The sequence below is a fragment of the Amycolatopsis sacchari genome, assembly GCF_900114035.1.
GTDB classification, from domain to species: Bacteria; Actinomycetota; Actinomycetes; order Mycobacteriales; family Pseudonocardiaceae; genus Amycolatopsis_E; species Amycolatopsis_E sacchari.
Map to the genome: position 1 here is coordinate 1 of NZ_FORP01000005.1, position 56,246 is coordinate 56,246.

At 72.6% G+C, this 56,246-nt stretch carries 53 protein-coding genes; 31 read left to right on the top strand and 22 right to left on the bottom strand.

The window, feature by feature from the left end; genetic code table 11:
- Window positions 1-301, bottom strand: a 301-nt coding sequence (locus BMZ92_RS10350) for a leucine zipper domain-containing protein (RefSeq protein ID WP_143249840.1), incomplete at its 3' end; no start/stop codon positions are given.
- A gap of 136 nt (window positions 302-437) precedes the next feature.
- Window positions 438-1,457 carry an aldo/keto reductase gene (locus BMZ92_RS10355; protein WP_091505660.1) on the bottom strand — a complete coding sequence of 340 codons (1,020 nt, stop codon included), beginning with the start codon at window positions 1,455-1,457 and terminating at the stop codon, window positions 438-440.
- 144 nt (window positions 1,458-1,601) lie between these two features.
- On the opposite strand from BMZ92_RS10355, the gene BMZ92_RS10360 reads away from it, so the two are divergent.
- Window positions 1,602-2,459, top strand: coding sequence for a helix-turn-helix domain-containing protein (locus tag BMZ92_RS10360; protein ID WP_091505662.1), 858 nt, complete (start codon window positions 1,602-1,604; stop codon window positions 2,457-2,459).
- A gap of 9 nt (window positions 2,460-2,468) precedes the next feature.
- On the opposite strand, the gene rocD is transcribed toward BMZ92_RS10360, so the two are convergent.
- Window positions 2,469-3,671 (bottom strand): ornithine--oxo-acid transaminase, encoded by a 1,203-nt coding sequence (rocD, locus tag BMZ92_RS10365; protein WP_091506174.1) that lies wholly within the window; start codon window positions 3,669-3,671, stop codon window positions 2,469-2,471.
- Between the two features lie 129 nt (window positions 3,672-3,800).
- Here rocD and BMZ92_RS10370 point away from each other — a divergent pair, with 129 nt between their 5' ends.
- From BMZ92_RS10370 to BMZ92_RS10395, 6 genes are all read left to right on the top strand, one after another.
- Complete coding sequence (locus tag BMZ92_RS10370) at window positions 3,801-5,873, top strand: S9 family peptidase (RefSeq protein WP_091505664.1); 2,073 nt, start codon at window positions 3,801-3,803, stop codon at window positions 5,871-5,873.
- Entirely contained in the window at window positions 5,870-6,820 is a 951-nt protein-coding gene (locus BMZ92_RS10375) for an LLM class F420-dependent oxidoreductase (protein WP_091505666.1), read from the top strand. The genes BMZ92_RS10370 and BMZ92_RS10375 overlap by 4 nt, the downstream gene beginning before the upstream one ends.
- 728 nt (window positions 6,821-7,548) lie before the next feature.
- The gene (locus BMZ92_RS10380) at window positions 7,549-8,931 is read left to right on the top strand and encodes a pyridoxal phosphate-dependent decarboxylase family protein (protein WP_091505667.1); all 1,383 of its coding nucleotides are present in this window, start codon (window positions 7,549-7,551) and stop codon (window positions 8,929-8,931) included.
- Entirely contained in the window at window positions 8,928-10,208 is a 1,281-nt protein-coding gene (locus BMZ92_RS10385; protein WP_091505669.1) for a lysine N(6)-hydroxylase/L-ornithine N(5)-oxygenase family protein, read from the top strand. The genes BMZ92_RS10380 and BMZ92_RS10385 overlap by 4 nt, the downstream gene beginning before the upstream one ends.
- Window positions 10,205-11,965 (top strand): IucA/IucC family protein, encoded by a 1,761-nt coding sequence (locus tag BMZ92_RS10390; RefSeq protein WP_091505671.1) that lies wholly within the window; start codon window positions 10,205-10,207, stop codon window positions 11,963-11,965. The genes BMZ92_RS10385 and BMZ92_RS10390 overlap by 4 nt, the downstream gene beginning before the upstream one ends.
- Window positions 11,962-13,152 (top strand): glutamine synthetase, encoded by a 1,191-nt coding sequence (locus BMZ92_RS10395; protein WP_245782989.1) that lies wholly within the window; start codon window positions 11,962-11,964, stop codon window positions 13,150-13,152. The genes BMZ92_RS10390 and BMZ92_RS10395 overlap by 4 nt, the downstream gene beginning before the upstream one ends.
- On the opposite strand, the gene BMZ92_RS10400 is transcribed toward BMZ92_RS10395, so the two are convergent.
- Entirely contained in the window at window positions 13,112-14,344 is a 1,233-nt protein-coding gene (locus tag BMZ92_RS10400; protein ID WP_091505672.1) for a glycosyltransferase 87 family protein, read from the bottom strand. The genes BMZ92_RS10395 and BMZ92_RS10400 overlap by 41 nt on opposite strands.
- Window positions 14,345-14,366: 22 nt before the next feature.
- Window positions 14,367-14,711 (bottom strand): STAS domain-containing protein, encoded by a 345-nt coding sequence (locus BMZ92_RS10405; RefSeq protein ID WP_091505674.1) that lies wholly within the window; start codon window positions 14,709-14,711, stop codon window positions 14,367-14,369.
- Window positions 14,712-14,803: 92 nt separating this feature from the next.
- Between BMZ92_RS10405 and BMZ92_RS10410 the strand changes: the two genes are divergently transcribed.
- Both BMZ92_RS10410 and BMZ92_RS10415 read left to right on the top strand, forming a co-directional pair.
- Complete coding sequence (locus tag BMZ92_RS10410; RefSeq protein WP_091505675.1) at window positions 14,804-15,262, top strand: DUF6098 family protein; 459 nt, start codon at window positions 14,804-14,806, stop codon at window positions 15,260-15,262.
- A 55-nt stretch (window positions 15,263-15,317) separates the two neighbouring features.
- Complete coding sequence (locus tag BMZ92_RS10415; protein ID WP_091505677.1) at window positions 15,318-15,500, top strand: hypothetical protein; 183 nt, start codon at window positions 15,318-15,320, stop codon at window positions 15,498-15,500.
- Window positions 15,501-15,509: 9 nt separating this feature from the next.
- Here the strand turns inward: BMZ92_RS10415 and BMZ92_RS10420 are convergent, their stop codons facing one another.
- Complete coding sequence (locus BMZ92_RS10420; RefSeq protein ID WP_091505679.1) at window positions 15,510-15,893, bottom strand: STAS domain-containing protein; 384 nt, start codon at window positions 15,891-15,893, stop codon at window positions 15,510-15,512.
- 13 nt (window positions 15,894-15,906) lie between these two features.
- Complete coding sequence (locus tag BMZ92_RS10425; protein ID WP_091505681.1) at window positions 15,907-16,326, bottom strand: Hsp20/alpha crystallin family protein; 420 nt, start codon at window positions 16,324-16,326, stop codon at window positions 15,907-15,909.
- A gap of 184 nt (window positions 16,327-16,510) precedes the next feature.
- Between BMZ92_RS10425 and BMZ92_RS10430 the strand changes: the two genes are divergently transcribed.
- The 7 genes from BMZ92_RS10430 (at window position 16,511) to BMZ92_RS10460 (ending at window position 24,441) form a co-directional block, all read left to right on the top strand.
- Window positions 16,511-17,077, top strand: coding sequence for an HSP18 transcriptional regulator (locus BMZ92_RS10430; protein ID WP_218153445.1), 567 nt, complete (start codon window positions 16,511-16,513; stop codon window positions 17,075-17,077).
- Between the two features lie 33 nt (window positions 17,078-17,110).
- The gene (locus BMZ92_RS10435; protein WP_091505682.1) at window positions 17,111-17,914 is read left to right on the top strand and encodes an alpha/beta fold hydrolase; all 804 of its coding nucleotides are present in this window, start codon (window positions 17,111-17,113) and stop codon (window positions 17,912-17,914) included.
- The gene (locus BMZ92_RS10440; RefSeq protein ID WP_091505684.1) at window positions 17,915-19,069 is read left to right on the top strand and encodes a PP2C family protein-serine/threonine phosphatase; all 1,155 of its coding nucleotides are present in this window, start codon (window positions 17,915-17,917) and stop codon (window positions 19,067-19,069) included.
- Window positions 19,070-19,379: 310 nt separating this feature from the next.
- Window positions 19,380-20,141 carry a choice-of-anchor protein CoaP gene (locus BMZ92_RS10445; protein WP_091505685.1) on the top strand — a complete coding sequence of 254 codons (762 nt, stop codon included), beginning with the start codon at window positions 19,380-19,382 and terminating at the stop codon, window positions 20,139-20,141.
- Between the two features lie 69 nt (window positions 20,142-20,210).
- Window positions 20,211-22,139, top strand: coding sequence for a S9 family peptidase (locus BMZ92_RS10450; RefSeq protein WP_091505687.1), 1,929 nt, complete (start codon window positions 20,211-20,213; stop codon window positions 22,137-22,139).
- Between the two features lie 4 nt (window positions 22,140-22,143).
- Window positions 22,144-23,574, top strand: a complete 1,431-nt coding sequence (locus BMZ92_RS10455; protein ID WP_091505689.1) for a serine/threonine-protein kinase — start codon at window positions 22,144-22,146, stop codon at window positions 23,572-23,574.
- A 33-nt stretch (window positions 23,575-23,607) separates the two neighbouring features.
- On the top strand, window positions 23,608-24,441 hold the full coding sequence (locus BMZ92_RS10460) for an SDR family NAD(P)-dependent oxidoreductase (RefSeq protein WP_091505690.1): 834 nt from the start codon (window positions 23,608-23,610) through the stop codon (window positions 24,439-24,441).
- On the opposite strand, the gene BMZ92_RS10465 is transcribed toward BMZ92_RS10460, so the two are convergent.
- The 3 genes from BMZ92_RS10465 to BMZ92_RS10475 are packed head-to-tail and all read right to left on the bottom strand — an operon-like array spanning window position 24,426 to window position 27,497.
- Window positions 24,426-25,604: an acyl-CoA dehydrogenase family protein gene (locus tag BMZ92_RS10465; RefSeq protein ID WP_091505692.1), complete on the bottom strand. Its 1,179-nt coding sequence runs from the start codon at window positions 25,602-25,604 to the stop codon at window positions 24,426-24,428. The genes BMZ92_RS10460 and BMZ92_RS10465 overlap by 16 nt on opposite strands.
- The gene (locus BMZ92_RS10470; protein ID WP_091505693.1) at window positions 25,601-26,542 is read right to left on the bottom strand and encodes an alpha/beta fold hydrolase; all 942 of its coding nucleotides are present in this window, start codon (window positions 26,540-26,542) and stop codon (window positions 25,601-25,603) included. Before BMZ92_RS10470 ends, BMZ92_RS10465 begins: the two co-directional genes overlap by 4 nt.
- A gap of 1 nt (window position 26,543) precedes the next feature.
- Window positions 26,544-27,497 carry a VOC family protein gene (locus BMZ92_RS10475; RefSeq protein ID WP_091505695.1) on the bottom strand — a complete coding sequence of 318 codons (954 nt, stop codon included), beginning with the start codon at window positions 27,495-27,497 and terminating at the stop codon, window positions 26,544-26,546.
- Window positions 27,498-27,829: 332 nt separating this feature from the next.
- Between BMZ92_RS10475 and BMZ92_RS10480 the strand changes: the two genes are divergently transcribed.
- The 3 genes from BMZ92_RS10480 (at window position 27,830) to BMZ92_RS10490 (ending at window position 30,601) form a co-directional block, all read left to right on the top strand.
- Complete coding sequence (locus tag BMZ92_RS10480) at window positions 27,830-28,798, top strand: AraC-like ligand-binding domain-containing protein (RefSeq protein ID WP_091506182.1); 969 nt, start codon at window positions 27,830-27,832, stop codon at window positions 28,796-28,798.
- A gap of 88 nt (window positions 28,799-28,886) precedes the next feature.
- The gene (locus BMZ92_RS10485; protein WP_091505696.1) at window positions 28,887-29,600 is read left to right on the top strand and encodes a FadR/GntR family transcriptional regulator; all 714 of its coding nucleotides are present in this window, start codon (window positions 28,887-28,889) and stop codon (window positions 29,598-29,600) included.
- Between the two features lie 8 nt (window positions 29,601-29,608).
- Window positions 29,609-30,601, top strand: a complete 993-nt coding sequence (locus tag BMZ92_RS10490) for an asparaginase (protein ID WP_091505698.1) — start codon at window positions 29,609-29,611, stop codon at window positions 30,599-30,601.
- Between the two features lies 1 nt (window position 30,602).
- On the opposite strand, the gene BMZ92_RS10495 is transcribed toward BMZ92_RS10490, so the two are convergent.
- Window positions 30,603-31,538 carry an LLM class flavin-dependent oxidoreductase gene (locus tag BMZ92_RS10495; RefSeq protein ID WP_091505699.1) on the bottom strand — a complete coding sequence of 312 codons (936 nt, stop codon included), beginning with the start codon at window positions 31,536-31,538 and terminating at the stop codon, window positions 30,603-30,605.
- Between the two features lie 22 nt (window positions 31,539-31,560).
- Window positions 31,561-31,815: a PASTA domain-containing protein gene (locus BMZ92_RS10500; RefSeq protein WP_143249841.1), complete on the bottom strand. Its 255-nt coding sequence runs from the start codon at window positions 31,813-31,815 to the stop codon at window positions 31,561-31,563.
- 106 nt (window positions 31,816-31,921) lie between these two features.
- On the opposite strand from BMZ92_RS10500, the gene BMZ92_RS10505 reads away from it, so the two are divergent.
- The 3 genes from BMZ92_RS10505 (at window position 31,922) to BMZ92_RS10515 (ending at window position 34,073) form a co-directional block, all read left to right on the top strand.
- Complete coding sequence (locus BMZ92_RS10505; RefSeq protein ID WP_091505703.1) at window positions 31,922-32,932, top strand: NAD(P)/FAD-dependent oxidoreductase; 1,011 nt, start codon at window positions 31,922-31,924, stop codon at window positions 32,930-32,932.
- Window positions 32,932-33,540 (top strand): class I SAM-dependent methyltransferase, encoded by a 609-nt coding sequence (locus tag BMZ92_RS10510; protein WP_091505705.1) that lies wholly within the window; start codon window positions 32,932-32,934, stop codon window positions 33,538-33,540. The genes BMZ92_RS10505 and BMZ92_RS10510 overlap by 1 nt, the downstream gene beginning before the upstream one ends.
- Before the next feature lie 86 nt (window positions 33,541-33,626).
- Window positions 33,627-34,073 carry a DUF4383 domain-containing protein gene (locus BMZ92_RS10515; RefSeq protein ID WP_091505707.1) on the top strand — a complete coding sequence of 149 codons (447 nt, stop codon included), beginning with the start codon at window positions 33,627-33,629 and terminating at the stop codon, window positions 34,071-34,073.
- Window positions 34,074-34,157: 84 nt separating this feature from the next.
- Here BMZ92_RS10515 and BMZ92_RS10520 read toward each other — a convergent pair whose 3' ends face one another.
- From BMZ92_RS10520 to BMZ92_RS10530, 3 genes are read right to left on the bottom strand one after another with little or no spacing between them, the layout of a single operon-like run.
- Entirely contained in the window at window positions 34,158-34,733 is a 576-nt protein-coding gene (locus tag BMZ92_RS10520) for a DUF2231 domain-containing protein (protein WP_091505708.1), read from the bottom strand.
- Window positions 34,734-34,771: 38 nt separating this feature from the next.
- The gene (locus BMZ92_RS10525) at window positions 34,772-35,794 is read right to left on the bottom strand and encodes an esterase-like activity of phytase family protein (protein WP_091505710.1); all 1,023 of its coding nucleotides are present in this window, start codon (window positions 35,792-35,794) and stop codon (window positions 34,772-34,774) included.
- A gap of 54 nt (window positions 35,795-35,848) precedes the next feature.
- A complete protein-coding gene (locus tag BMZ92_RS10530) occupies window positions 35,849-36,130 on the bottom strand; it encodes an isoamylase early set domain-containing protein (protein ID WP_091505712.1) in 282 nt (93 codons plus the stop codon).
- Between the two features lie 147 nt (window positions 36,131-36,277).
- Between BMZ92_RS10530 and BMZ92_RS10535 the strand changes: the two genes are divergently transcribed.
- Both BMZ92_RS10535 and BMZ92_RS10540 read left to right on the top strand, forming a co-directional pair.
- The gene (locus BMZ92_RS10535) at window positions 36,278-40,360 is read left to right on the top strand and encodes a SpoIIE family protein phosphatase (protein WP_091505713.1); all 4,083 of its coding nucleotides are present in this window, start codon (window positions 36,278-36,280) and stop codon (window positions 40,358-40,360) included.
- On the top strand, window positions 40,361-40,666 hold the full coding sequence (locus BMZ92_RS10540) for an STAS domain-containing protein (RefSeq protein WP_091505715.1): 306 nt from the start codon (window positions 40,361-40,363) through the stop codon (window positions 40,664-40,666).
- Here the strand turns inward: BMZ92_RS10540 and BMZ92_RS10545 are convergent, their stop codons facing one another.
- Window positions 40,667-42,085: an AAA-type ATPase lid domain-containing protein gene (locus BMZ92_RS10545; RefSeq protein ID WP_091505717.1), complete on the bottom strand. Its 1,419-nt coding sequence runs from the start codon at window positions 42,083-42,085 to the stop codon at window positions 40,667-40,669.
- 178 nt (window positions 42,086-42,263) lie between these two features.
- Here BMZ92_RS10545 and BMZ92_RS10550 point away from each other — a divergent pair, with 178 nt between their 5' ends.
- From BMZ92_RS10550 to BMZ92_RS10560, 3 genes are read left to right on the top strand one after another with little or no spacing between them, the layout of a single operon-like run.
- Entirely contained in the window at window positions 42,264-43,277 is a 1,014-nt protein-coding gene (locus BMZ92_RS10550) for an amidohydrolase family protein (RefSeq protein WP_091505719.1), read from the top strand.
- The gene (locus tag BMZ92_RS10555) at window positions 43,274-43,945 is read left to right on the top strand and encodes an iron-sulfur cluster assembly protein (protein WP_091505720.1); all 672 of its coding nucleotides are present in this window, start codon (window positions 43,274-43,276) and stop codon (window positions 43,943-43,945) included. Before BMZ92_RS10550 ends, BMZ92_RS10555 begins: the two co-directional genes overlap by 4 nt.
- Window positions 43,942-44,967 (top strand): NAD(P)-dependent alcohol dehydrogenase, encoded by a 1,026-nt coding sequence (locus BMZ92_RS10560; RefSeq protein ID WP_091505722.1) that lies wholly within the window; start codon window positions 43,942-43,944, stop codon window positions 44,965-44,967. The genes BMZ92_RS10555 and BMZ92_RS10560 overlap by 4 nt, the downstream gene beginning before the upstream one ends.
- Here the strand turns inward: BMZ92_RS10560 and BMZ92_RS10565 are convergent.
- Window positions 44,964-45,905, bottom strand: coding sequence for a glycosyltransferase family 9 protein (locus tag BMZ92_RS10565; RefSeq protein WP_091505723.1), 942 nt, complete (start codon window positions 45,903-45,905; stop codon window positions 44,964-44,966). The genes BMZ92_RS10560 and BMZ92_RS10565 overlap by 4 nt on opposite strands.
- A 10-nt stretch (window positions 45,906-45,915) precedes the next feature.
- A complete protein-coding gene (locus tag BMZ92_RS10570) occupies window positions 45,916-46,800 on the bottom strand; it encodes a MarR family winged helix-turn-helix transcriptional regulator (RefSeq protein ID WP_091505725.1) in 885 nt (294 codons plus the stop codon).
- A gap of 80 nt (window positions 46,801-46,880) precedes the next feature.
- Here BMZ92_RS10570 and BMZ92_RS10575 point away from each other — a divergent pair, with 80 nt between their 5' ends.
- A complete protein-coding gene (locus tag BMZ92_RS10575) occupies window positions 46,881-47,675 on the top strand; it encodes an SDR family NAD(P)-dependent oxidoreductase (RefSeq protein WP_091505726.1) in 795 nt (264 codons plus the stop codon).
- 1,073 nt (window positions 47,676-48,748) lie between these two features.
- On the opposite strand, the gene BMZ92_RS10580 is transcribed toward BMZ92_RS10575, so the two are convergent.
- Together BMZ92_RS10580 and BMZ92_RS10585 are read right to left on the bottom strand one after the other, a co-directional pair.
- Entirely contained in the window at window positions 48,749-49,165 is a 417-nt protein-coding gene (locus tag BMZ92_RS10580) for an SRPBCC family protein (RefSeq protein ID WP_091505728.1), read from the bottom strand.
- A 56-nt stretch (window positions 49,166-49,221) separates the two neighbouring features.
- Complete coding sequence (locus BMZ92_RS10585) at window positions 49,222-49,605, bottom strand: YchJ family protein (protein ID WP_091505730.1); 384 nt, start codon at window positions 49,603-49,605, stop codon at window positions 49,222-49,224.
- 177 nt (window positions 49,606-49,782) lie between these two features.
- Between BMZ92_RS10585 and BMZ92_RS10590 the strand changes: the two genes are divergently transcribed.
- Window positions 49,783-50,697: a helix-turn-helix domain-containing protein gene (locus tag BMZ92_RS10590; protein ID WP_177228636.1), complete on the top strand. Its 915-nt coding sequence runs from the start codon at window positions 49,783-49,785 to the stop codon at window positions 50,695-50,697.
- 16 nt (window positions 50,698-50,713) lie between these two features.
- The gene (locus tag BMZ92_RS10595) at window positions 50,714-51,454 is read left to right on the top strand and encodes an alpha/beta hydrolase (protein WP_091505733.1); all 741 of its coding nucleotides are present in this window, start codon (window positions 50,714-50,716) and stop codon (window positions 51,452-51,454) included.
- Here BMZ92_RS10595 and BMZ92_RS10600 read toward each other — a convergent pair.
- Window positions 51,372-52,664, bottom strand: coding sequence for an MFS transporter (locus BMZ92_RS10600; RefSeq protein ID WP_091505735.1), 1,293 nt, complete (start codon window positions 52,662-52,664; stop codon window positions 51,372-51,374). The genes BMZ92_RS10595 and BMZ92_RS10600 overlap by 83 nt on opposite strands.
- Window positions 52,665-52,771: 107 nt before the next feature.
- Here BMZ92_RS10600 and BMZ92_RS10605 point away from each other — a divergent pair, with 107 nt between their 5' ends.
- A complete protein-coding gene (locus BMZ92_RS10605) occupies window positions 52,772-54,922 on the top strand; it encodes a glycoside hydrolase family 15 protein (RefSeq protein WP_177228637.1) in 2,151 nt (716 codons plus the stop codon).
- Between the two features lie 240 nt (window positions 54,923-55,162).
- Here the strand turns inward: BMZ92_RS10605 and BMZ92_RS10610 are convergent, their stop codons facing one another.
- Window positions 55,163-55,663 (bottom strand): NUDIX hydrolase, encoded by a 501-nt coding sequence (locus tag BMZ92_RS10610; protein WP_091505737.1) that lies wholly within the window; start codon window positions 55,661-55,663, stop codon window positions 55,163-55,165.
- Between the last annotated feature and the right edge of the window lie 583 nt (window positions 55,664-56,246).

Consider the following 56,246-nt stretch of genomic DNA (forward strand, 5'->3'; position numbering starts at 1 on the left):
AGGCGGGCAGGGCGAGCCGGCCGGCGATCTGGACCGGGCCCAGCCGCTGCCGCCACCGCAGTCGCACGATCTGCCGCACCAGTGCGGGCGAGGTTGTGGCCGGGCTGTGGTGCGGGCGGCAGCTGCGCTCGGCCATCCCGGCGGCGCCTTCGCGCCGGTAGCGGTCGGCCCACTTGGCCGCGGTTTTCGCGGCGACCATGAACATCTTCGCCGCTGCGGTGCAGGTCCAGCCCTGTTCGACAATCAGCTGGGCAAGTCGGAGCCGGGTGCGTGGGGTCAGGGTGGCGTTAGGGTGGGACACGAAGGCCTCCAGTCGGTGAAGCGGTTCCTCGACAGCTCCACTTCACATCCGGAGGCCTTCACCTGTCTGCACGACAGGCCGTCACCAGTCACCCCAACCCGGGACAACGTCCCTGCACATCACACCTAGGACACGCTCAGGCCGCTGACCGGCGCCCGGCGGGGCGGCGCCGGAGAGCGGTCTCGAGCAACGCCGGGGGCCGGTACTCCTGGTCGAGCGCGGTGACGTCGGTGCCAGGCGGGACGATCTCGTCGATCCGGTCCATCACCTCGTCGGACAGTTCGACGTCGGCCCCGGCCAGGAGGTCGTCGAGGTGCGCCATGGTGCGCGGGCCGAGGAGCGCGGCGGTGACGCCCGGGTGGGCGATCGCGAACGCCATCGCCAGGTGGGTCATGGGCAGGCCCGCCTCCCGCGCGAGCGGGACGAGTCGTTCGACGACGTCGATCCGGCGTTCGTCGGAGAGGTGACGGGAGAACCCGGCGCGCTTGAGGTCGTTGCCACCGCCCTTGCGCACCCGGCCGGTCAGCATGCCCTGGGCGAAGGGGCCCCACACCAGGACGCCCATGCCGTACTCCTGCGCGAGCGGCAGGACCTCCCGTTCGATGCCGCGGTTCAGGACCGAGTACGGCGGTTGCTCGGTGCGGAACCGCTGCAGCCCGGCGCGTTCGGCGGCCCACTGGGCCTGGACGATCAGGGACGCGGGCGTCGTCGAGGAACCGATCGCGCGCACCTTGCCCGCCCTGACGAGGTCGGTCAGCACGGACAGGGTCTCCTCCAGGTCGGTGTCCGGGTCGGGGCGCTGGAGCTGGTAGATGTCGATGTGGTCGGTGCCGAGCCTGCGCAGCGAGTTCTCGACGGCGGTGGTGATCCAGCGGCGCGAGCCGCCCTGCCGGTTGGGCCCGGCGCCCATCGGCATGCCGACCTTGGTGGCCAGTACCACCTCGTCGCGGCGGTCCTTCAGCGCCTTTCCGACGATGTCCTCGGAGTCGCCGTAGCGGTCGGCGGTGTCGATGAGGTTGATCCCGGCGTCGATCGCCTTGTGGATGATCCGGATCGACTCGTCCGGTTCGTTGCCCATCTGGCTCGCGAACATCAACGTGCCGAGCCCGTAGGGGCTGACCTCGATCCCGGTCCGCCCGAGCTTGCGGTACTCCATCGACGTGCTCCTCCGATGCGGCGGGCGGATCCCGCCGGTCCGCACCCACCTTCCGCGAGCCCCCGGGGAACCAGCCAGTACCCGCCGCAACCGGTGGATCCGGAGTACCACGACGGGCCGCGGTCGACCGCCGATACTGGGCAGATGACCGGAACCACGGATCTCGGCAGGGCCTTGCACGCTTGGCGGGACCGCACGAAGCCGGCCGAGGTCGGCCTGCCGGACGGCGGGCACCGGCGTGCGCCAGGGCTGCGGCGTGAGGAGCTCGCCCAGCTCGCCGGCCTGTCCGTCGACTACATCGTGCGGCTCGAGCAGGGCAGGTCGACCAAGCCGTCGCCCCAGGTGCTGTCCACGCTGGCCCGCGCGTTGCGGCTGACGACGGCCGAGCGTGAGCACCTGTTCGTGCTCGCCGGTCAGGCGGTGCCCGGCCCCGGGCACGTGTCCGACCACGTGCCCGCGGGCGTCCAGCGCCTGCTGGACCGGCTGACGAGCACACCGCTGAGCGTGTACGACGCCGCGTGGAACCTCATCACGTGGAACCCGCTGTGGGCCGCGCTGTTCGGAAACCCGCCCACACCACACGACTTCCGGAGCAACGCGGTGTGGTGGTCCTTCGTCGAACCCCCTGCCGGATACCCCCAGGCGGTGAGCCGCGAGCCGGGACACCGCGCGGCCTTCGTGTCCGACCTGCGAGCGGCGGCGGCCCGCTACCCGAAGGACGCCGGCCTGGCCGCACTGATCGCCGAGCTCCGGACCCGCAGCGACGACTTCGCGGCGCTGTGGGACTCCGGCGTGGTGGGCGTGCACGAGCCCCTGACCAAGACGGTCCGGCACGCCACCATCGGCGAGATCACCCTCGACTGCGACATCCTCGCGGCACTCGGGACCGACCTGCGGATCATGGCCTTCACCGCGGCGGAGGGCAGTGAGACCGCCGAGCGGCTGCGGCTGCTGGAGGTCATCGGCGTCCAGGCGCTGACGGCAGCCGGAACGGACACCTGAAAATGCGTGCTACCGCCGGATGACCTCGGCGATCGCGTCGAGGCCGCGGTCCAGGTCCGCCTCGCTGATCACCAGCGGCGGGGCGATGCGGAGGGTGTTGCCGTGCGTTTCCTTGCACAGCACGCCCTTCGCGGCCAGCGCCTCCGACGCCTCGCGGCCGGACAGCCCGCCGGGCGTCAGGTCGACGCCCGCCCACAGGCCGCGTGCGCGCACCTCCGCCACGCCCTGCCCGATCAGTGCCGTCAGCCGCTCGCGCAGGTGCTCGCCCAGCCGCGTGGAGCGTTCCTGGAACTCGCCCGTCGACAGCAGCCGGATCACCGCCCGGCCGACCGCGCACGCGAGCGGGTTCCCGCCGAACGTCGAGCCGTGCTCGCCCGGCTTCAGCACACCGAGCACGTCCCGCCGCCCGACCACCGCCGACAGCGGCATGATCCCGCCGCCGAGCGCCTTGCCCAGCGTGTACAGGTCCGCGCGCACGCCCTCGTGGTCCAGCGCCAGCAGTTTCCCGGTGCGCGCCAGCCCCGACTGGATCTCGTCGGCGATCAGCAGCACCCCGGCCTCGTCGCACAGCCGCCGCGCCTCCGCGAGGTAGCCGGCGGGCGGTACGACCACACCGGCCTCGCCCTGCACCGGCTCCAGCAGCACGGCCGCCGTGCGCTCGGTGATCGCGTCCCGCAGCGCGGCCGCGTCGCCGTACTTCACCACCACGAACCCCGGCGTGAACGGCCCGAAGTGCGAGCGCGCCGTCTCGTCGGTGGAGAACGACACGATCGTCGTGGTGCGGCCGTGGAAGTTGGACCCGGCGACGACGATTTCCGCCGTGCCGTCCGGAATCCCCTTGACCTCGTAGGCCCACTTCCGCGCGACCTTCAGCGCCGACTCGACGGCCTCCGCGCCCGAGTTCATCGGCAGCACCATGTCCGTGCCGGTCAGCTCGGCCAGCTCGCGGCAGAACAGGCCCAGCTGGTCGTGGTGGAAGGCGCGGGAGGTGAGCGTGACCCGGCCCAGCTGCTCGGCCGCGGCGGCGACCAGCGCCGGGTGCCGGTGGCCGAAGTTCAGCGCCGAGTAGCCCGACAGGAAGTCCAGGTACCGCCTGCCTTCGACGTCGGTGACCCACGCGCCCTCGGCTTCGGCGATGACCACCGGGAGCGGGTGGTAGTTGTGCGTGCTCCAGCGTTCGTCGAGTGCGATGAAGTCGGCCGAGGTCGTCATGCTCACAGGTTAGAGCCGGAAAACGCAATGATCAGGAGCACTTCGTTGCGCAGTTCGGGGTCGTGACGGCCGATCGTTGTGCCGCGGGTGGACTCGCCAACATACCGGCCGGTCTGGAAGAGTGCGGGCGTGACCGATGAACACTCCTTCCTCCGATTGCAGGCCCGCACGCAGCGCTTCACCCTCGGCACGCCCCGCGAGTTCCGCGTCGCGCCGGACGGCACGCGGTTGCTGTTCCTGCGGGCGGAATCGGGCGTGGACCGGCGCAACAGCCTGTGGGAGCTGGACCTGGCCGACGGCACCGAGACGAAGGTCGTCGACGCCGCACGCCTGCTGCCCGGCGAGGAGGACCTGCCGCCGGAGGAGCGCGCCCGGCGCGAGCGCAGCCGCGAGAGCGCGGGCGGCGTGGTCGGCTACGCCACGGACGCCGGGCTGCGGCTGGCCGCGTTCTCCTTGTCCGGCAAGCTCTACACCGTCGACCTCGCGACACGGGAGGTCACCGAGCTGGTCAGCAGCGCCGTGGTCGACCCGCGGCCGAACCCCACGGGGACGCACGTGGCGTACGTGCGGGACCGGCGGCTGCGCGTGATCGAGCGCGCGACCGGGCAGGACCGGATGCTGGTCGACGAGGACGGCGAGGACATCGCCTGGGGGCTCGCGGAGTTCATCGCGGGCGAGGAGCTGGGCCGCGCGCGCGGCTACTGGTGGTCGCCCGACGGGGCGAGCCTGCTCGTCGAGCGCAGCGACCGCGCGGGCGTGCCGCGGTGGAACATCGCCGACCCGGCGAACCCGCAGAACCCGGTGAACACCGTCGCCTACCCCGCGGCGGGGGAACGCAACGTCGACGTGTCGCTGGCGTTCGTGGGCCTGGACGGCACGCGCGTGGACGTCGAACGCGGCGACTGGGAGTACCTCGTCGCGGTGCACTGGTCGGCGGGCGGGCCGCCGCTGCTGGCCGTGCAGAGCCGGGACCAGCGGACGTTCCAGATCCTCGCCGCCGACCCGGAAACCGGCGCGACGAAGCTGCTGCACACCGAGACCGATCCGCAGTGGGTCGAGATCGTGCCCGGGGTGCCGGCGTGGACGGCCGACGGCAGGCTGGTGCGCGTGAGCGCCGCCGACGGCAGTTACCGGCTGATCGTCGACGGCACGCCCGTCACCGGGCCGGAGCTGCAGGTGCGTTCGGTGCTCGACGTCGGCGAGGAGGTGCTGTTCAGCGCCTCCGACGAAGACCCGACGCAGATCCACGTCTACCGCACGGGACCCGGCGGCGTGACCCGTGTGTCCACTTCGGACGGTGTGCACGTCGGCGCTGGTACGGCTTCGCTGACCGTGTTGTCGTCGTGGAGCCTCGAACACAGCGGGCCGCGCGTGTCCGTGGTGCGGGACGGCGAGACGGTCGCGCAGGTGCGGTCGTACCCCGAAGACCCGGGCCTGGTCCCGGAACCCCGCTGGCTGACCGTGGGTGAGCGGGGGTTGCGGGCGGCGCTGCTGCTGCCCGCCGGGCACGAGCCCGGGGTGAAGCTGCCGGTGCTGCTCGACCCGTACGGTGGGCCGCACGCGCAGCGCGTGCTGCAGAGCCGGAACGCGTTCCTGACCTCGCAGTGGTTGGCGGACCAGGGTTTCGCGGTGCTCGTCACGGACGGCCGCGGGACGCCGGGGCGCGGTCCGGCGTGGGAGAAGGAGATCGCGGGCAAGCTCGCGGACGTGACGCTCGCCGACCAGGTGGACGCGTTGCACGCGGTCGCCGCCGAGCACCCGGAACTCGACCTGGAGCGGGTGGCGATCCGCGGTTGGTCCTACGGCGGGTACCTGTCGGCACTGGCGGTGCTGCGGCGGCCTGACGTGTTCCGCGCCGCGGTCGCGGGCGCGCCGGTGACGGACTGGTCGCTGTACGACACCCACTACACCGAGCGCTACCTCGGCAAACCGCAGGACGATCCGGAGACGTACGAACGGAACTCGCTGATCGCCGACGCGCCGGGGCTGAGCCGGTCGCTGCTGATCGTGCACGGGCTGGCCGACGACAACGTGTTCGTCGCGCACGCGCTGCGGTTGTCGTCGGCGTTGCTGGCGGCGGGGCGGGAGCACGTGTTCCTGCCGCTGGTGGGCGCGACGCACATGACGCCGCAGGCGGAGGAGGTCGCGGAGAACCTGATGCGCGTGCAGGTCGAGTGGATCAAGAAGGAGCTGAGCCGGTGAAGCGCTGGGGAATCACGATCCCGCTGACGGGGGTGCCGCTGACGGCGCACCGCGAGCTGATCGAGCGGCTGCCCGACCTCGGGTACACCGACGCGTGGTCGGCGGAAACGGCGGGTACGGACGCGTTTTCGCCGCTGCTCCTGGCTTCCCAGTGGGCGCCGTCGCTGCGGCTGGGGACGGCGATCGCCCCGGTGTACACGCGGGGGCCGGGGCTGCTGGCGATGAGCGCGGCGACGCTGGCGGAGGTGGCGCCGGAGCGGTTCGTGCTGGGCATCGGGACGTCCTCGCCGGTGATCGTGTCGCAGTGGAACGCGGGGGAGTTCACGAAGCCCTACCAGCGGACGCGGGACACGTTGCGCTTCCTGCGTTCGGCGCTGGCGGGGGAGAAGGTCAGCGAGGAGTACGAGACGTTCTCGGTGCGCCGGTTCAAACTGGAGCGCGTGCCGTCCGTGCCGCCGCGGATCATGCTCGCCGCGCTGCGCCCGGGGATGCTGAAGCTGGCGGCGAACGAGGCCGACGGGGCGATCACGAACTGGCTCGCGCCCGGTGACGTGCCGAAGGTGCGGGCGGAGATCGGGCCGGACGTGGAGCTGGTGGCGCGGATCTTCGTGTGCCCGACGGAGGACGTCGAGGCGGCGCGGGCGCTGGGGCGGATGCTGATCAGCAGTTACCTGACCGTGCCGGTGTACGCGGCCTTCCACGAGTGGCTCGGCCGGGGCGAGGCGCTGCGGAAGATGCACGAGCTGTGGGCGGCGGGCGACCGCAAGGGCGCGAACGCCGCCATCCCGGACGAGGTCGTGGACGATCTTGTGGTGCACGGCAGCCCCGCCGCGTGCGTGGAGCGCTTGGAGTCCTATGTGGACGCCGGGCTGGACACCCCGGTGATCGGGTTGTTGCCCACTGGAGGGGATCCGCTGGAGCAGGTGGTGGCGCTCGCGCCCCGGTGACGAGGGTTGAGGGGGCCGGGCTTTTCGGGTGGGGTTGGCCGGGGCGGTGGCGTTGGCCCGATGGCGGGTCGGCGGCGAGCCGGGCGGCGGCAGGCCTGGCGATCCGTGGGGTGTGCCGGGCGCGCGGGTTCGCCGGGTCCGTGGGTTCGCGGGGTCTGTGGGTTCGCGGGGTCTGTGGGTTCGCGGGGTCTGTGGGTTCGCGGGGTCCGTGGGTTCGCGGGGTCCGTGGGTTCGCCGGGCGCGCGGGTTCGCCGGGTCCGTGGGTTCGCCGGGCGCGCGGGTTCGCCGGGCGCGCGGGTTCGCCGGGTCCGCGGGTTCGCCGGGTCCGCGGGTTCGCCGGGTCCGCGGGTTCGCCGGGTCTGTGGCTTCGCGGGGTCCGTGGCTTCGCCTCGCCTGCGTAGTTTGTCCGTTGTATCCTGTTTCCGGCCCGTCCGCTGCTCGTTTGCCCTGGCGCGTGTAGCGGCCGCATGTCCCGCAGTGCCGCCGCCACCGCGTGCCCGCCCCCGCCCGTTGGTGCCGTCGCGTCTCCGGCCGCCGCTCCGCCATCCCCGGTCGCCGCGGCTCCCGGCTGCCCGCCTCCCCGTCCCCACCTCCTCCTGCAAGCGCTTTCCCGCGCCGGAACCGCTCCTCCCGTGGGCACTTTTGTGGGAAAGTGCCCCGGGGGACTGCCCGCGGGACCACCGTGTCCGTATGGTGGCTTAGCGTAGGCATACCTAAGGAGTGATGCAGTGGTCGATTCCACCGCGCTCGCGGGCGGGCGGCAGGGGCATGAGCGGCTCGCGGAGCTGGTTCCGGTGGTGTTGCGGGGCTTGGCGGCAGGCACGGCGGAGCGCGCCGCGCCCGGGCCCGCCGGGGGACCGGCCGCCGTGGCGGCGAGCGTGGCGGCACTCGAACCGCTCGTCCCCGAGCGGGGCGTCGGCGCAGAGAAAGCGCTTTCCGAACTCGCCACCCTCCTCGCGGCGGGCTCGGTCGACCCGGCGGACCCGTGGTGCGCCGCGCACCTGCACTGCCCGCCCCTCGCGGTCGGCGTCGCCGCTGACATCGCCGCCGGGGCGCTCAACCCGTCCATGGACTCCTGGGACCAGGCGCCCGTCGCGAGCGAACTGGAGCGCGCCTTCCTCACCGCGATCGCGCGCCTGTGCTACCCCGCCGAACCCGCGCCCGACGCCGTCGTCACCACCGGCGGCACCGAATCGAACCTCCTCGGTCTGCTGCTGGCACGGGAAAAGCACCAAAACGTCCGCCCCGTCTGCGGTCGCAACGCCCACCACAGCGTCGCCCGTGCCGCGTGGTTGCTCGGCCTGCCCGCACCGGTCGTCGTCGGGTGCGAGGGCGAGCGCATGTCCGCCGAAGCGCTCGGCGAAGTGCTGCGCACGACCGGCCCCGCGGTCGTCGTCGCCACCGCGGGCACCACCGACACCGGCGACATCGACCCCCTGCGCGAAATCGCCCGCGTGTGCCGCGAGCACGGCGCCCGGCTGCACGTCGACGCCTCCTACGGCGGCCTCGCCCTGTGCAGCACCCGCCTGCGGCCCCTGCTCGACGGGCTCGCCGAAGCCGACTCCGTCGCGCTCGACCTGCACAAGTTCGGCTGGCAGCCCATCGCCTCCGGGCTGTTCGCCGTCCGCGACGCCGCCGACCTCGCCGCGCTGAACGTCCAGGCCGAGTACCTCAACGCCGACGACGACACCGAAGCCGGCCTGCCCGACCTCCTCGGCCGCTCGATCCGCACCTCCCGCCGCCCCGACGCGTTCCGCATGGCCGTCACGATGCGCGCGCTCGGCCTCCACGGCATGGGCGAGCTGATCGAACGCTGCTGCGCCACGGCTCGCGAGGTCGCCGATGCGATCCGCCGGCACCCCGGGCTCGAACTCCGCGGTGAGCCCACGCTGTCCACCGTGTTGTTCCGCCCGGTTTCCGGCGACGTCGCCGAAGTCCGCCGCGCGCTGCTGGAATCCGGCACCGCGATCATCGGCCGCGCCACCCTGCCGCCGGGCGAGGTGTGGCTCAAGCTCACGCTCCTCCACCCGCACGCCACCGCCGCCGACTACCAGGGCCTGCTGGACACCGTCGCCGCCACCGCACGCGCCGGGGCGGCGATCGCCTCGTGACGCTCGACCTCGCCGGGGTCGGGATCGGCCCGTTCAACCTGTCGCTCGCCGCGCTCGCCGACCCGGTACCAGGCCTGCGCACCGGATTTTTCGAGCGCCGCAAGGAGTTCCGCTGGCACCCCGGCCTGCTCATCGAGGGCGCGACGATCCAGGTGCCGTTCCTCGCCGACCTGGTCACCCTCGTCGACCCGACCAGCCCACTGTCCTTTTTGAACTATCTGCGTGAGCACGACCGGCTGTTCCCGTTCTACTTCGCGGAAAAGTTCCACCTGGCTCGCGTGGAGTACGACGACTACTGCCGCTGGGCAGGGCATCGGCTGCCTTCCTGCCGGTTCGGCGTGGAGATCACTGGGATCGACACCACGGAAAGCGCTTTCCGGCTCGACACCACCGACGGCGAACCGATTACGGCGCGGAACGTCGTCCTCGGTGTCGGGACCGAACCGCTCGTGCCAAAACCGTTGCGCCCCTTGCTGTCCGACGCTGTGCTGCACGCCGCCGACTACCTCGCCGAGCGGGAACGGCTGCTCGCCGCCCCAGAAGTGACGGTCGTGGGCGCCGGCCAGTCGGGTGCGGAGGTGTTCCTCGACCTGCTGCGCCACCGGCCACGCCCCGGCGGCCTGCGCTGGATCGCGCGCACAGCGTCGTTCGCGCCGATGGAGTACTCGAAACTCGGGCTGGAGCAGTTCACGCCGGACTACACGACGTTCTTCCACGGCCTCGACGAGCCGGTGCGTGACCGGCTGCTGCCCGCGCAATGGCAGCTGTACAAGGGGATCGACAGCGAGACCATCGCCGAGATCGCCGACGAGCTGTACCGGCGGAGCATCGGCGGTGGCTGGCCGGACGTCGTGCTGACCCCCGGCGTCGAGGTCGTCGAGGCGCATCGGGAAGGCGACCGAGTCGCACTCGGCCTGCGCCACGTCCAGCAGGGCACCACGGCCGTCTGGCACACCGACGCGGTCGTGGCCGCCACCGGCTACACCGAAACCCCGCTCGACCGCCTCCTCGGCCCGCTCGCCGACCGGCTCGTCACCGACGGGCGCGGCCGCCCCGTGGTGGAGCGGGATTTCCGCCTGCGGCTGGAAGGCGTGCCGGGCTCGGTGTACGTGCAGAACGCCGAACGCCACACGCACGGCGTGGGTGCGCCGGACCTCGGCCTCGCGGCGTACCGCGCGGCGTCCATCGTCAACTCGGTCTGCGGCCGCGAGGTGTACCGCCTGCCCTCGCGGACCGCGTTCACCACCTTCGGGTTGCCCAGTCAGGAGACGGAATGACCGGCGAAGCACAGGCCTGGCGGCAGGCCGGCGCGCTCATCGTGCACAAGATGCTCGGCGAACTGTCCTACGAGGGCCTGTTCCGGCCCGAGCGGACCGACGACGGTTGGCGGCTTTCGCTGCCGGACGATGTGAGGTACGAGTTCCGGGCGCGGCAGGGCGCTTTCGAGTCATGGGCCGTCGTCCCCGGCAGTGCGATCCGTCGTGTGGGACAGCAGGACCCGGTGCCCGCCGACGATCCCCGCACGCTCGTCGTCGACGCGCGCTCAGCGCTCGGCCTGTCCGGGCTGCGGCTGGCCGACGTCCTCGCCGAGCTGACCTCCACCGTCGCGAACGAGGCGGCCCGCCTGCGCCGTGCGCCCACCGCCGCAGAACTGTCCACGATGGACTACAACCTGGCGGACGGGCACCTCACCGGTCATCCGCGGTTGGTGCTCAACAAGGGACGCGTCGGTTTCTCGAGGCGGGACCGCGAGCGGTACGCGCCGGAGTCCGGAGTGGACGTCCGGCTGCGGTGGTTCGCGGTGCACCGCGACCACGCCCAGTTCCGGTCCGTCGAGGAGCTCGACGAGGAAACCCTGCTGCGGGAGGAACTCGGGGAGGAGCTGCTGGCGGATTTCCGGGACAAGGCCGGGCCGGAGTACGTGCTCGTGCCGGTGCACCCCTGGCAGGCCGACGAAATCCTGGGCACCCTCTACGCCGCCGAGCTGGCCACGGGCGTGGTGCTCGACCTCGGCGAGAGCCGGGACCATTACCGTCCACATCAGACAGTGCGGACACTCGCGAACCTCAGCAGGCCGGACCGGCACGACGTCAAGACGGCCGTGTCGGTGCGCAACACGCTGGTGTACCGGGGTCTGGCCTCCGCGGCGACGCTCGCCGGGCCCGCCGTGACCGCGTGGCTGAAGCAGGTGGACGCGGCGGATCCGTTGCTGTCCAAGGAGTACCGCTTCGAGCTGCTCGGCGAGGTGGCGAGCGTGTCGGTGCGGCACCCGCTGTTCGGCGCGCTGGAGGAGCTGCCCTACCGGTTCCACGAGACGCTGGGCGCGCTGTGGCGGGAGCCGCTCGTCGCGCGGCTGGCGGAAGGCGAGCGCGCGCTGTCGTTCGCCGCGCTGCCCTACCGCGACCAGACGGGCCGCGCGGTGCTCACCGAGCTCGTCGAGCGCAGCGGGCTCGGCGCGGAACGGTGGTGCGCCAAGCTGTTCGACCTGCTGCTCACCCCGTTGCTGCAGTGGCTGCTGCGGTACGGCGTCGGGTTCTGCCCGCACGGCCAGAACCTGATCCTGATCACCGACGAGGCCGGGCGGCCGCTGCGCGTGGCGATCAAGGACTTCGCGCAGGGCGTGGACCTGCTCGACGAGGACCTCGACTGCTACCGGCTGCTCGCGCCCGAGGCGGCGGCGGAGATGCTGCGCTGGCCCGCGCACCTGCTCGCGCAGTCGCTGTTCAGCTCGGTGTTCTCCGGGCAGCTGCGGTTCTGGGCGGAGATCGCGGCCGACGACCTCGGGCTGCCGCGGCCGCGGTTCTGGTCGCTCGTGCGGGAGGTCGTGGCGCGTTACCGCGAGGAGAACCCTGATGTGGCGGAGCGGTTCGACGCGTGCCGCGTGTTCGCGCCGGATGTGGAACGCGTCACGCTCAACCGCGAACACCTGGCGGGACAGGGTTTCGACAAGGTCGAGCGGGACGACGAGTTCGACGTGCGCTGGGGCCGCGTGCCGAACCCGTTGCACGCGCCCGATCCCGGCGGTGCGTGGTGAGCGCGCTGCCGCCGGACGCCTCCCGTGTGCTGCTGCTCGTGCCGGATCCCCACGCGCGGTTCGCGGCCGTCGAACTGTCCCGGGAGTTCGTCGAGGAGGAGGTGCTGACCGGCGGGTACGGCCTGTGCACCTACGTCTTCGCGTGGACGCCCGAGCGCGAGCCGGTCGAGTCGCTGTCGCGCTACCTCGGCGGCTACGGGGATCTGCGCATGCGGCCGGACCTCGGCACGGTCACGCCGGTGGAGGAAGGCGTCTACGCCGTGGTGTGCGACGTGGAGTGGCCCGACGGCGAGCCGGTGCGCGTGGCACCACGACAGGTGCTGCGCGACGAGCTGGACGCGCTGGAAGCATTGGGTTTCGTGCCGTCGGTGGGCATCGAGCACGAGGTCACGTTCTCCGACGCGGACGGGCCCTTGACCCCGCACGGCGTGGACTACGCGGTCGGCGGCACCGAGCGGCTGCGGCCGCTGCTGCGGGACCTGCGGGCGAGGCTGGCGCCGCTGCGCGTGGAGTCGGCGCGCGGGGAGTGCCACCCAGGCCAGTACGAAATCGTCCTGCGCCACCGGAAAGCGCTTTCGGCGTGCGACGACGCGATGCTGCAGCAACTCCTCGTGCGGACCACCGCGGCCGAGCACGGCGTGACGGCGAGCTACCTCGCCGCGCCCGAGACCGGTCAGGGCAACTCGTGCCACGTGCACCTCTCGCTGTCCCCGCCCGCGCTGGAACCGTTCCTGGCGGGGGTGCTGCGGGAGGCGCGGGCGCTCACGGCGATCTGGGCACCCACGTGGAACAGCTACGTGCGGCTGCGCACCGGCCCGTTCTCCCCGCGCTCGCTGCGCTGGGGCACCGACGACCGGACGGCCGCCGTGCGGATCGCGGGCAGCGGCGCCTCGCGGCGGCTGGAGTTCCGCTTCGCCGGGGCCGACGCCCAGCCGCACCTGGTCGTGGCCGCGTTGCTCGCGGCGGGCCGCGCGGGGATCGAGGAGAACCTCGCGCCCCCGCCGGAGGGCGAGGAGGTCGGCACGCTGTGCGCGACGCCGTGGGAGGCGCTGGCCGCGCTCTCCGGGACGAAGGTGCTGGGCGGGGAACTCGTGGAGCAGCAGAGCGCCCTGCTCCAGGCCGAGATCGACGCGGGGTGTGACGCCGTCACCGACTGGCAGCGGCGGCGGGGAGCACTTCGGGCGTGAGCTCCGAACGTGGCCGCGCCCGCAGCTCCTTGATCGAGAACGCCAGCAGCAGCGCGACGCCGACCAGCGGGTACGTCGCCGCCGACAGCTGCTGCGGCCAGTCCCAGTGGACGTGCACGACGGGGAAGTCGGTGTCGGGCAGGTCGTGGAACGGCGCCCAGTAGAACAACACCGCCGTGAGCACGGCCCAGCCGAACCACGCGGCCGCGAGCCACGAGCGCGACACCGCGCGGCGCACGCCGTGCGCCAGCACGACGAGCAGCGCGGGCGCGACCCACACGTAGTAGTGCGACCACGACGTGGGCGACACCAGCAGCGCCAGTCCCGCGTTCGCCGTCAGCGCCAGCGCGGGGGCGGCCTGCCGCATCGCGAGCGCCACCACGACGACGAGCGCCGCGATCACCGCGATCCACACCACTTTTTCGACGGCCTCGGGCATCCCGGTGCGCACCAGCGCGGCCTCGATCGTCTGGTTGGTCTTGAACGCCGTACCGCTCACGCCGCCGCCGGACAGTCCACCTTGGAACCAGTACTCGACGGAGGCGTGGAAGTCGGTGACGAACCCGATGGCCGCGGCCACCGCGAACGTGATCCCGGCGCGGGCGGCCGAGCGGTAGTCCTTGCGCATCAGGAAGAACAGGACGAACGCGGCGGGGGTGAGCTTGACCGCGGCCGCCAGCCCGATGCCGAAACCCCGTGGCCACAGCGTCTTCCCGGCGAGACAGTCGACTGTGACGAGCGCCATCATGATCAGGCTCACCTGGCCGAACTGGTAGGTCTGGCTCACCGGTTCCAGGAACACCGTCAGCGGCAGCGCGACGCACGTCACGAGGAACCCGCCGAACCGGCCCAGCGGCGGCCACACGACGCGGGAAACCAGGTACAGCGTCACCCCGAGGCACAGCGTGCTGACCACGTACAGCGTGACCACGGCCGCGTCCCACGGCAGCAGCACCAGCGGGCTGAGGATGAGCACCGCGAACGGCGGGTACACGAACGGCAGCTCCGCCCCGTTCGCGACGGGCGGCAGCGTGCCGTACAGGTCGTGCCCGTCCCACCAGGCTTGTACGCCGTACCGGTAGACCTCGAGGTCGATCTGCGGGCGCGTCGGCATCGCCGTGAACATCCCGCGGAAGGCGAAGAACAGCCACACGGCGCACAGCACGGGAACGATCCACAGGTGTTTGCGCATCGCCGTCAACGATAGGCGGGGCTCAGTTCGCGGGAGCCGCCGGGACCGCGTCGAGGACGGTGAAGATCTGGTCGAGGCCGGTGAGCTTCAACGGGTTCAGCACGGCCCGCCCGGTGGCGACGAGGCGGAGTTCCTGGCCGGCCTTGTGGCAGTCGCTCGCGGTCTCCACGAGCACGGCGAGCCCGGCGGAGTCGAGGAACTCCACGCGGTCGAGGTCGAGCACGAGGGTGGGCGACGGCGGTTCGTCCGCCGCGTGCGCCGCGGCGATGCCCTCCTGCAGCCGCGGGCTCGACCCCGCGTCCACCTCGCCGCTGACCGAGACCACGAGCCGGCCCCGGCCGCGCGTCCACTCGACCGTGAGACTCACTGTCACTCCTGTTTCCCCAGTAGCTGATCGCCTCGATCACTGTATCCAGTGGCCGCCGCGTGAAACTCGGGTGCCGGGGAACCCCTGCCGTCGTGAAGACCGTGCTGACACTGGACCAGCTGGTGGACCTCTTCCAGGCCGAGTCGGGGCAGGACCTCTACGTCCGCTGGTCGAAGGGACCCGAAGCCGACATGTCGTCCGGTGGTCCGGGGCCGCAGGCCAGCCGGGACGCCCTCACCGGCATGGCGCTGCCCGGCCTGTCCGCGAGCCCGCTCAAGGTGGAGCCGTGGTGGGACGACCGGCCGCTGCGGCTGTGGCTCGCCCGCCGCATCTACGACTACCGCCACCTGCGTGAACTGCGGGGGCCCGGCGTGCGGCCGTGGGTGTTCCAGGGCACCGAGACCGCGCGCGGGCCGGACAACGAGCCGCTCGTGGTGTGCGACCGGCCACTGGCGTGGCTGACCGACGACGTCCTGCACGAGGCCCAGGAACTGGTGGACGAGCAGGGTTCGCGGGAGTGGGGGCCGATGGACCGCAGCAACGCCACGTGAGTTTGGCCCCGGAGCCGCGTGGTAGCCCGCAGCCGAGACGAGGAAGGAGCACGGCATGGCGCAGAACCAGCGTTCCTCGGCCGACGAAGCACTCGAGGAGTCCCGGAAGAAGATCGAAGAGGCCAAGGACGCCGCGGCCGCGGCGATGGGCGAGCGGCCCAGCGAGCAGGCGTCCCGCTCGGGAGTCCCCGACCAGGACCAGCCCGCCGACGAAGCCGGTGGCTTCTCGCCTTCCTGACCTGCGGTTTCACCCGCACCGGGCAGCACCTCCGCGGGCGGCGGAGGTGCTCCCGCCCACCCCCACGGGTGCGGGCTCGACGACGGTGAGCACCCGGTCGAGGCCGGTGATGCGCAGCGGCCGGCGCACGGCCTGGTTCGCGCACACCACCTCCATGCGCTGTCCGTCCTCCGCGCACGCCGAATGGGCCTCGGCGAGGACGGCGAGCCCGGACGAGTCGAGGAAGTCGACGAGCGACAGGTCCACCCGCACGGACCGGATGCCCGTTCCGGTGCGGGCGGCCGCGATCGCGTCCCGCAGCCGCGGCGCCGTCGCCATGTCGATCTCCCCGGCGACGGTGAGTTCCACCCGGTCACGCCGCCGTGCCCACTCCACGTCCAGACCACTGTCCACCGTGGACCTCCCGTCAGGCGCGTTCGGTGTCCGTGATCGTGATCCGGCGCGGCTGCGCCTGCTGCGCGAGCGGGATGCGCACGGTCAGCACGCCGGCTTCGTAGGTGGCCGAGATCCGGTCCGTGTCGAGGCCGTCGCCGAGGAAGACCTGGCGGGAGAACACGCCCAGCGGCCGCTCGGTGACCAGCGTCCGCACGTCGTCCCCGGTGACGGGCGGGCGGCGCTCGGCCTTGACGGTGAGCGTCGTGCGCTCGACGTCCAGCTCGATCGCGTCGGGGGACAGGCCGGGGAGGTCGAAGGAGAGCACGAACTCGGTGGCCGTGCGGTGGGCGTCCATCGGCATCGGCGCGGGGCGCGACCACGTGCCGCTGGGGGCGTGCACCTGCCAGACGACCCGGTCGAACTCGCGGAACGGGTCCGTGCGCATCACCATGACTACCTCCTCCGGGGATTCACGACTCTGGTGTCAACGCGCAACCCTGGTTTAGCATGTCGTCCAAACGATGACAAGAATGGGGTCGTCGGAAGGATGACGCATGGTGGACGGGTACGACGCGGCGCTCGCGCAGCTTCGCGAACTGGGCACTCCGGCGCCGCTGCCGGCCGCAGCCGAGGCGATGGCGCTGGTGCACGCCGCGGTCGGCACGTCCACGGGCCCGCGGGAGCTGCTCGCCGCGCTGGTCGTGCTGCGGGGCCTGCGTGACGAGCTGGCGGCCTGGGAACCCCGGCTGATCGGGGCGGCCCGCGAGCAGGGCGTGAGCTGGGCGCGACTCGCCCCGGCGCTGGGCGTGACCAGCAGGCAGGCCGCCGAACGCCGCTACCTGCGGTTGCGGCCCTCGGGGTCCGGCGAGCACCGCACCGGCGAGCAGCGGGTCGAGGCGGAACGCAGCAGGCGGGCGGGTGATCGCGCGGTCGCGGAGTGGGCGCGGCGCAACTCCGGCCCGTTGCGCCAGCTGGCCGGGCAGATCGGGGCGCTGGAGGGGCTCGACGAGCAGGCGCAGGACCGCGTGCAGGAGGCGCTCGCCGACGACGACGCCGCGAACCTGCTGTCCCCGCTGGCGGCGGCGCGTGCCGCGCTCGAAGGCAGGCACAGCGCGCTCGCCGAGCAGGTGCGGTCGATCACCGAGCGGGCGCAGCAGGTGCGCCGGAGCACGCAGGAGCAGCGTTCGTCCGGCTCGTGCTGAGCAGGCCGTCGCGCGCGGTGCGAGTATGGGCCCGTGGATGTGCGGAGCAGGAACAACGTCGTCGTCACGGGTGAGTCCGGCGGGCCGGTGCTCCTGCTCGCCCACGGCTTCGGCTGTGACCAGAACCTCTGGCGGCTGGTCGTGCCGGCGCTGGCGCGGCGGTTCCGGGTGGTGCTGTTCGACCACGTCGGCTCCGGCCGGGCGGACCCGGCGGCTTGGGACGCGCGGCGGTATTCGTCGCTGGACGGGTACGCCGAGGACGTCGTGACCCTGTGCCGGGAGCTGGACCTGCGGGACGTGGTGTTCGTCGGGCACTCGGTGTCGGCGATGATCGGCGTGCTGGCCACGATCGCCGCGCCGGAGCGCTTCGCGAAGCTGGTCCTGCTCACACCTTCACCGTCCTATTTGGACGACGAAGGCTACCGCGGTGGGTTCAGCAGGGCCGACATCGAGGAGCTGCTCGACTCGCTGGACAGCAACTACCTCGGGTGGTCGGCCACGATGGCGCCGGTGATCATGGGCAACCCGGACCGGCCGGAGCTGGCCGAGGAGCTCACGAACTCCTTCTGCCGCACCGACCCCGCGATGGCGAAGGTGTTCGCGCGGACGACCTTCCTGTCCGACAACCGGGACGACCTGCCGAAGGTGCCCGTGCCGTCGCTGGTGATCGAGTGCGCGCACGACACCCTCGCGCCGCGGGAGGTCGGCGCGTACGTGCGGGACCGCATCCCGGACTGCCGGCTGGTCACCCTCGACGCCATCGGGCACTGCCCCCAGCTGAGCGCCCCCGGGCCGACCGCGGAGGCGATCGCGGAGTTCGCGGCGAACGGGAGCTGAATGGAGCTTCCCGAGGACAGCGCTGAGGAACTGTACGAGCAGGCGCCGTGCGGGTACCTGTCCACGCTGCCGGACGGGCGCATCACGAAGATCAACGCGCGGTTGCTGGGCTGGCTCGGGTACCGGCGCGAGGAGGTCGTCGGGCGGCTGCGGTTCGCCGACCTGCTCACCGTCGGCGGAAAGCTGTACCACGAAACGCATTTCGCGCCGCTGCTGCGGATGCAGGGCGAGCTGGGCGGTGTGGCGCTGGACCTGGTGGCGGTCGACGGGACGCGGCTGCCGGTGCTGGTGACCTCGACCGTGAAGACCGGTCAGGACGGCACGCCCGTGCTGATCCGCACCACGCTGTTCGACGCCAGGGACCGCCGTGCGTACGAGCGCGAGCTGCTGCGGGCCCGGCAGGACGCCGACCGCGAGCGCGACCGCGCGCAACGGCTCGCGGCGACGCTGCAGCGCAGCCTGCTGCCGCCGAGCCTGACCGCGCCACCGGGCATGCAGGTCGCGGCGCACTACCAGCCCGAGTCGGCGGACCGCATCGGTGGCGACTTCTACGACCTGTTCCCGCTCGCCGGCGGCCGGTGGGGGTTCTTCCTCGGCGACGTGTGCGGCAAGGGGGCCGAGGCGGCCGTGCTCACCTCGCTGATCCGGTACACGCTGCGCGCGGCCGCGGTCCAGGACCCGCATCCCGAAACAGTTCTGTCTACTTTGGACGCCGCGCTGCAGCGTGAGTACAGCGGTGGGCCCCGGTTCTGCACGGTGGTCTTCGGCGTGCTCGTGCCGGGGGAGGCGGGGTGCGGGGTCGCGCTGGCGAGCGGCGGCCACCCGCCCGCGCTGCTGCTGCGTGCCGACGGGACGCTCGGCGTGCTGCACACCCCCGGCGGCCAGCTCGTGGGCGTGCTGCCGAAGGCGACGTTCACGTCCACCACGGCACACCTCGCGCCCGGCGACACGCTGCTGCTCTACAGCGACGGCCTGTTCGAGGCGCGCAGCGGCGGCGGCCGCTATGGCGAGGAGGCGCTGCACGCGTTCACCGCAGGTCTCGCCCCCGCGACGGCGTCCACGCTGGTCGAAGCGCTCACCCGGCTGGTCACCACCTTCGGCGACGGCCTGGACGACGATGTCGCCCTGCTGGCGATCGGTGTGCCGCCGAGGTAGGTAACTCCCCCCGCCACCGGACACCCCGGGTCCCTCCGGACCTCACCCGCCGGGAGTACCTCCCACCCGTACCGACGCGGCGGCGCGGGGTCACGAAACCCGTTGGCAGTTGGCGATTTCCACGCCGACCAGTGGTCTGCGGCAGAAGGGGCGCGGTCCCGAACCTGTCGGCGTTCCGGGATTTTGACCCGCGCGGGTGGACATCTCCTCCGGCGAGTCAGATTTCGCTCCGATCACCTGTTAGAGGGGCGCGTGCCGATGTGGGGCCACCCTGGTTCCGCACGGCCGCGGAGAGAATCGGAGCACATCGATGCGAAAAGGCAGGATCGGCGCCGTCGCGGCCATCGCGGTCGGGGTCGTCTTCCTGGGCGCGCTGCCCGCCTCCGCCGCTCCCGGCGAAGGATCGGCCTACGGCGCGGAGGCCGGGGTGACGCTCCTCGGCCAGGCGTCCGTCCAAACCGGACGGCTCGCCCCGAGCGACTCCACCGGGACGACGGACGCCACGGCGGTCGGCATCGCCGTGCCGGGCATCCTCGACAGCGGCACGGTCGGCACCTCCGCCGTGCGCGACGACGCGGGAGTGGTCGCCGCGCGGGCGAGCACCGAGGACCTGTCCGTGGGTGTGCTGGGGCTCCTCGGCACGATCCGCGCGGACGCGGTCACCGCGCAGTGCCAGGGCACGGCGGACGGGGTGACCGGCTCCGCCCAGCTCGCCGGGCTCGACCTCGGCAACCTCGGCACCGTCGGGGCGGACGCGGCCCCGAACACCGTGGTCCCGGTCCGGGCGCTCGGGATCACCGTCGCGACGATCACGCTGAACGAGCAGATCAAGGGTGCCGACGACACGCTGACCGTGAACGCCCTGCACGTGAAGCTGCTCGGTGGCGTGCTCGGCTCGCTCGGCACCGGGGACGTGGTCGTGTCCTCGGCCACCTGCGGCCTCGGCGCGGCGCCGGTGCCGCTCGCCTCGGGTGCCGGCCTGTGGGCCGGGCTCGCCCTGCTCGGCGTGGCCGCGGTGCCGGCGGGGATCCGCGTCGCCCGCCGTCGCGGCGTGCTGTCCCGCACGGCCTGAGCACCGTCCGGCAACCCGCGGCCGCCGTCGCCGGCGACCGCGGGTCCGGGCTCCCGCTAGCGTGGGCCCGTGCAGACTTCCGCTTACGGTTCCTGGGCCACTCCGATCACCGCCGACCTCGTCGTCGCCGGGGCAGTGCGGGTGCTGGGCGCCCACGCGGACGGCGACGCCGTCGTGTGGGCCGAGCGGCGCCCCGGCGAGGGCGGCCGCACCCAGCTCGTCCGCCGCGACGCCGATGGCACGTGCACGGACCTGCTGCCCGAAGGCCACAACGCCCGCACCGCGGTGCACGAGTACGGCGGCGGCGACTGGTGGGTCCGCGACGGGGTCCTGTGGTACGCCAACTGGGAGGATCAGCGGCTGTACCGGCTGGCCGACGGCGAACCCGTGCCGCTGACGCCGGAACCGGAGCGCCCGAGGGCCGACCGGTTCGCAGACGGCGACGTGCACGGGGACGTCCTCGTCGCGGTGCGCGAGCGGCACACCGGCGACGAGGTGCGCAACGAGGTCGTGCGGCTGGCGGCGCACCGGCCCGCAGAACCTGAGGTGCTGGTGAGCGGGCCGGATTTCGTGGCCGCGCCCCGGTTTTCGCCCGATGGCGGCGCGCTGGCGTGGGTGTCGTGGCAGCACCCGTCGATGCCCTGGGACGACACGGTGCTCACGGTGCGGGACCTGCGCTCGGGTGAGGACACGGTCGTCGCGGGCGGGCCGGGGGAGTCCGTGGCCGAGCCCCGCTGGACGCCGGACGGGCGCCTGTACTTCCTGTCCGACCGCACGGGCTGGTGGAACCTGTACCGCTGGTCACCCGGTGGCGAGGTCGAACCCGTCGTGGTGCTGGACGCCGAGATCGGCATGCCGGCCTGGCAGCTGGGCAGCGCCCGCTACGTCCCGCTGCCCGACGGGCGGATCGTGTTCGCCCGCTGGTCCGGCGGCTACGACGGGCTGGCCGTCGCCGAGCCCGGCGGTCCCGTAACCGACTTCGGCCTGCCGTTCTCGGCGATCGACTCGGTCCGCCCCGACGGCGACGGGGTGCTCGTCGTCGCAGGCACACCCACCGAGGAGCCCGGCGTGCACCGCGTGTCGGCCACCGGCGAGGTGCAGACCCTGCGCGCACCACGGGACCCCGGTTTCGACCCGGCCTACGTCTCGGTGCCGGAGCCGATCTCGTTCCCGTCCGGCGACCGGGTCGCGCACGGCTTGTTCTACGCGCCGGCGAACCCGGAGTTCACCGCGCCGGAGGGGGAACGGCCGCCGCTGCTCGTGGTGATCCACGGCGGCCCGACCGCGCAGGCCGTCCCCGTGCTGTCGCTGGGCGTGCAGTACTGGACCAGCCGCGGGTTCGCCGTGGTGGACGTGAACTACGGCGGGTCCTCCGGGTTCGGCCGGGCGTACCGGGAGCAGCTGCGGGACGCGTGGGGCGTGGTCGACGTCGACGACTGCCTCGCGGCGGCCGCCCACCTCGCCGGGCAGGGCCGCGTCGACGGCCGGAAACTGCTGATCCGCGGCGGTTCCGCGGGCGGCTTCACGACGCTGGCCGCGCTCGCCCGCGAGGACACGCCGTTCGCCGCGGGCACCGACCTCTTCGGCGTGGCGGACCTGGAGGTGCTGGCCCGTGATACGCACAAGTTCGAAAGCCGCTACCTCGATCGGCTCATCGGCCCGTACCCGGCGGCCCGCGACGTCTACGTGGAGCGCTCGCCGATCTCGCACGTGGACTCGTTCCGGCGCCCACTGCTGGTGTTGCAGGGCGCCGAGGACCAGGTGGTGCCGCCCAACCAGTCCGAGCTGATCGTCGAAGCGTTGCGCGCCAGGGACGTGCCGGTGGCGTACGTGCTGTTCGAGGGGGAGCAGCACGGGTTCCGGCGGGCGGAGAACATCCGGCGGGCGCTGCGGGCGGAGCTGGACTTCTACAGCCAGATCCTCGGTTTTCCCTTGCCCCCAGGGGAAGGCGGGGAGATCACGTTGTCCGGCGGAACCCGTCAGGAGCCTCTACGCTGACCCGGTGACTTCTGCGCGGGCGGGTGCGGTCGGCGAACTGGTGGCGGGCCGGTACCGGCTGCTGGCCGAGCTCGGGTGCGGGGCGATGGGCTCGGTGTGGCGGGCGTTCGACGAGCGCCTGCAGCGCAAGGTGGCCGTGAAGCAGGTCGTGCCGGCCGACCACGGGAGCGCCGACGAGATCAGGGAACGCGTGCTGCGCGAGGGCCGGATCGCCGCGCGCCTGCAGCACCCGCACGCCGTGGCGGTGTTCGACGTGGTGGAGGACGACGGCACCCCGGTGCTGGTCATGGAGTACCTCCAGGCGCGGAACCTCGCGGAGGTGCTCGCCGAGCGCGGGCGGCTGCCGGTGCCGGAGGCCGCGCAGATCGGCGCGGAGATCGCCGAAGCGCTCGCCGCCGCGCACGTGGCCGGCATCGTGCACCGCGACGTGAAGCCGGGCAACGTCCTGCTGTCCGAGGAAGGCGCGAAGCTCACGGACTTCGGCATCGCCCACGCCGTGGGGGACGCGACGATCACCGCGGCGGGGGTCGTCGCGGGCACGCCCACGTACCTGGCGCCGGAGACCGTGCACGGCAAACGCCCGGCGCCCGGTTCGGACGTGTTCTCCCTCGGCGCGACGCTGTACAACGCCGTCGAAGGCGTTCCGCCGTTCGGCCGGGATCCGGAAAACCCTTACGCCGTCCTGTTCCGCATCGCCGCGGGGGAGCTGCGGCCGCCGGAGCTGGCCGGCCCGCTGTCCCCGGTGCTGACCGCGATGCTCGCCCCCGAGCCGGCGGACCGGCCGACCGCGGACGAGGCGGCGACCCTGCTGCGGGTGATCGCGGACGGGCAGTCCCTGCCGGAACCGGCGCCGCGCCGCCGGTGGCTGCTCGCGACGGTCGCGGGTGGCCTCGCGGCGGCGGCACTGCTGGCGTACCTCGTGGTGGACGCCCCGCCCGCCGGAACAGCGAGCCCGGCCGCGCCGCCACCACCGGTCGTCGCGCCCGTGCTCACCGCCGCCGACCGCGAGCGCGCGGTCTCCGACTACTACGCGCTGCTCCCGGCCCGCGCGGGCGAGGCGTGGGGACGGTTGACGGCGCAGCGCCGCGGCGAGGGGCAGGACGGCTACCGGCAGTACTGGGCGCAGGTCGCGAGCCTGACCGTGGTGTCGCCACCGCGAGCGGACGGCGAGGCGGTGACCGTGGGGCTGGAGCTGCTGCTCGCCGACGGCACCCGCGTGCACGAGGTGCACCACGTCGAACTCCAGGGGCTGCTGCTTGGAGCGGACACGCTGGTCACGAGCGAGCGCACCGCGCCCGCGCCACCGCCACCCCCGCCGCCCTCACCGGTACCGGCACCGCCGCCTGTCGTGGTGACCGAGGTGCGGGCGCCGGCGGTGCCGGTGGGGCCCGACGTGGCGCACGGGAAGAGGCTCGGGCACGCCAAGAAGCCGTAGTTTGAGCCGCTGAACAGCGGGAACAGGCTGGGCATGGCTTTCGATGTACGGGCGGGCGGACGGACCGCGGTCATCACCGGGGCGTCCTCGGGGATCGGTGCCGAGTACGCGCGCAGGCTGGCCGGCCTGGGCTGGAACCTCACGCTCGTGGCGCGGCGCGCGCAACGGCTGGACGCGCTCGAGGCCGGGCTGCGCGAGTCGGCGGGCGTCGCGGTAGAGACGTTGACCGCCGATCTCGCCGAACCCGGCGACCTCGCCCGCGTCGCCGAGCGGGTGGCAGCGGATGACGTCGGGCTGCTGGTCAACAACGCCGGGATCAACGGCTACGGCCCCTTCGACGAGGTCGATCCCGGGTTGCTGCAACGGGTCCTGACGATCAACGTGACCGCGCCGACCGTGCTCGCGCGGGCCGCCTTGCCCGGTTTGCTGGCGCGTGGCGGGGCGATCGTCAACGTGGCGTCCCTGCTCGCGTTCGCCGGTGCCGTGCCGCCGGACCCACTGCCGCACCGCGCGACGTACGCGGGGACGAAGGGCTACCTGGTGACCTTCACGCGCACGCTGGCGGCGGAGCTCGGACCGGACTCGCCGGTGGCGGTCCAGGTCGTGTGCCCCGGTCTCACCGCGACGGAGTTCCACTTCACGGCGGGCCTGGAGCCGGTCGCCGCCGAGGAGGAGCAGCGTGGCGAGCACGGCATGCCCGCCGAGGACGTGGTGCTGGCGTCGGTGTCCGCGCTGGACAGCGGCGAGGTCGTCTGCGTTCCCGGGCTCGACGACCCCGCCGCGCTGGCGGCGTGGGCGGCGGCCGAGGCGGGCGTCCGGTCCGCCTCGACGGCCACCAAGGCCGCGCCCCGCTACCGCGGCGCCTGAAGGTCCAGGAACACCCAGCGGGCGTCCGGGGCGAGGCCGGCCAGCCACTTGCCGCAGTTCTGCAGCACGACCGGCCCCGACGTGACGTGCTGCGTGCCCGCGTGCAGGTCGCGGAAGAAGCGTTGCAGGTCACCGCGGCGCAGAGCCGCCGTGCCCGCCCACTTGTACGCGGTCAGGCCGACCTCGTGCACCGACCACGTGGCGTTGTTCAGCATCAGCCGCGTCAGGGTTTCCTGTTCCGTCGACAGCAGCTCACCCGCGTCCAGCGTCGCCTCGTTGTCCGCCCACACCTCCATCGCCCACGCGGCCGCCGCCCGCAGCTTCGCCTCCGCCTTGGCGTACTCGGCGTAGAACTGGCCGGTGTCGACCGTCGCGCCCGGGGTGCCGGTCTTCTTGGCCACCAGCGCCTTCAGCTCGTCCAGCATCCGGCGGCCGACACCCAGCGCCCAGCCCGTGTGGCAGATGCCCGCCATGTTCGCCAGCCCCACGCGGTAGATCGCCCCGCCGTGCTTCGCGTCCATTGTGGACGTCTCGAACACGTGGCTGTCCGGCACGAACAGGTCCTCGCACACGTAGTCGATGCTGTTCGTGGCCCGCAGGCCCATCACGTCCCAGTTGTCGACGAGCGTGGCCTGCTCCTTGGGGAACGTGAACACCAGCGCCTGGCCCGTCTCCTCGCAGAAGGCGGCGGTGTGGATGTGCGTGGCCATCGAGATCCCCGACGCGAACGACCACTGGCCGCTGATCCGGTACCCGCCGTCGGCCCGCACCGCCTTGCCCATCCGCGTGCCCTGCCCCGCCATGCGCGCGTACCGGCCGCCGGGCACGTCGGGGTAGAGGTCGGCGACGCCGTCCGGCCCGAGGTAGGCCGCCGTGGTGCCCGTGACCATCTGCAGCGCCATGTACGCCCAGCCCGCGGACGCGTCCGCGTAGGTGACCTTGGCGATGGTCTCGATCACCTGCCGCGGCGAGAACTCGTACCCGCCCAGCTCGCGCGGGATGCCCACCTTGAACGCGCCGGTCTCCTGCAGTGCCTGCGCCACCTCGTCGGTGAGCCTGCCCAGCTCCTCGCCCTTCTCGGCGTTGTCCTTCAGCAGCGGGGTGATCTCGTCGAGCCGGGCGATCAGCCCGTCGAACTCGTCACTGACGTGCAGCTCACTCATGCGGCCTCCCTCTTGGAAATCCACTCGATGACGGGTTTGACGGCTTCGTCGGAGTTGGTCTCGAAGACGAGCCCGTGGCCGTTGCCGGTGATGCCGTGGTCGGGCAGGTGCAGCCGCTCGGCGTGCGCACCCGCGGTGGTGAGGAACTCGACCATCTCCTGGGCGAACCCGGCGAAGGCGGACGCGCCACCGGTGACGACCACGACGGGTTTGCCCGCCAGCGCGGGGATCCGCCTGCCGGGCACCTCCTCCGGGGTTGCGGCGGGCGGGTCGTAGGTGATCTCCGCGCTGGTCAGGCCCCACGTGAGCGGGCCCATCCCGGGGAAGTCCACGAACGGCGGCCCCATCGGCTCGATCGCCGCGATCGCCACGACGAGGTCCGGCCGCGCGTCGGTGGCCAGCCAGCCGACCGGGCCACCCGCGGAGTGCGTGACGAGCACGGCGGGACCGGTGCGGTCCAGCAGGCGGGCCAGCCGGTCGGCGTCCAGGCGCTGCGACAGCGCGAGGTCGGCGGGCAGCGGTCCCATCGCCGCTGTCAGCTGGTCGTAGTCCCACGTCGTGTTCTCCGAGGCGAACAGGTTTTCCACCGCCTCGTAAGGGATCTGCGCGCCCATCGGGCCGATGACGTCGGGGTGGTACGGCGAGCGGCCGTGCCCGCAGCGGTCCACGACGTACACGGCGAAGCCCGCTTCGACGAAGCGCGTGGCCCAGCCGGGACGTCCGTCCGGGGTGCCCGTCCAGTCGGTGCGCTGTCCGCCACCGCCGTGCACGAGCACGAGCGGGTACGGGTGGGTGACCTCCAGCGGTGCTTCCCAGCTCACGAACATCGGGCCGCGCTGCACCGTGCCCTGCGGGGCCTCGACCCGCTCGCCCGGTACCCAGAACTGACCTCGCCGCACGGTGATCTCGTGACCGCCGGTCTCGTGGGGTGCGGCCATGTCAGATCTCGATCGGCTCGAGCCGCGAGAGGATCTCCTCGCGCCGGTTCTCGAACTGCTCGGGGAGCTGGAAGCGCTTTCCCAGCTCCTGTGGCGACTCGTCGCACGTCCAGCCGCCGTTCTCGTGGGTGACCGCCAGCTCGAACAACGCGCCGCCCGGCGTGCGGACGTACACGCTCATGAAGTACTTGCGGTCCTTCAGCTCCGAGATGTCGGTGTAGCCGCGGCCCTCGATGTCGAACTTGACCTCGGCCTGGTTCCCGAGCGTGTCGACGTTCCACGCGAAGTGGTGGTAGGTGCCCGCGCCGTAGCTCCAGGTGCCCTGGTCGTCCTTGCGGTTGACCGTGAGTTCGAGGTGGTTGCCGTACTTCGCGTTGCCGATCTGCAGCGCCGCCACGTCGCCCTCTTCGGTCAGTCGGCCCTGCGAGAAGAACGACTCGTCCGCGAACTCCACCATCCGGTCCGGCGTCGCGACGTGCACGCCGACCCCGTGGATGCCGTGGATCGCGCACTCCGGCGGCACGCCGTAACCCGGGTGTCCCACGCGCTCGTCCCCGCTGTTGCCGACGAACACGTACTCGATGCCCGACGGGTGCCGGAACGCCAGGCGCCGCTGGCCGAACCGCTCGAAGTTGGTCACCTCGACGTCGTGCTCGGTCAGGCGCCGGTACCAGTAGTCCATCGAGTCGTGCGGGATCGACAGCAGCACCTCGCGGGCCTGGTTGGTGCCGCGCTTGCCGTAGAACCCGGCCTGCGCCCACGGGAACGTCGTGACCACGCTGGAGGGGTCGCCGTTCGCGTTGGAGTAGTACAGGTGGTAGATCGGCAGCGAGCCGTCGAACAACACGGTCCGCTTGATGAAGCGCAGGCCGAGGACCTTCACGTGGAAGTCCACGTCCTCCTGCGCCCCGCCCACGGACAGCGTCACGTGGTGTGAACCCTCGACGTATGCCATGACGTGCCTCCACGGTGAGGAACTGCGGTTGTCCCGCTAGAGCCTGTATTGAGGTGGTTTGCGTGGCGGTGCGGGTAGCGGAACCTGAGGCGGCTCCTCGCTCCGGGATCGCCTCCTCATGACCGCCAGGTCACCACGGAGGCGCTGTCCTCGCGAGGCACCGCCTCAGAACCCGCGGCGGTGCCGGTTGACGGCCCACAGCAAGCGGCTCCGCCACTTCGAAACACAACCTAGGCGCGGCCGCGGCGGTGGTCATCTCGCGCGGGCGCAGGGCTCTGTCGGATGCGCGCAGGATTGGTTACCGTGGGGTTCGCCGAGCGGTGGAGGTGACGATGACGTCGCTGACCGAACAGATCCCCGCTGCCGACCTCGTCGGCCGCGGTGGGACGAAGGTCGCTTTCGGGTCGTGGACCGATGCCGTGCGCCGCAGCGTGCTGAGCTTCCGGTTCGACTGCGACCGGCCGCGCGCGTTCGCCGGCACGATCCGCAACCGCTCGCTGGGCGGGGTCAACTTCGTGGACATGGCCTGTGAGCGCCACGCCGCCTACCGCGACCGCACGACGATTTCCCCGGCGGAGCCCGGGTTCTACGTGATGACCCTGCAGCTGGCCGGTGAGCTGCGGCTCGCGCAGCAGGACCGGGTGGCGGTGCTGAAACCCGGGTTGTTCGCGTTGTACGACTCGGCGGAGCCCGCCGCGCTGACCGCGAGCGACGGTTACCGGTCGACGTGCATCCGGTTCCCCAAGGCGTGGCTGGGCCCGCACCAGCCGACCGGCATCACGGCGACGGCGTTCGAGTGCGAGCCCGGACTGCCCGCGGCGGTGTGGGGGATGCTGATCAGCCTCAACCGCAACCTGGAGGGGCTGGGCGCGCACGGTCCCGCGGCGGTGCGGACGGTGATGGACCTGGTGACCACCATGCTGCGGACCGAGCTGGGCAGGCGCGAGCCGGAGCGGCGGGACGTGCTGCTGGCCGAGATCGGCGCGTACATCGAGCGGCACCTCGGCGATCCGGAGCTGGACCCCACCCGGATCGCGGCGGCGCACTTCGTCTCACCGCGGCAGCTGCACGTGTTGTTCGAGCGCACCGGCACGACGGTCGCGGCGGCGATCCGCGAGCGGCGGCTCGAACGCTGCCGCCGCGATCTCGCCGACCCGGCGCTGGCCGAAGTGCCCGTCGCCGCGATCGCCGCCCGCTGGGGCTTCCGCGGCGCGTCGCACTTCGGCCAGGTGTTCAAACGGGAAACCGGTAGGACGCCCGCTCAGTACCGGCGCGCCGCGCTGGCTCGCCTGCCGCGCTAGGCGGAGCCTGTCGTCGACCAGGGCCCCACGGGTCTGCGCTAACCTGTAAGGCAGCCAAGCAGCCTTACACCTCTGGGCAGGGGATTTCATGGCACCACCAGGCCGTTCGGGCCCGTCCGGCACGGTTCAGGCCACTCCCATCGCCCGGCTGCCGGTCGCCGAAGCTGTGGTCAACGCGATCAGGCAGGACATCGAGAGCGGGGCCTACGCGGTCGGGGACAAGCTGCAGTCCGAGGCGACGCTCGCCGCCCAGTACGGCGTCAGCCGCCCGGTCGTGCGTGAGGCGCTCCGGGCCTGTGCCGCACTCGGCCTCACCGAAACGAAAACCGGCAGGGGAACGTTCGTGGTCGCATCGTCGGTCGCCGGCGGGCTCCGGTTCGGGAAGTACTCGCTGCGCGACCTCGTGGAAGCGCGGCCTCACGTCGAAATCCCCGCCGCCGGCCTTGCTGCGCAACGCCGGTCAGCGGACGACCTCCGGCAGCTCGGGGCGCTCGTCACCGCGATGGCGGCGGAAACCGGTACGGAAACCTGGGTCCGGCACGACGCGGATTTCCACGTGGCGATCGCTCGTGCCAGCGGCAACAAGGTTTTCGAAAGCATCGTCGTCGAGATGAGGGACGCGCTGGCCCGCCAGTCCGGAGCGCTGAGCGTGGTGCCGGACCGGCAACGCCGCTCGGACGAGGAACACCGCCGGATACTCGAAGCGATCCAACGCGGGGACGCCCGCGACGCCACTGCCGCCATGGCAGACCACCTGTCCGCCGTCGATGCCGCGCTCGACACGATCCTCAAGAGGAAGTAACGCCTTCGATGGCCTCTCCCAGCACCACGTCGGCGTCCTCCGGGCAGCTGCGTACGCCGCGCCACGTGCCCGTCGCCGAGACGACACGCGGTGGATTGGTCGAATGCGTCCACTACGGCTCGGCGGTCGCGACCTCCCCGGACGGCACGCCCTCTCTGGTGATCGGCGACCCGGAAGCGCCCGTGTACCCGCGTTCGTCCCTGAAACCGTTGCAGGCGGTGGCGATGGTCCGCGCCGGGCTGTCCCTGCCGGCCGACCTCCTCGCGCTCAGCGCGTCGAGCCATTCGGGTGCCGCGGAGCACCAGGACGGCGCCGCCCGGATCCTCGCCAGGTACGGACTGGACGAGTCGGCGTTGGAGAACACCCCGGACCTGCCCTACGGTGCGGCCGAACGAGAGCGGTGGCTCAGCTCGGGCCACCCGCCGACCCGGCTCGCGCAGAACTGCTCGGGCAAACACGCCGCCATGGCCGCCACCTGCGTCGTCAACGGCTGGCCGGTGGCCGGTTACCTCGATCCCGCGCACCCGCTCCAGCGGCTCGTCGAGGACACCCTCACCGAACTCGTGGGAGAAGAGCCGTTCGCGGTCAGCACGGACGGATGCGGCACCCCGCTCTTCGCCTACTCGCTCACCGCGATGGCTCGCGCCTACGGGCGCTTGGCCGCGGCGGCCGCGGACACCCCCGAGGGCGCCGTCGCCGCTGCGATGCGGGCGCACCCCGGGATGGTCGCGGGCGACCGGCGCGACGTCACCGTCCTCATGCGTGCCGTGCCCGGGCTGCTGGCCAAGGACGGAGCCGAAGCCGTCCAGGTCGTGGGGCTGCCCGACGGGCGCGGCGTGGCCGTCAAGATCGCCGACGGGGGCGACCGGGCGCGGATGCCGGTCACCGTCCGCGTGTTGCGAGAACTGGGTTTCGGCGCGCGATCTCTCGACGGGCTGGCCACCAGCCCTGTGCTCGGCGGGGGACGGCCGGTGGGACTCGTGCGTGCGGCAGAGGCCTGACTCACCTCCTGCGGACCAGCTCGCCTGCCGCGCTGATCGCGTCCTCGAAGGGCTCGTCCAGCACCGGTAGCAGCACGACGGACTCGCTGCCCGCCTCGTGCAGGGCGTCGACGGCGGCGGCGCAGCGTTCGAGCGGACCGCTGATCGTGAGCCGGTCGATCCACTCGTCACGCAGTTCGTCCGTCCGGCCCGCGCGCATGAGGTCGAGGAGTTCCCCGCCGAACGGCAGCGGGCGCAGGTGCGGTTCGGTGCTGGGCGTGAGCGCCGCGACGAGGTCCTTGCGGACGCGTACCCTGGCGCGGTCGGCGTCCTCGTCGAGGGCGAACCAGTTGTAGGTGACGATGGTGTGCTCCTCGCCGACGATCTCGCGCGTGGCGCGCACGTACTCCGGCGCCGCGGGCTCGGCGAGGATCGTGCCGTCGGCGCGTTTCCCGCCTACGGCAAGGGATTTCGGGCCGCGGACCCCCACCAGCAACGGCGGCGCGACCGCGGGCGGGAACTCCAGCCGCACGTCGTCGAGGCGCACGTGCCTGCCGTCCATCGAGACCCGCTCGCCCGCCAGCAGGCGCCGCACGGCGGTGAGGGTCTCGTCGAGCGCGGCCAGCGGGGACGACGGGTACGCGCCGATCTGCTTCATCCACGCGGGAACGCCGTGCCCGAAGCCGGGGAGCAGCCGCCCGGGGTGCAGCTCGGCGAGTGCGGCCAGCTCCATCGCCGCGATCGCCGGGTTGCGGGCGACCGTGGGCAGCACCCCGATGCCGACGGCGATGGACTCGGTCGCCGCGAGGACCGTGGCGGCGGTGGCGATCGCCCCGGCGTAGAAGCAGTCCTCGACGACCCACACCTCGTCGAGCCCGGCCCGCTCCGCCCGCCGCGCCAGGTCGACGAGCCGGGCGGGCGGGGCCTCCCGCGGGATGCGAATGCCGAGACGGGTCACGAGGTCCTCCTGGAGTGGTAGTTCACGCGGGCACGAGCCCGTCGCCGGGACCGGTGGTCCACGCGACGACCTCGCTGCCCCGTTCGACGAACGTGCCGGGGGCGGGCCGCTGCCTCAGCACGGGACGGTCCTCCGGCTCCGGCTCGATGACCTTCACCACCAGCCCCGCGCGCAGCCCGGCAGCGAAGGCCTTGGCGACGTGCAGGCCCAGCAGACCGGGCACCTCCACCAGTCCGCCCCCACGAGCCTGCTCGGCCTTCGCCCTGCCCCGTGCCATCACCCCGACGCTAGCAGGGCGCGCCAGGCATTTTGCGAAACCGGCAAAGATATTTGTCAAGGTCCTCCCGCCTCCGGATAGTGCGCGGTGGAAGGGAGTGACAGGCATGGAAGACAAGTACGACGTGGTGGTCATCGGCGGGGGAGCGGCCGGGCTGGCCGGGGCGCTGGCGCTCACCAGGGCGCGGCGCTCGGTGCTCGTGGTGGATTCGGGCGAACCGCGCAACGCCCCCGCCGGGCACATCCACAACTACCTCGGCCGCGAGGGCACGCCGCCCCGCGAACTGCTCACCATCGGCCGGGAGGAGGTCGCCGGGTACGGCGGCGAGTTCGCCGACGCGAAGGTGACCGCGGCGGAAGCGTTGTCGCACAACCACTTCCGCGTCACGCTCGACACCGGGCAGGCGGTGGTGGCACGCCGTCTGCTGATCACGACGGGGCTCGTCGACGAACTGCCCGCGATCCCCGGCGTCGCCGAGCGGTTCGGCAACGACGTGCTGCACTGCCCGTACTGCCACGGCTGGGAAGTCCGGGACCAGGCGATCGGCGTCATCGCGTCCGGGCCGGCCGCGGTGCACCAGGCGTTGCTGTGGCGGCAGTGGACGCGGGACCTGGTGCTGTTCCGGCACACCGCGGGCGACTTCGGTGACGAAGCCCGCGAGCAGCTGGCCGCGCGTGACATCCGCGTGGTCGAGGGCGAGGTCGCCGCGGTCGAGACCAGCGATGACCGCCTGACCGGCGTCCGGCTGGCGACCGGTGAGGTCGTGCCGCGGCAGGCTGTCGTCGTCGGAACGCACATGACGGCCCGCTCGGAGCTGCTCGTCTCGCTGGGCCTGGAAACCGCGGAGCAGTCGGTCTTCGGCCAGGTCATGGGCACCTACGTCCCCGCGGACCCGACCGGGAAGACCGCCGTGCCGGGCGTGTGGGTGGCGGGCAACGTCACCAACCTCGGGGCGCAGGTGATCGTGGCGGCCGGGGCCGGCCTCGGCGCGGGAGCGGCGATCAACAACGACCTGATGGTGGAGGACACCACCCGCGCGGTGGAGCAGCGCGCGGCCGCGGCGGTCGAACGGCAGGTCTCCGAGCTCGTCCTCGGCGACCGACGGCACGGGATGTGATGGCGGTGCACGACGACCAGCACTCCTGGGACGAGTGGTACCGCTCCGCCGACACGATCTGGAGCGGCCGCCCCAACCCGCAGCTCGTCGCCGAGGCGGCCGGGCTGCCGCCCGGCACGGCGCTGGACGCGGGCTGCGGCGAAGGCGGGGACGCGCTGTGGCTCGCACGGCACGGCTGGCGGGTCACGGGCGCCGACATCGCGCCCGTCGCGCTCGAACGCGCCGCCGCCCAGGCGAAGGTCGAGGGCCTCGACGTCGAGTGGGTGCACGCCGACCTGACCACGTGGACCCCGCCGTCGCCGTACGACCTGGTCACCACCCATTACCTGCACCTGCCGGGGGACGCGCTGGAGCGGGCGCTCACCCGGCTCGCCGCGGCGGTGGCGCCCGGCGGGACGCTGCTCGTGGTGGGGCACGACCACGAGCACATCGCCCGGCACCACCCCGACGTCGCGGACAGGTACTTCTCACCCGAGTCGGTCGCGGCCCGGCTCGGCGACGGCTGGGAGATCCAGGTCGCCGAGACGAGACCCCGCACCACCACCGATCCGAGTGGGGAGGAGGTGACGGTGGGCGACGCCGTGCTCCGGGCACGGCGGGCGGACTGAGGAAAATCACCCCTTGCGGGAGTATCCGGGCGACGACCGGGAAGCCTGCGGTCACTTCACCGCCCGGACTCCCCAGGAGGATTTCGATGACCTCGTCAGTCAACGCCCGTACCCGGGCCCCCTCGCAGGTCGCCGCGGCCGTCGTGGGCGTGGTGTTCCTGCTCGTGGGCATCCTGGGGTTCATCCCCGGCGTGACCACGAACTACGACACGATGACGTTCGCGAGCCACCACTCGATGGCGATGCTGCTCGGCGTGTTCGCCGTGTCGGTCCTGCACAACATCGTGCACCTGCTGTTCGGGATCGCGGGCCTCGCGCTGGCCCGCACACCCGGCGGCGCCAGGAACTACCTCGTCGTCGGCGGGGTGATCTACCTGGTCCTGTGGATCTACGGCCTGGTGATCGACCACGACAGCGCCGCGAACTTCGTGCCGGTCAACACCGCCGACAACTGGCTGCACCTCGGCCTGGCCGTCGGGATGATCCTGCTCGGCCTGCTGCTGTCCCCACGACGGGCGGCCACCCGGGCCTGACGTGGCACAAGCGCCCGCTCCGGCCGGAGCGGGCGCAACCGCGTTCAGCGGTCCGTCCACTTCGGACTACGCAACGGGCCGTCGCTACCGGGCGGGCTCCCAGCCCGCCGCCGCGGGGTCGCCCACCGGGGGCCGCCGCTGGAACGGCACGGACTCCCAGCGCCGCACCCCGGCGCCCTGGCTGTAGGACAGGTGCCCGCCGAGCGCGCCGCCCGCCGACACGGCGAGCAGGCCCGCGAGGCTCCAGACCCGGTTCGCCGTCCGGTCCCGCGACCGCCACGCGGCGAGGTAGCAGGTGGCGCCCACGGCGTTGCCGAGCGCGTGCAGCGCGCCGGTCCGCCGCTGCGTGGTGTCGAGCCCCGAGTAGTCGGCCAGTCCCAGCAGGACGGTCGGCGGGGTGGCCGCGAGCCCGAGCGCCTGCAGCCGCCGCGCCGTCTGCGGCTGGCCGAACCCGAAGTCGAACACGGCGGCGCTGACCCACGCGCCGATGGGCAGCGTCACGAGCAGCGGGTGCACGGGGTGACCGAGCCACGAGCCCCGCAGCGCGCCGTCGACCCGGGAGTTGCGCAGCAGCTTGCGGAGCCCCTTGGCGACGGCGCCGGCGGGCCGGTCCACCACGCGGGCCCGCTCGGCGGCACTGAGCAGTCGATGCAGGTTCATCGCCTCGAAGTACCCGCCCGCCCGCGTGGTGAATCCCCTCAGCGGTGCGGCAGCGCCACCGTCAGCGAGTACAGCCGGGTGATCTGGGCGGCGTTCTGGTTGTCGTCGCTCACCAGCAGCAGCCGCAGCCGGCCGCCCGGCGCGGTGCCGAGGACGGCCATGCCCTCGATGTTGTCCAGCAGCGGGTTGAGCTGCGGCTGCTTGGCGGTCGCGCCGAGCGACGGGCAGTCCTCCAGGTCGGCCAGCGGCGTCTTGCGCACCAGCCGCACGTCCTGCCCGGACAGCTCGTCCACGCGGCTGACGTCCGTGGCGCCCCGCGGGTCGGCGAGGTAGAGGCGGATGGTGTTGCCGACACCGCTGGTGAACCCGCGCTCCAGCACGAGCAGCCGCCCGTCGCCGGTGGCGGTCACCTCGGCGACGCCCAGGCCGACATCGACGCGGTAGGCGTACTGGGCGGCGAGCGCGAACTCGCCCCTGGTGCGCTGCCACGTCTGGAAGCGCACCAGGTCGGCCTGGTCGCCGGACAGCGGCTGCTCCATCGACGCCACCAGCGTCCGGCCGCCGGGCTGCAGCGTCAGCCCTTCGAACGTCGCGTTCGAGGTGGCGCGCCCGGCCGGGGCCACGCGCAGCGCGTCCGGCACCGGGAGGCGGCCCAGCAGCCTGCCGTCGGGGGCGTACCGGCGCACCGACGGCTCGGTCTCGGACGTGACCAGACGGGTGCCGTCACGGTCGACGACCAGGCCCTCGGAGTCCAGCGGCTGCCCGTTCTCGTCGGCGAGCGGCACGACGCTCTCCGGCTGCCGCGTCCGGCGGTCGAGCGTGAACAGCGCGGACCGGTCGGACAACGCGGCGAGGTCGCCGTCGCGGTCGACCGCGAGCGCGGACAGGTTGCCGACGAACGTGCCGTCGAAGGTCGTCTTGTCGAGTGCGTCGGAGAACGAGTCGATGTCCACCCAGCGCGAGCAGGAGTGCGCCGGCGTGGCGGCGGCGGCCTGCGGCGCGGCGAGGCCGCACGCCAGCAGCGCGCCGACGGCCAGTGACACAGCGGTACGGGAAGCCATGCCGCGGAATCTAGCGGCCCCCGGCGAACACGGGCCGAACGCGAGCCGACGGATTCAGACCGAGAGCCGGTTGTTGCCGTCGTGGTCCCGATCGGGCACCGCCGGGTCGTCGGTCCACCGGCCGCCCTCGGACAGGTAGCGGAACGACACGACACTGCCCTCCGGCAACGTCACCGAGGCGGACTTGCGCCCGTTGGACCGGCGGCGCAGGACGTGGCTGCCCGGCCGCCAGTCGTTGAAGCAGCCCACGACGCTCGTCGTCCCCGGCGGCTGGTCCTTCTCCAGCGAGAAGGTCACCCGGACCTTGCCGAACGGCAGCCTCTTCAGCGTGATCATGTGGTCCTTCCCGGCAGCACGACGCGGAGCGCACACCTTAATGCCTCCGCGCCCGCCGCGACAGCCTCTCACCCGAACCGGGGTTCGTTTCCGCGCGCGTGGGAAGCAGGGAGAACGGGTAGGGTCACAACCCCGAAAGGAGTGGCGATGAGCGGTGGCCTCGGCACGCTTTTCCCGGGGGACAGTGGGATGGCGGCCAGGATGCGGGACCACGCCTGGGAGTCCTCGCCGCTGGGACCTCCCGCGCGCTGGCCCACGAGCCTGCGCACGGCCGTGCGCATCTGCCTCACCTCGCGGTTCCCCATGGTCCTGTGGTGGGGCGAGGAGCTGCGGGTGTTCTACAACGACGCCTACGCGGCGCTGCTCGGCGCGAAGCACCCTGCGCTGGACCAGCCCGGTGAGCGGGTGTGGCACGAGATCTGGCACATCATCGGCCCGATGCTGCGCGGCGTGCTCGACACGGGCGAGGCCACCTGGTCCGAGGACCTCCTGCTGCCGATGAACCGGCACGGCTACCTGGAGGAGGCGTATTTCACCTACTCCTACAGCCCGCTGCACGACGACGACGGCACGGTGCGGGGTGTGTTCACCGCGGTCAGCGAGACCACCGGGCGGGTGATCGGGGAACGGCGCCTCGGCACGCTGCGGGACCTGGCGGCGCGGGCGGGCGGGGCCAGGACCGTGCCCGAGGCGTGCGCGCAGGTCGCCGACGTGCTGTCCGGCGCCACCGAGGACGTGCCGTTCGCCGAGATCCACCTGCGCGGCCCGGACGAGCGGCTGGAGCGGGCGGCGGTGAGCCCGGCGCCGGTGCGGCCACCGGAAGGCTGGCCGCTGGCGGAAGTGCTCGAGGACGGGGAGGCACGCGTCGTCACCGACGTCGCCGCCCGCTTCGGCGAGCTGCCGTCCGGCGGCTGGGCGCGGCCGCCCGCCGAGGCGGTGGTGCTGCCGCTGCCGGGGGAGACCGGCGCCGGCACGGTGGGCGTCATGGTGCTCGCGGCGAGCGCCCGGCGCCGGCTCGACGAGTCCTACCGCACCTTCCTCGGCCTCGTCGCGCAGCAGACCGCCGCGATGGTCAACTCGGCGGTGGCCTACCAGGAGCAGCAGCGGCGTGCCGAGGAGCTGGCCGCGCTCGACGAAGCCAAGACGCGCTTCTTCGCCAACGTCAGCCACGAGTTCCGCACCCCGCTGACCCTCATCCTCGGCCCGGCGAACGAGCTGCGTGAGCGGCTCACCGACGAGGACCTCCGCGAGGAGGTCGAGGTGCTGCACCGCAACGGGCTGCGGCTGGGCAGGCTCGTGAACAACCTCCTCGACTTCTCCCGCATCGAGGCGGGCCGGATGCAGGCCCGGTACGAGCCGGTCGACCTGGCGCGCGAGACCGCCGAGCTGGCGAGCCTGTTCCGGGCGGCGGTGGAGAAGGCGGGCCTGGAGTTCGAGGTCGACTGCCGCCCGCTGTCCTCGCCCGTGTACGCCGACCGCGCCATGTGGGAGAAGGTCGTCCTCAACCTGCTGTCCAACGCCGTGAAGTACACCTTCGACGGCGCGATCCGGGTGGCGGTGCGCGAGGAGGCGGGCGAGGCCGTGGTGACGGTCTCGGACACCGGCGTCGGCATCGCCGCGAACGAGCTGCCCCGGCTGTTCGAGCGGTTCCACCGGATCCCCACCGCGCGGGCGCGCTCGAACGAGGGCAGCGGCATCGGGCTGGCGCTCGTGCGGGAACTGGTCCACCTGCACGGCGGCACGATCACCGCCGAGAGCGAACCCGGGGTGGGCACGACGTTCACCATCCGGCTGCGGCCGGGCTCGGCGCACCTGCCGGGCAACCAGGTGGTGACCACGCCGCAGGCCGAGCTCTCCCCGCAGTCGGCGGAGGCGTTCGTCCAGGAGGCGCTGCGCTGGCTGCCCGGCGAGACCTCGGGAGACCGTGAGCCCCTGGACGAGCCCGCCGGGCAGGACAGCAGGCACGCGCGGGTCCTCGTCGCGGACGACAACGCCGACATGCGCGAGTACCTGGTCCGCCTGCTGCGGCCGCACTACCGGGTGCGGGCCGTGGGCGACGGCGCGGCCGCGCTCGCCGCGGTCCGCGCCGATCCGCCGGACCTGCTCGTCAGCGACGTGATGATGCCGGGGATCGACGGGCTGGGGCTGCTCGCGGCGCTGCGTGCCGACCCGCGCACGGCGGGGGTGCCGGTGCTGCTGCTGTCCGCGCGTGCCGGGCAGGAGGCCGCGATCGAGGGGCTCGCCGCCGGCGCCGACGACTACCTGGTCAAGCCGTTCTCCGCCCGCGAGCTGCTCGCGCGCGTCCGGTCCACTGTGGAGCTGGCGCGGGTGCGCGGGCAGCACGCGCGCTGGCGCTCCGCGTTGATCGACTCGTTGCAGGAGGGGTTCTTCGTCGCCGACGAGGAGGGCACCGTCGTCGAGGTGAACGCGGCGTTCGGCGAACTGCTCGGCTACGGGCCCGAAGGCGTGCCCTACCCCGTCGAGCAGCCGTGGTGGCCCGACGCGGAGCAGGACCCCGGCGGGCACGCCGAAGTGCGCGGCACGCTGGAGCGGATGCTCGCCGAGCCCTCGGGCAGCGCCGTGCTGCCGCTGCGGCACCGCGACGGGCACCGCGTGTGGACCGCGGTGAACTACAACGCGGTCCACGACGAGCAGTCCCGCCGCCGCGTGGTGGGCACCGTCCGCGACGTGACGGCCGAGCGGTACGCCGTCCAGCGGGAAAGCGCTCTCTCGGCGCTGAGCCAGCGCCTGGCGGGCGCGGCGGCCGAACCCGAGGTCGTGCAGCAGGCGCTGGAGTTCCTCCGCGCGCAGTGGGGTGCGCGGCGGGTGCTGGCGGTCACCTGGCGCACCGGCGCCGCGCCCTCCGCGGTGTCCACAGAGGACGGTACCGCGTCGTGGGACGACCTGCCGGGGCCGCTGCGCAAGACGGTCGAGGACCTGCGTGCGCTGCCTCCGCTGCACCCCGGGCACGCCACCGGACCGAAGGCGGCCCCCGGCGTGGGCACCACGGTGGACCACCCCGACGGGCAGCTGGCGATCTGGCTGGAACCCGACCCGGCGCGGCCGCTGGGTGAGCAGGACGAGACCTTGTTCGCGCTGCTGTGCGGCACGCTCGCGCAGGCACTGCGCCGCGCGTACGGCTCCGACCAGCAGCGGGCGGTCGCGCTCGCGTTGCAGCGCTCGGTGCTGGGCCCGGCGAAGCTGCCCGCCGGGTACGCCGTGCGCTACGAGCCCGCCACGCCGCCGCTGGAGGTGGGCGGCGACTGGTACGACGTCGTGCCGCTGCCCGACGGGCGCACCGGCATCGTCGTCGGCGACTGCGTGGGCCGGGGCCTGCCCGCGGCCGCGGTCATGGGGCAGCTGCGCAGCGCGTGCCGGGCCCTGCTGCTGGAGGACGGCGGGCCGCGCCACACGCTCACCGCGCTCGACCGGTTCGCCGACCAGCTGCCCGGCGCGTCCTGCACGACGGTGTTCTGCGGGGTGCTCGACCCGGAGGCCGGCACGCTCACCTACAGCAGCGCCGGGCACCTGCCGGGCATCCTCGTCGACGCGACGGGTGCCGTGCGGTGCCTGGAGGAGGCGGGCGGGGTGCCGCTCGCGGTCGGCATCGGGCGGCCGCGGCGCGAGGCGACGGCCGTCGTGCCGCCGGGCGCGGTGCTGCTGCTGTACACCGACGGGCTGGTCGAGCGCCGCCGCCAGTCGCTCGACGAGGGCATCGACCGGGCCGGGGAGATCGCGAAGGCGGGGCGCTCCGCGGAGCTCGAAGACCTGGCGTCGCGGCTGATGAGCGAACTGCGGCCGGAATGCGGCTACGACGACGACGTCGCGCTGCTGCTGTACCGCAGGCCCGTGCCGGACTACGCGCAGACCTTCCCCGCCGAGCCGGAAAGCCTCGCGCTGATGCGTGCCGCCTTGCGGGAGTGGTGCGCCCGCAGCGGGCTGGACCCGCACCTGGTGCAGGACGTGGTCGTGGCCGTGGGCGAGGCGTGCACGAACTCGGTCGAGCACGCCTACCCGGACTCGGCCCGCGAGGTCGGGCTCAGCGCGAAGGTGGACGACGGCCTGCTGACCGTCGTCGTCACCGACAGCGGCCGGTGGCGGATCCCGCCGCCGGACAACCACGTGCTGCGCGGCCGCGGCCTCGACCTGATGCGGGCGCTGGCCAGCGCGGTCACCGTCGACACTTCCGAGGACGGCACGACCGTGACCCTGCAGTGGAGGACCAGGTAAATGCCCACCGCTTTCACGACTTCGCTGAGCGAAGCCCCCGACGGCGGCCGAGTGCTCACCCTCACCGGGGAGATCGACCTGACCAACGCGGAGGAGTTCCGCGCCGCGCTCGCCGCGGCCGTGCGGGGGACCGGTTCGGTCACGGTGGACCTGACCCGGATCGACTACCTGGACAGCTCGGCGCTGTCGACGTTGTTCGCCTGCACCGAGGACCACGACGTGCGGATCGTCGCGCCGTCGCTGCTGTCCAGGGTGCTGCGCGTGTCGGGGCTGACCGAGGTCGCCACGGTGACCATTGTGGACTGATCAGCCGTGCCTGCTCCGGCCGGGGACCTTGATGTCGTAGTGGGCGATCTTGCGGTAGATCGTCGCGCGGCTCATGCCCAGCAGTGACGCCGCCTTGGCGACGCTCGCGCCCGGCTGGGTCAGGCAGCGCACGATCTCGTCGCGCTCGACGGCCTCCATCCGCGTCAGCCGCCGCGTGCCGCCGGTGAACACCTCCGGCGCGAGGTGGCGCGTGTCGATCACGTCCGCGCGGGTCGCCGCCTGCCGCACGACGTCCCGCAGCTGCCGCACGTTCCCCGGCCACTGGTACGCCTGCAAGGCGCGCATCGCCGCCGGGGTGAACCGCGACCGCCCCGCGAAGGACCGCGCCAGCGGTTCCACGTCGTCCGGCCGGTACCGCAACGCGGGCACTTCGACGACGGTGTCGGCGAGTTCGCCCAGCACGTCCGGGATCGCCGCCGGGTCCTCGGCGGTCAGCGTGAACGGCGCCGGCACCGCCGCGGGCACTGCGGACAGCGCGGCCGCCAGCTCCTCCGCCGCGGACACCGGCAGCGCGTCGACCCCGGAGATGATCACACACGTGTCGGGCTTGCCGAGTTCGGGCGTCCACAGCGCCAGCCACGCGTCGGCGTCCTGCGGCGCGGGCGGGCGCGCGTTGAGCACCCGCTCCCGCGGCCGCACCGCGCGCCGGGCCGCCGACGCGAGCGCCGTCTTGCCCACGCCCGGTTCCCCGCTCACCACCACGACCCTGCCCCGCGCGATCGCGCCCTCCGCCTCGGCGAGCGCGTCCTGCCACGCCCCGGACAGCCGCGGCTCGGGCAGCCGGTCGCTGTAGACGCGGAACACCTCGCCACGCGGGGCGGGCCGGGCGGCGTGCCCGGAACCCCGCGCCATCATCAGCGCCGCGGTGTTGCCCGCCGCGGCCTGCGCGACCGCGAGCAGCAGTTCCTTCGACGACTGCGACCACGTGGTCAGGTTGACGCTGCCCAGCAACGCACCCGTCGCGGGGTCGAGCACGGGGGCCGCGGCACACGTGTAACCCCACAGCCCGGAGCAGTAGTGCTGCTCGGCGCTGACGAGGGACGGCGCGCGGTCGGCGAGGGCGAGCCCGAGGCCGTTGGTGCCCGCGTTGCGCTCGGCGTAGGAGAACCCCGGCGCGAGGTGCACGCGGTCCAGTGAGCGCAGGATCGTGCTGTCGCCGCACAACCGGCTGAGCACGAAGCCCTCGCTGTCGGTGAGCATGAGGCTCACCGGCTCGTTGGCGAGCGTCGCGTGCAGGCCGCGCAGCACCTCGCTGCCGCACTCGTAGAACAGCGAGCCCTCGTCGACCGTGCCGGTGAACACGGGCTGCACCTCGTCGGGCGGGACGCCGTAACGCTCGCTGCGCTGCCAGGACGCGCGCAGCCTCGCCGGAACCGCCACGGGGCGTTCGTGAGCCACTTCCCGCACCTCCAAGCTCGCGTCGCTGCGGCCTGCTCCGCCACGGTACCCGGCGGGAGCCGTGGCCCCGGTCACCCACTTGTCTCAAATTGAGACGCCGCCCGCCCCCGCTCGCCCCGGCCGGTGCCTAGCGTCGCCGTCGAACGTGCCACAGCAGTCACGCGACTACGGAGGACCCGTGTACACCAAGGACGGCGAGCAGTACTTCATCGTGGACGCGCACATCGCCCTGTGGGACGCGCGGCCGGAGAACCAGCTGAACATCCACGGCAAGCAGTTCATCGACTGCTTCTACGACTACCACCGCAACCTCAGCCCGGAATCCGAGCTGTGGACGTACGAGGAGTACCTCTACTACGGCGGTGAGCGGCTGATGAAGGACCTCTTCGAGGACGGCTACGTCGACCACGCCGTGTTCCAGCCCGCCCGGCTCGGCGCCTTCTACCGCACCGGTTTCGGCCAGACCGAGGAGGCGTTCGCGCTCGCGCAGGCACATCCGGACAAGCTGACCTACAACCACTACTTCGACCCGCGGTTCGGCGAGGACGGGCTGCGGCAGCTGAGGCGTGACGCGGAACGCTTCGGGCTCAAGGGCGTCAAGCTGTACACCGCCGAGTGGCAGGGGAATTCGCGCGGCTACAAGCTCGACGACCCGTGGACCTACCGGTACCTGGAGGCCTGCCAGGAACTGGGCATCCGCAACATCCACATCCACAAGGGGCCGACGATCCGGCCGCTGGACCGGGACGCGTTCGACGTCGCGGACGTGGACAAGGTCGCCACGGACTTCACGGACCTGAACTTCGTGGTCGAGCACTGCGGGCTGCCGCGGCTGGAGGACTTCTGCTGGATCGCCACGCAGGAGCCGAACGTGCACGCCGGGCTCGCGGTCGCGATCCCGTTCATCCACACCCGGCCGCGGTACTTCGCGCAGATCATCGGCGAACTGCTGTACTGGCTCGACGAGGACCGCATCCAGTTCTCCAGCGACTACGCGCTCTGGACGCCGCGGTGGCTGGTCGAACGGTTCGTGGACTTCCAGATCCCGGAGGACATGACCGAGTACGCGCCGCTGACCGTGGCGCAGAAGAAGAAGATCCTCGGGCTGAACGCGGCGAAGATGTACGACATCGAGGTGCCGGAAGCCTTGCGGCTGCCCGAGGTCGAGACTCAGGCGGTGTCGGTGGCATGAGTTCGCTTGTCGCCAAGGCGCGTGAGGCGCTGAACGCCGTCTACGACCCGGAGCTCGACGAGCCGATCACCGACCTCGGTTTCGTGCACTCGATCGAGCAAGCCGGGGACGAGCTGACCGTCCACTTGCGACTCCCGTCCTCGTTCTGCTCGCCGAACTTCGCCTACCTGATGGCGTCCGACGCGAAGGACGTGCTGGCGGAACTGGCGCCGCGTGTGACGGTGGTCCTCGACGACCACCACGACTCGGACCTGATCAACCGCGGGCTGGCCGCCGACGCGGGCTACCGCGGCACGTTCGGCGACGAGGCGGACACGAGCCTCGACGAGCTGCGGCTGACGTTCCGGCGCAAGGCACACGCGGCGGCGATGGAGCGTGCGCTGACGCCGTTCGCCCGCGAGGGCGCGGAACTGCACGGGCTCGTCCTCGGTGACCTGCCGGACACCCAGGCGACGCGGGCGCTGCTGCGCCGCCGGGAGGCGCTCGGGTTCGGCACCGGTCCCGCCGAACCCGTGCTGGTCGACGAACGCGGGCGCCCGTACCCGCGCGAGGAAATCCCGCTGCGCCTGAGGTTCGCCCGTTCCATCCGGATTTCGATCGAGGGCAACGCGCACTTCTGCCGCGGCCTGCTGCGCACCCGTTACGACATGAAGGAGCAAGCGTCATGAAAGCCATCCAGGTCGTCGGCTACCACGAGCCGCTGCGGGCGGCCGAGGTGCCCGAGCCCGAGGTGACCGGGCCCTTCGACGTCATCGTGAAGATCGGCGGCGCCGGGGTGTGCCGGACGGACCTGCACATCCTGGAAGGGCAGTGGGCGGAGAAGTCCGGGGTGGCGTTGCCCTACACGATCGGCCACGAGAACGCCGGGTGGGTGCACGCCGTCGGCAGCGCGGTCACCAACGTCGCGGAGGGGGACAAGGTGATCGTGCACCCGTTGATCACCTGCGGGCTGTGCCCGGCGTGCCGCCGCGGCGACGATGTCCACTGTGTACAGAGCCAGTTCCCCGGCATCGACACCCATGGCGGGTACGCGGAGTACCTGAAGACGTCGGCGCGGAGCGTGGTGAAGATCGACGACTCGCTGGAGCCCGCGGACGTCGCCGCGCTCGCCGACGCCGGGCTGACCGCCTACCACGCGGCGGCGAAGGCGGCCCGGACCCTGCCGCCCGGCTCGCGGTGCGTGGTGATCGGCGCGGGCGGGCTGGGGCACATCGGGATCCAGGTGCTCAAGGCGATCACGGCCGCGGAACTCGTGGTCGTGGACCGGAACCCGGAGGCGGTGAAGCTCGCCGTGGCGATCGGGGCGGACCACGGGGTCGTCGCGGACGGGGACCACGTCGAGGAGGTGCTGGACCTGACCGGCGGGCAGGGCGCGGAGGTGGTGCTCGACTTCGTCGGCGAGGGCGGCGCGACGCGGGACGGGGTGGCGATGCTGCGCCGGGCGGGCGACTACCACGTCGTCGGCTACGGCGAGAACCTCGACGTACCGACGATCGACATCATCTCGACGGAGATCAACTTCATCGGCAACCTGGTGGGCAGCTACCCCGACCTGTGCGAGCTGATGGTGCTCGCCGCGCGCGGCCAGGTGAAGCTGCACACGACGAAGTACCCGCTCGACCGCTTCCAGGACGCCATCGACGACCTGGACGCGGGCCGCATCCGCGGGCGGGCGATCCTGGTGCCCTAACCGCGGCCGCCGCCTGTGGGGCTGCCCAGCAGCGCGACGGCGGCGGCGACCACCTCGGCCGTGCTCACGCCGAGCAGTGCCGGATCGGGCTCGGCGGCGAACGGGTCGCCGCGGCGGTCGGCGTCCGCGGACAGCGCGCGGTGCCGGCCGTCCGCCGGCGGTCCCCAGTGCCGGGCCGAAACCGGGCCGAACAGCGTCACCGACGGCGTGCGGTACGCGTACGCCAGGTGCGCGATCCCGGTGTCCCCGGAGACGACCAGGCGTGCGGCGGCCACGAGCGCGGCCAAAGTGGACAGATCCGTGTCCCCGGCGAGTACGTCGTCGTGCGGCAAACCTGTTCTGGTCGCGAGTTCCATGGCCAGGTCGCGCTCCGCCGCCGAGCCCGTCAGCACCACCCGGCAGCCCTCGCCCCGCAGTTCCCGCACCACGTCGGCGTACCGCGACAACGGCCACCGCTTGCTCCCGTACGCCGCACCGGGGTGGACGAGCACGGCGCCGGGAGCGGGGCTGGGCACCGGCGGCGGTCGCAACAGGAAGTCGTCCGGGTCCGCCGGGACGCCGTGCGCGCGCAGCATCCGGCACCAGCGCTCGCGCTCGTGGATGTCGTCGAGCCACTCCGGCCCGGGCCAGCCATGCCCGGAATGCCCGATGCGGCGGCGTGGTTCCAGCGCGTCGAGCACCGCGGTGCTGTGCGGGCCCGTGCCGTGCAGGTTGACCGCGACGTCCGGGTGCGCGTAGCGCTCGTCGAGCGGCTTCATCCCGTGTGTCGGCAGCAGGGTGTCGACGCACCCGGCGAGCTCGACGACGGGGCGCAGCCACTCGTTGGTGGCGAACACGAGCTCGTGCTCCGGCCACGCGCGCCGGACCGCCCGCAACGCGGGCACGACGACCAGGAAATCGCCCAGCTTGAGCGGGCGGAACGCGACGACGTGCTTCACGGAACGCTCGTTACCCGGGAAGCTCCTTCTCGAACCAGTGGTGCGCGTACGGCTCGTCGTTGAACGGCGCCACCTCCTCGTAGCCCGCCGCCCGGTACAGCCCCATCGCCTCGCGCAGCGCGCGGTTGGTCTCCAGCCGGGCCCGTCGCGCGCCACCCGCCGCGGCCCGTCGCTCCAGCTCGGCCAGCAGCCGCCGCCCGAGCCCCAGCCCCCGCACGGCCGACGAGACCCACATCCGCTTGAGGTACGCCGAGGCGCCATCGTCCTGGACCACGAAACCGCCGCAGCCCACGGGCTCGCCGTGCAGCGTGGCGACGAGGAACAGCCCGTCCGGCGGGGCCATCACCGTCTCGTCGGGGGTGAGGGACCTGGCGTGCTCGAATCCGTCGTCGAAGCGCTCGCCGATCTCCGCGAAGTACGCCGCCAGGCACTTCTGGGCAGCCGGACCGCCCGGGTCGACGGCCGCGACTTCGACCGTGGAAGCGGTGAGCAGGCGTTCGACCTCGGCCATCGCCTCGACCAGCCGGGTGCGCTGCCGTTCGCTCAACGGGGCGAGTATCGAGGCCGCGAGTTCGTCCGACCGGGTGTCGAGCGCCTCGCGTTCGGCCCGGCCGCGCCGGGTCAGCCGCGCGGTGCGGGCGCGGCCGTCGCCGTCGCTGGGCCCGACCACCACCAGCCCGGCGTGCTCCAGCGCCCGCAACAGCCTGCTCAGGTAACCGGAGTCGAGGTCGAGCCGTTCCCGCAGGACCCGCACGTCACAGCCGTTCGGCCCGATTTCCCAGAGGACCCGGGCCTGGCCGAGCGGCCGGTCCCGTGACAGGTAGGCGTCGTTGAGGGCACCGACGCGTTGCGTCACCGTCCGGTTGAACCGGCGGACCACGGCGAGCTCGTCCATTTATCTGACCTTAGTCAGCTAGCGGGCGGAACTCCAGGGTCCTAGCATCGGAAAGCGGGTAACGGAAAGGAGCCGGGTGGATGCGGTTGTCGCTCGAAGGCAGGACGGCGCTGGTGACGGGATCGACGCAGGGGATCGGTGCGGCGATCGCGGCGGGCCTGGCCCGCGCCGGCGCGCGGGTCGCCGTCAACGGGCGCACCGAGGCGAGCGTGACGAAGGCCGCGGAGCAGCTGCGGGCCGAGGTGGAGGGCGCCGACGTCATCCCGCTGGCGGCGGACGTCGCGACGGAGGAGGGCGCCCGCGCCGTGACCGAGCGACTGTCCACCGTGGACATCCTCGTGAACAACCTGGGCATCTTCGGAGCCACCCCGCCGCTGGAGATCACCGACGAGGAGTGGCGGCGCTACTTCGAGGTGAACGTGCTCGCGGCCGTCCGGCTGACGCGCGCGTACCTGCCGGGCATGATGACGCGCGGCTGGGGCAGGATCCAGTACATCGCCAGCGATTCGGCCGTGGTGATCCCCGCCGAGATGATCCAGTACGGCGTGTCGAAGACGGCGCTGCTCGGCGTTTCCCGCGGTTTCGCGAAGGCGGCCGCGGGCAGCGGGGTCACGGTGAACGCGGTCATCGCGGGGCCCACGCACACCGGCGGGGTCGAGGAGTTCGTCTACCAGCTGGTCGACAGGAACCTCCCGTGGGACGAGGCGCAGCGCGAGTTCATGCGGCGGCACCGGCCGCAGTCGCTGCTGCAGCGCCTGATAGAGCCCGAGGAGATCGCGAACATGGTGGTGTACCTGAGCTCGCCCCAAGCGTCGGCAACGACAGGCGCAGCAGTACGCGTCGACGGCGGGTACGTGGATTCCATCGTCCCGTGACCCGTGGGGGCGCGCTCCCGGGGACTGTGGGCCGGTGGGGTGTCGCGCCTCGGCGGTCCTGTGACCCGCGGCGGTGTGCCATGCTCCCGCCGGGGTCCTGTGGCCCGCGGCGGTGTGTCGCGCCTCGGCGGTCCTGTGGCCCGGCGATGTGTCGTGCTCCCGCCGGTGTCCTGTGATCCGCGGGGGTGGTCGTGCTCCCGCCGGGGTCCTGTGGCCCGGCGGCTGACGTGCCGCAGCGACGGTTCCGTGGCACCTGGCGAGGGCAGGCCCCACTGACACGTCCGTAGCCTCCGGGGGCGTGATACCCCCGCCACCAGCTCCATGGCCCTCGGCGGATGCGTCCTGCCCCCGCCGGGCCCGGCGGTCTGTCACGCCCCGCCTGGTCCCCGTGGCCGTGTCAGGTTCCGCCGTTCCGTGGCCCGCCCGCGGGCGCCAGGACGCCGCAGACACCCGTCCCGCCCGCGCGGGCTCCAGCCTGCGCCGAAGTAGCGTGGTTCCGGCGGGCTCCGGCCTGCGCCGGGGTGATCCGTGGCTCGGCTGGGCCGCAGCCTCCGCCCGGATGGTCCCGTGGCCCGCCGCGCTCCCGGCCTCTGCCGAACTGGCCCAGGCCCCGGCGGGCTGCGGCGTGCGCCGGGAGGTCCATGGCTAGGCCGTGCTGCGGCTTCCGCCCGGATGGTCCCGTGGCCCGCCGCGCTCCCGGCCTCTGCCGAACTGGCCCAGGCCCCGGCGGGCTCCGGCCTGCGTCGGGGTGGTCCGCGGCTAGGCCGTGCTGCGGCTTCCGCCCGGATGGTCCCGTGGCCCGCCGCGCTCCCGGCCTCCGCCGAACTGGCCCCAGGCTCCGGCGGGCTCCGGCCTGCGCCGGGGTGGCCCGTGGCTCGGTGGGGCCGCAGCCTCCGCCCGAATGGCCCCGCGGCTCGCCGCGCTCCCGGCCTCCGCCGAACTGGCCCCAGCCCCCGCGGGCTCCGACCTCACCGAGCCCCGCCCCGCGCCCCGGGGCCGTGGTGCCACGCCAGCCCCACCGCCCGCGCACTACACGATGGTGTCGCTCCCCGCCGTCACCCCGACGGGAGGCGTCAAGCCCCCGCCGTGACCAGGTCCGCCAGCTTGGCCAGCGCCTCGTCCAGGCGCTGCGCCACCTCCTCCGCCGGGTGGCCGCCGTGGTTGGCGGGCTGGTCACCGTGGAAGGACAGGTGCAGCGTCGCGTAGCTGCGGCCCTGCTCGGCGGAGGAGACCTGCAGCCAGCCGGTGTAGTCGCCGCTGCCCCGCCTGCCCCACTCCAGCCGCAGCTGGTCGCGCCGGGCGGCGAGGATGCCGGGCGCCTCGCGGTCCCCGTCCGGGTCGTGCACGTCCACGTCGAGACCCGGCGGCTCGGCCGGGTGCACACTGATCGTGCCGGGCAGCCACCGGTTCAGCCGGTCGACGTCGGCGGCCACGGCGAACACCTGCTCTGCGGGCGCGGGCATCGCGCGCTCCCGTTCGAATTCGGCCATGCCTCCGACGTACCCACTCGCCGCCGGGCCTACGCCCGTTGATCGGCGTTCAGGGGCTACTCCACCGCCGACACGTACACCCACTGCCCGTCCACGCGCGTGAAGGTGCTGCGCTCGTGCATCGAGCGGGGCCGCCCGTCCTGCCGGTAGTGCGCGCGGAACTCCACTTCGCCCGCCGGGTCGAACAACCCGCCCGAAGCGGACAGCACGTCGAGCCGTGTCCACCGCAGGCCGGGGTCCAGCTCCAGCGTCGGCGGGCGAGTGTGCGGATGCCAAGTCCGCAACAAGTAATCCGTTTCGCCTGCGGCGAAAGCGCTGAACCGCGAGCGCATGAGCTGTTCGGCCGTGCTCGCGCTCGCCTCACCGCGGTGCAGCCTGCCGCAGCACGCCCCGTAGGTCTCCCCGGAACCACACGGGCAGCGCGTCTCGTCGTCGATCACGGGGCCATCCTACGGATTCCACAGTGGACGCGGGTGCGCGGATCCGGCCGAAACTCCCCGAAAACTTCCAGCTCCGCGCAATTCCAGCGGGCGCGCGACCACCTTGCCTGACCACCGCTCATCAGCGAGAATGCGGAGTCAGCCCGATGCCGGCAGAAGCGGAAGATAGTGAACCCTGTGTCTTCACGGGCCCGCACCCCCACCGCCCGGAAACTGCAACTCGCCGCGCTGCTGCGCCATCTGCGGGAACGCGGCGGCATCACGCAGCGCGACGCGGGAGCGTCCGTCTGGCCGCGGTCCAGCGCGGGCAGCGTGCAGAACAAGATCGCCAGACTGGAGAGCGGTGACACCGGGATCGAGGTCGACGACCTGAACCGCCTGCTGTCCGTCTACGGCGTGGAGGACGGCGAAATCGCCGAACTCGCACTGCGGCTGCAGGCCGACACCTCCCAGCGCGGCCGCTGGTCCGGGTACCGTTCCATCTACTCCGAGCCGTACCGCCGCTACATCGACCTCGAAGAGGACGCGGCGCTCATCCGGCACGTCGCCACGGAGCAGATCCCCGAACTGCTCCAGTCCCGCGGGTACATGGAGGCCGAGTTCCCGCACGGAGCCGGGACGCCCAGCGCCACCCCGCACGCGATCAAGGCACGGCTCGCGCGGCAGGAGCAGGTGCTGTTCCGCGACGACCCGCCGCAGGTGCACGTCGTGCTCAGCGAGTCGTGCGTGCGGCGTGTGCAGGGCAGCAAAGCCGTGATGCGCGACCAGATCGAGCACATCATCTCGTTGTCCAAGAAGTGGCCGAACGTGGTGATCCAGATCGTGCCGTTCCTGCCGCGGCCGCTGCGGTCCACGGCGATCCCGGAAACCGGAATCCTGGAGCGGTTCGTGCTGCTGCGCCTCGCCGCCCCGCCCCTGCCCGGGCAGGAACCGGGACACCTCGACTTCGCCTTCACGCGCAAGGGCAACGAGCTGGCGTGGAGCGACGAGGTGCGGCACTACGAGACGCTGTGGCGGCGTGCCACCACAGCGGCGTTGCCCCCGGCCGAGACGCGCTTGTTCCTGCGTGACGCGCTGTACAGCTTCGGTTGAAGTCTAGAGTGGACTCATGGACCGTTCCATCCTCAGCAGGCCGGGCCCTGACCCCGACGAAGTCGTCCGGTACGGGGCGAGTCCGGACCAGGTGGCCGACATCTGGCGCCCGCGCGAGGTCCGTCACCCCGCTCTTGTCCTGATCCACGGCGGTTTCTGGCGCCCGCGCTACGACCGCACGCATACCCGGCCGATGGCGGCAGCGTTGCGTGCCGAGGGGTGGCCGGTCGCGTCCCTGGAGTACCGGCGTGAGCCGGGAAACCCCGACGCCTACACCGAGGACGTCAAGCGGGCGCTGGAGTTCCTGTCCGGCGAGCTGCCGGGGGAGGGTGTCGTGCTCGCAGGGCATTCCGCGGGCGGCCACCTCGCGCTGTGGGTCGCGGCGACATGCCCGCCCGCCGGGCTGCTGGGCACGGTCGCGCTCGCCCCGGTGGCCGACCTGCGGCAGGCGGACGACGCGAACCTGGGCGATGGCGCGGTGGGCGCGTTCCTCGGCGGCCCCGCCGAATCCCGTCCTGACCTCGACCCCGTGCGGCTCGACGAGCCCGCCGCACCTGTGGCGCTGGTCCACGGCACCGAAGACACCGGTGTGCCGTCGTCAGTAAGTAAGTCCTATGTAGACTCCCATCCGCGCGCCCGACTGGTGCTGCTGCCGGGCATCGCGCACTTCGAGCTCATCGACCCGGGGAGCGCAGCGTGGCCTCGGGTGCTGCGCGAGCTCGACGCGGCCGGAAGGCCAGCACGGCGCCCAGGCTGAGCAACGCCACCGCGACCATGTACAGCGAGACCGACAGCGAGGTGCCGGTCGCGTTGCGCAGCGCGGTCGCGATCAGCGGGGCGAACCCGCCGCCCAGCACCGCTCCCACCGCGTAGGAGAACGACGCGCCGCTGTACCGGTGGCGCGGCTCGAACAGCTCCGAGTACAGCGCCGACTGCGGCCCGTACGTCGCGCCGAGCCCGATGTTGAGCACGACGACCGCGACGACGAGCAACACGGGCTGGCGCGTGTCGACGAGCAGGAAGAACGGCACCGGCCACAGCACGAGCAGCACCGAACCCCACAGGTACACGGGTTTTCGCCCCACGCGGTCGGACCACGTCGCCGCCGCCACGATGCTCGCGAGCCACGTGACGCTGCCGATGATCACCACCACGAGCATCGTGGCGTTGCTCAGCTTCAGCACCGACGTGCCGTACGACAACAGGTACGCGAGGAACACGTACCCGATCGCGGTGTTGGCGATGAAACTCCCCGACGCCACCAGCACTTCGCGCGGCTTCTCCCGCAGCACCTCGACGATCGGACGGCTCGCGCGCGCCTGCTCCCGCTCCAGCGCGGCGAACACCGGGGTTTCCTCCAGCCGCAAGCGGATCACCAGTCCGACGGCGACCAGCAGGATGCTGAACAGGAACGGCAGCCGCCAGCCCCAGTCGCGGAACTGCTCCTGGCTGAGCGCGTTCGTGAGCACGAAGAACACCAGCTGCGCCAGTATCAGCCCGGCGGGCACGCCGATCTGGGAGAAGGAGCCGTACCGCCCGCGGTGCCGCTCCGGCGCGTGCTCGACGGCCATCAGGGCGGCGCCGCCCCATTCGCCGCCCGCGGACAGCCCCTGCAGCAGCCGCAGCACCAGCAGCAGCACCGGGGCGAGCACACCGGCCGTGCCATAGGTGGGCAGCAGACCAACCCCGATCGTTGCGAAACCCATGAGCAGCAGGGAAAGCACGAGCATCGCCTTGCGCCCGACGCGGTCGCCGAAGTGGCCCCACACGATGCCGCCGACGGGCCGGGCGAGGAACCCGACCCCCAGCGTGGCGAACGCGGCCAGCGTGCCGGACGCGGGGGAGAGCGTGCTGAAGAACAGCTTGCCGAAGACGAGCGCCGTGGCCGTGCTGTAGATGAAGTAGTCGTACCACTCGATGGTCGTCCCGATCGCGCTCGCCACCGCGACGCGCCGCAGCTGGTTCATGCTCACCCCCCTCGTGTCACCACCGATGATGGCACGGATGAACCCCCGAGAAAATCTGTCTTTAGTTGGATTGAGTCCCGCCCGGATCAGGAGTTAGCTGAACGACCATGGCGACTTCGAGACGGAAGTTCCTCCGGGCGGCGGCACTGGTGGGGGCGACAGCGGCGGCAGCACCGCTGCCCGCCGTGGCGGGCGCGCAGCCGGGTTCCGCCGCGCCCGGCGGACCTGGCGCGGACACGACGTTCACGCCGGCCGACAAGCTCGGTTTCGGCACGGCGCGGTCGGCGAGCCCGGTGTGGTTCACGTTGCAGGGCGGGCGGCTTTCCGAGGTGTACCACCCGGATCTGAGCACGCCGGCCAGCCGTGAGACGCAGTGGATCGTGACCGATGGCCAGTCCTTCGTCGAGCGCGTGTCCGACGTCGCGCACCGCACGGAGCTGCCCGATCCCCGCGTCCCGGCGTATCGCCAGACCGCGACGGGCACCGGCTGGACGTTGAGCACGCGGTACGTGACGGATCCCGAGCGGGCGAGTGTGCTGCTGGAGGTGGAGTTCCACGCCACCCGCCCGCTGCACGTGTTCGTGCTGCACGATCCGGCGCTGGGTGGCGAGGGTACGGCGGACAGCGCTTTCCCGCTCGGCGGCGCGCTCGTCGCGACGGATTCGGTCACGGCGAGCGCGGTGCTGGCCGCGGGCGGTTTCGCGGAGTCGACGGTGGGCTACGCCGGGGTCAACGACGGCTGGACGGAGCTGTCCGCCAACCGGGGCAGGCTCGCGCACCACTACGCGACGGCCGGGCCGGGCAACGTCGTGCAGCTCGGGCGCCTGCGCCTGGACGGCCGGGCGCGCACGCGGGAACTCGTCGCGCTCGGGTTCGGTGCGGCACCGGACGAGGCGGTGCGCGCGGCCCGAACGTCGTTGTCGCGGGGTTTTCCCGCTGTATCGGCCGCGTACGCCGCGGGCTGGCGCCGGTACCTCGCGGGCCTGCCCGCCGCGCCGAAGGAGGCCGACGCGAGGTTGCACAGCGTCTCCGTGCTCGCGCTCGCGTGCAGCGAGGACAAGCGGAACCCGGGAGCGTTCATCGCTTCGCCGAGCATGCCGTGGGCCTTCGGCTTCGATCGGGCGGTGGCGCCGGAATACGGTTCGTACCACCTGGTGTGGCCGCGTGACCTGTACCAGATCGCGACGGGGCTGCTCGCCGCCGGTGACCGTGCCGCCGCCGAGCGCGCGCTGGACTACCTGCTGCGCATCCAGCAGCCGGACGGGCACTGGGCGCAGAACACGACGGTCACGGGGGAGCCGTTCTGGACGTCCGTCCAGCTGGATGAGACGGCCGCGCCCATGCTGCTGGCCTGGCTGCTCGGCCGGTATGACGGGCCAACGCTGGACAAGCTCGCCCGCGGCGGGGATTTCCTGTTGTCCTTCAGCAAGGACGGGCATCACTCGCCGTGGACGGAACAGGAGCGCTGGGAGGAGCAGAACGGGTATTCGCCGTCCACGATCGCGTCGGTGATCGCAGGGCTGGTGTGTCTGGCGGACCTGCTGGAACGGGCGGGCCGCGATGCCACACGCTACCTCTCGGCGGCCGACGAGTGGGCCGCCGCCGTGGACGGCTGGACGGTCACGCACACCGGCCCGTACTCGCCGCGGCCGTACTACACACGCCTGACGAAGGACGGCAACCCGGACGCGGGAACGACGTACAACCTGGGCAACAACAACCCCGGCGAGGTCGACCAGCGAGCGGTCGTGGACGCGGGTTTCCTGGAACTGGTGCGGCTCGGTATCAAGCGAGCGGACGACGTGATCGTGCGCAACTCCCTCGCGGTTGTCGACGCGCAGATCTCGACGCTCACGCCGTCGGGGCGGCACTGGCACCGCTACAGCAGCGACGGCTACGGGGAGCAGGCCGACGGCGGGCCGTGGGACGTGAACCGGCCAGATCTGCAGCGCACGTACGGCCGCCTGTGGCCGATCTTCGCCGGGGAGCGCGGGGAGTACGAATTGCTGCAGGGCCAACGCGCCGCCGCCGCAGGACGGCTCGCCGATATGGCGAAGTGCGCGGGCCCGACGGGGTTGTTGCCGGAGCAGGTGTGGGACACGAACTCGCCGTACCCGCGAGTGCGCCCAGGCACGCCCACAGCGTCGGCGACACCGCTGGCGTGGACCCACGCCCAGTACCTGCGCCTAGCGTGGTCCGTCCACAAGGGACGGCCGGTGGAGTACCCGGAGGTGGTGGCAAGACGATACCTCCGATGACCGTGATCGATGACCGATGCGACGGCGGCTCGGTGGGCTCGGATAGCGGGCGGCCGCGTAGCGTTCCTGGCGGGCTGGTCGTTCCTGGGAATGTCGCCGTCGGCACGGCCACGAACGCCGAGTGCCGCCACAGCAGCCGGGACGAGCTCGATGGCCAGTTGTGGCCGCATCTCTGACGCCAGTGCTTCCACAGCAGCCCGGACGGCTTGGCGGGCACGCTGCCGGTGCGGCCACGACCGGTCAGTGATGCCACGGCAGCTGGACCGGCTCGGCGGGCATCCGGCCGTCGGCGAGGTCGCGGACCAGCGCGGCGAGCCCGAAGGGGTAGACGGGCTCGGAAATCCCCGCCAATTCGTCGATCGGCCACCAGTGGTGCCCGACGAGGTAGCGGCTTTCGCCCGCTTCCCAGCCGCTGGTGTCGACGTCGTGCGCGTCGACGCGGTGGAAGAAGAAGTCGTCGCGGAAGATGCCCCGTGCCCAGTCGAACTCGGCGTAACCCGACGTGTGCGCGACGACCGGGCCGAGCTGGTCCGGTGTGCGGATAAGCCCGGTTTCCTCGCGCAGCTCCCGCGCCGCGGCTTCGGCCGGCGTCTCGCCCCGGTCCACGCCGCCACCGGGCGTGAGCCAGTAGTAGCCGCCGGACGGATCGCGGAAGTTCAGCAGGCCGTGGAACAACAACAGCCGGTCCCGCTCGTCGAGCAACAGCACGCGCGCCGAGCGCCGCCGGTAGCGTTCGATCATGCCGCCAGTCAAGCACGACGTACCCGGCAGCGCGGACAGGGTTGGCCAGGTGGGATCGACGGCCGGTAGTCGGGAAGGGGCTGCTGCCACCGGGCAGCCGACACCGCGGAATGGCGGTCGCCGGGCACGGCAGTCGGTTGGGCGGCACGGTCGGTGGGGGCTGCGGCCGGTTGCGGAGGAGGTCGGTGGGATTCGCGGTTGGTTGCGAGGCGATGGGGTTGCGGGGTGAGGGGGGCGGGGTCTGTGGCCGGTTGCTGCAGCGAGGCGGGTGGGATTCGCGGTTGGTTGCGCGGCGAGGCGGGTGGAGTTGCCGTCGGTAGGGGGCGATGGGCTTCTCGGCTGGTTGAGGGGCGCGGCCGGTGGACGGCGCTTGGTTGCGCTGGCGAGGCCGATGGGACCCGCCATCGGTTCGGGGCGAGCCCGGTCGCTGGCTCCGTTCGCTACGACCTCGCTGCCCCGCTCCGATTCCCGGTACGCCATCCCGCGCCCGCCACGGAACCGTTGCCCTGCTTCCAGCTGCCCTCCGCTGAAGCCTTGTCGCCCCGCCCTCCATGCCGTCCGAGCGCCGGCCACCGAACCGCTG

Coding starts and splice junctions, on each gene's coding strand:
- BMZ92_RS10355 (WP_091505660.1), bottom strand. CDS start 1,457: ATGGAGTACCGCAAGCTCGGGCGGACCGGGATCGAGGTCAGCCCCTAC.
- BMZ92_RS10360 (WP_091505662.1), top strand. CDS start 1,602: ATGACCGGAACCACGGATCTCGGCAGGGCCTTGCACGCTTGGCGGGAC.
- rocD (WP_091506174.1), bottom strand. CDS start 3,671: ATGACGACCTCGGCCGACTTCATCGCACTCGACGAACGCTGGAGCACG.
- BMZ92_RS10390 (WP_091505671.1), top strand. CDS start 10,205: ATGACCGGCGAAGCACAGGCCTGGCGGCAGGCCGGCGCGCTCATCGTG.
- BMZ92_RS10400 (WP_091505672.1), bottom strand. CDS start 14,344: ATGCGCAAACACCTGTGGATCGTTCCCGTGCTGTGCGCCGTGTGGCTG.
- BMZ92_RS10415 (WP_091505677.1), top strand. CDS start 15,318: ATGGCGCAGAACCAGCGTTCCTCGGCCGACGAAGCACTCGAGGAGTCC.
- BMZ92_RS10425 (WP_091505681.1), bottom strand. CDS start 16,326: ATGGTGATGCGCACGGACCCGTTCCGCGAGTTCGACCGGGTCGTCTGG.
- BMZ92_RS10430 (WP_218153445.1), top strand. CDS start 16,511: ATGGCGCTGGTGCACGCCGCGGTCGGCACGTCCACGGGCCCGCGGGAG.
- BMZ92_RS10440 (WP_091505684.1), top strand. CDS start 17,915: ATGGAGCTTCCCGAGGACAGCGCTGAGGAACTGTACGAGCAGGCGCCG.
- BMZ92_RS10445 (WP_091505685.1), top strand. CDS start 19,380: ATGCGAAAAGGCAGGATCGGCGCCGTCGCGGCCATCGCGGTCGGGGTC.
- BMZ92_RS10460 (WP_091505690.1), top strand. CDS start 23,608: ATGGCTTTCGATGTACGGGCGGGCGGACGGACCGCGGTCATCACCGGG.
- BMZ92_RS10465 (WP_091505692.1), bottom strand. CDS start 25,604: ATGAGTGAGCTGCACGTCAGTGACGAGTTCGACGGGCTGATCGCCCGG.
- BMZ92_RS10470 (WP_091505693.1), bottom strand. CDS start 26,542: ATGGCCGCACCCCACGAGACCGGCGGTCACGAGATCACCGTGCGGCGA.
- BMZ92_RS10475 (WP_091505695.1), bottom strand. CDS start 27,497: ATGGCATACGTCGAGGGTTCACACCACGTGACGCTGTCCGTGGGCGGG.
- BMZ92_RS10480 (WP_091506182.1), top strand. CDS start 27,830: ATGACGTCGCTGACCGAACAGATCCCCGCTGCCGACCTCGTCGGCCGC.
- BMZ92_RS10485 (WP_091505696.1), top strand. CDS start 28,887: ATGGCACCACCAGGCCGTTCGGGCCCGTCCGGCACGGTTCAGGCCACT.
- BMZ92_RS10490 (WP_091505698.1), top strand. CDS start 29,609: ATGGCCTCTCCCAGCACCACGTCGGCGTCCTCCGGGCAGCTGCGTACG.
- BMZ92_RS10500 (WP_143249841.1), bottom strand. CDS start 31,815: ATGGCACGGGGCAGGGCGAAGGCCGAGCAGGCTCGTGGGGGCGGACTG.
- BMZ92_RS10505 (WP_091505703.1), top strand. CDS start 31,922: ATGGAAGACAAGTACGACGTGGTGGTCATCGGCGGGGGAGCGGCCGGG.
- BMZ92_RS10510 (WP_091505705.1), top strand. CDS start 32,932: ATGGCGGTGCACGACGACCAGCACTCCTGGGACGAGTGGTACCGCTCC.
- BMZ92_RS10515 (WP_091505707.1), top strand. CDS start 33,627: ATGACCTCGTCAGTCAACGCCCGTACCCGGGCCCCCTCGCAGGTCGCC.
- BMZ92_RS10520 (WP_091505708.1), bottom strand. CDS start 34,733: ATGAACCTGCATCGACTGCTCAGTGCCGCCGAGCGGGCCCGCGTGGTG.
- BMZ92_RS10525 (WP_091505710.1), bottom strand. CDS start 35,794: ATGGCTTCCCGTACCGCTGTGTCACTGGCCGTCGGCGCGCTGCTGGCG.
- BMZ92_RS10530 (WP_091505712.1), bottom strand. CDS start 36,130: ATGATCACGCTGAAGAGGCTGCCGTTCGGCAAGGTCCGGGTGACCTTC.
- BMZ92_RS10535 (WP_091505713.1), top strand. CDS start 36,278: ATGAGCGGTGGCCTCGGCACGCTTTTCCCGGGGGACAGTGGGATGGCG.
- BMZ92_RS10540 (WP_091505715.1), top strand. CDS start 40,361: ATGCCCACCGCTTTCACGACTTCGCTGAGCGAAGCCCCCGACGGCGGC.
- BMZ92_RS10555 (WP_091505720.1), top strand. CDS start 43,274: ATGAGTTCGCTTGTCGCCAAGGCGCGTGAGGCGCTGAACGCCGTCTAC.
- BMZ92_RS10560 (WP_091505722.1), top strand. CDS start 43,942: ATGAAAGCCATCCAGGTCGTCGGCTACCACGAGCCGCTGCGGGCGGCC.
- BMZ92_RS10570 (WP_091505725.1), bottom strand. CDS start 46,800: ATGGACGAGCTCGCCGTGGTCCGCCGGTTCAACCGGACGGTGACGCAA.
- BMZ92_RS10575 (WP_091505726.1), top strand. CDS start 46,881: ATGCGGTTGTCGCTCGAAGGCAGGACGGCGCTGGTGACGGGATCGACG.
- BMZ92_RS10580 (WP_091505728.1), bottom strand. CDS start 49,165: ATGGCCGAATTCGAACGGGAGCGCGCGATGCCCGCGCCCGCAGAGCAG.
- BMZ92_RS10595 (WP_091505733.1), top strand. CDS start 50,714: ATGGACCGTTCCATCCTCAGCAGGCCGGGCCCTGACCCCGACGAAGTC.
- BMZ92_RS10600 (WP_091505735.1), bottom strand. CDS start 52,664: ATGAACCAGCTGCGGCGCGTCGCGGTGGCGAGCGCGATCGGGACGACC.
- BMZ92_RS10605 (WP_177228637.1), top strand. CDS start 52,772: ATGGCGACTTCGAGACGGAAGTTCCTCCGGGCGGCGGCACTGGTGGGG.
- BMZ92_RS10610 (WP_091505737.1), bottom strand. CDS start 55,663: ATGATCGAACGCTACCGGCGGCGCTCGGCGCGCGTGCTGTTGCTCGAC.